Source organism: Pseudomonas sp. LA5 (assembly GCF_028640825.1).
GTDB lineage: Bacteria > Pseudomonadota > Gammaproteobacteria > Pseudomonadales > Pseudomonadaceae > Chryseomonas > Chryseomonas aestiva.
The window spans coordinates 224301-281971 of the sequence record NZ_JAQYZY010000037.1; the positions used below are offsets into that span (position 1 = coordinate 224301).

Below are 57671 nucleotides of genomic sequence, written 5' to 3' on the forward strand. Positions count from 1 at the left end.
CTCGCCGAGGGCGAGCGGATCGTGGTCGCCGGCGCCGCCTTTCTGCGCGCCGGCGAGCATGTGCTGCCCTATCAGCCCAGCACCGTGCTCACGGGGGAGTAGGCCATGTCCCTGACCGCTTTCGCCCTGCGCCGGGGTCGCCTGGTGCTTTGCATCGCCCTGGCCCTGTTGCTGGGCGGGATCTACGCCTTTCTCGGCTTTCCGTCCCAGGAGGAACCCAGCGTGACCGTGCGCGACGCCCTGGTCAGCGTCGCCCTGCCCGGCCTGCCCAGCGACCGGGTGGAGGAACTGCTGGCCAAGCCGCTGGAAGACCGGCTGCGCGAATTACCCGAACTCAAGACCCTGGTGACCACCCTGAGACCCGGGCAGGCCATCATCCAGCTCACCGCCCGGGACGAGATCAAGGACCTGCCGGCGCTCTGGCAGCGCGTCCGCAACAAGGTCGCCGAGGTGGCGCCAGGCCTGCCCGAGGGTACCCAGGGCCCGCGGGTGGACGATGATTTCGGTCGGGTGGCGGTGGCGTCCATCGCCGTGACCGCGCGCGGTTTTTCGCCGAGCGAACTGCGCCGCGAAGTGGAAGGCCTGCGCCGCGCCCTCTATGGCCTGCCCGGGGTCGACCGTATCGCCCTCTATGGCCTGCGGGACGAGCGCGTCGTCCTGACCCTGGACGCCACGGCGCTGGCCCGCCTGGGCCTGTCGCCCCAGGCGCTACTGGCGCAATTGCGCACCCGTAACGAACTGGTCAGCGGCGGCAGCCTGCGCGCGGGAGAACGCGTCCTCAGCCTGGCCATCAGCGGCGAACTGGCCGATCCCGCCGCGCTGCGCGCCGTGCCGATCCAGCTGGGTGAAGGCCGCGCCGTGCCCCTGGCCGAGCTGGCCCAGGTGCAGGTCGAGCCCGAGCAGCCAGTACGCAGCGCCGCCTTCTATCGAGGCGAACGCGCCCTGGTGCTGGGCATCGCCATGACCCCGGGCCGCAACGTCGAAGCCTTCGGCGCCGCGCTGCACGACCGGCTGGAGGAGTTGGCGACCACCCTGCCCACCGGCTTCGCCCTGCATCGGGTGACCTTCCAGGCCGAGGTGGTGCACCACGCCATGGCGCGCATGCAGCACGTGCTGATGGAAACCATGGTGATCGTCATGGCCGTGGTCATGCTGTTCCTGGGCTGGCGCCTGGGGCTGATCGTCGGCGCCATCGTCCCGCTCACGGTGCTGGCGACCCTGCTGGTCATGCGCGCCCTAGGCATCGAATTGCAGACGGTGTCCATCGCCGCGCTGATCCTGGCCCTGGGGCTGCTGGTGGACAACGGCATCGTCATCGCCGAGGACATCGAACGGCGCCTGCGCGCGGGCGAAGCGCGTCGCGCCGCCTGCGCAGCCGCCGGCCGGACCCTGGCCATCCCGCTGCTGACCTCCTCGCTGGTGATCATCCTGGCCTTCTCGCCCTTCTTTCTCGGCCAGACCAGCACCAATGAATACCTGAGGTCCCTGGCCGTGGTGCTGGCGCTGACCCTGCTGGGCTCCTGGGCGCTGAGCCTGACGGTGACACCGCTGCTCTGCCTGCGCCTGGTGCCGGACCCCAGCCATAGCGGTAGCAGCACCGACAGCGCCCTGCACCGCGGCTATCGCCGCCTGCTGGAGGTCCTGCTGCGGCATCGGCTGGCCTATCTGCTGGCCATGCTCGGGCTGCTGGCCCTGGCCACCCTCAAGGTGCTCAGCCTGCCCTACGACTTCCTGCCGCCCTCGGATCGCAACCAGTTCCAGATCCCCCTGCAGCTGGAACCGGGCACCTCGGCCCAGCGCACCCTGGAACTCATGCAGGGCTTCAGCCGCTGGCTGGGCGAGGATGCCGATATCGTCGAGAGCATCGGCTACGTCGCCGAGGGCGGACCACGCATCGTGCTGGGCCTTAATCCGCCGCTGCCCGGTCCCGATATCGCCTATTTCACCGTCACCACCCGCCCGGACGCCGATCTCGCCCAGGTCATGGCCCGGGTCGGCGAGCAGCTGACCCGGGCCTATCCCGAGGTGCGCGCCCAACCTCAGCGCTTTTCCCTGGGCACCACCGAAAGCGGCCTGGCGGTCTATCGCCTGAGCGGTCCGGACGAGACGGTCCTGCGTCAGCTGGGTGCCAACCTCGCCGACCTGCTCGCCGCCGTCCCCGGGACCCGCGACATCCAGGACGACTGGGGTCCGCGCCTGCTGCGCTACCAGGTCGAGGTCGACCCGGCCCGGGCCCGCGCCGCCGGACTCGACCGGCGCGACCTGGCCCAGGCGCTGCAACTGGCCGGCGACGGCCTGAGCGGCGCCCAGCTGCGCGACGGCCAGTATCCGGTCGAGATCGCGGCGCGCAGCACGCCCCGCGGTGGCGATCCGAGCACCCTGCTGGTCTATCCCCAGGGCGGCGCCACGCCGCTACCGCTGGCGGCGGTGGCCCGGATCGAGCTGGCCAGCGAGGCCGGGGTCAAGGTCAGGCGCAACCTGCAGCGCACCCTCACGGTCAGCGCGCGCAACCCCGGCATGACCGCCGCCACCCTGGTCGCCACCCTCGCGCCCCAGTTGCCCACCCTGCAGCTGCCGCCCGGTTACCGCCTGGAGCTGGGCGGCGAGAGCGAAGATTCCGCCGCCGCCAACGACGCCCTGCTGCGCTATCTGCCGCTGGCCGCCGTGGCCATGCTGTTGCTGTTCCTCTGGCAATTCGATTCCTGGCGCAAGGTGCTGATCATCGTCGCCAGCATCCCCTTCATCCTCATCGGCGTGGCCCTGGCGCTGTGGCTGAGCGGCCATCCCTTCGGCTTCATGGCCACCTTCGGCCTGCTGTCCCTGGCCGGCATCATCGTCAACAACGCGGTCTTGCTACTCGAACGCATAGAAGCCGAAAGGCAGGCCGGCAAGCCCCTCGTCCCGGCGCTGCTCGACGCCGCCGGCGAGCGCCTGCGGCCGATCATCATGACCAAGCTCACCTGCATCCTCGGCCTCATCCCGCTGATGCTCTTTGCCGGTCCGCTGTGGACCGGCATGGCCATCAGCATGATCGGCGGCCTGGCGCTGGGCACCCTGGTGACCCTGGGGCTGATCCCGGTGCTCTACGGCCTGCTGTATGGCCGGCGCCAGGACAGCTGAACGAGGCACCGGCGGCGAGGCTGTCCCCCTCCCGCTAGCTCGGGCTCAGGTGGTGGCGCCCAGTTGCCAGGGGACGAATTCGTTCTGCCCGTAGCCGTGCAACTCGCTGCGGCTGCGCTCGCCCGACGCGAGTGCCAGCAACCGTTCGAAGATGAAGGCGCCGCGCTCTTCCAGGGTGGTGCTGCCGTCGACCAGGCCGCCGCAATCCACGTCCATGTCGTCGCGCTGGCTTTCCCAGAGGCGGGTGTTGGTGGCGATCTTCAGCGACGGCGTCGGCGCACAGCCATAGGCCGAACCCCGGCCGGTGGTGAAGGCGATGAGGTTGGCCCCTCCCGCCACCTGGCCGGTGGCCGAGACCGGGTCGTAGCCGGGGGTGTCCATGAACACCAGGCCCGGGCTGCGCACCGGCTCGGCGTAGCCATAGACCGCCATGAGATCGGTGGAGCCGGCCTTGATCACCGCGCCGAGGGATTTTTCCAGGATGGTGGTCAGGCCACCCGCCTTGTTGCCCGCCGAGGGGTTGTTGTCCAGGCTGGCGCCGAAGCGCGCGCAATAGTCTTCCCACCAGCGGATGCGCTCCACCAGGCGTTCGCCCACCGCCGGGCTGGCGGCGCGCCGGGTGAGCAGGTGTTCGGCGCCGTAGATCTCCGGGGTTTCCGAGAGAATGGCGGTGCCCCCGGCGGCCACCAGCATATCCACCGCCCGGCCCAGCGCCGGGTTGGCGCTGATGCCGGAATAGCCGTCCGAGCCACCGCACTGCAGGCCGAGGATCAGATGGCGGGCACTGACCGGTTCGCGCACCACCGCATTGGCCGCGGGCAGCAAGGCTTCCACGGCGGCGATGCCCCGGGCCACGGTGGCGGTGGTGCCGCCGCTGTCCTGGATATTGAGGGTGCGCAATCCCGCGTGCTCGCTGAGGTCCTGATCGGCCAGCAGCGTGGAGATCTGGTTGGCTTCGCAACCCAGGCCGATGAACAGCACCGCGGCGAAGTTGGGATGGGACGCATAGCCGCCCAGGGTCCGGCGCAGCACCGCCATGCCCTCGCCCTGGGTATCGATGCCACAGCCGACGCCATGGGTCAGGGCGACCACGCCGTCGACGTTGGGATAGGGCCCCAGCGCTGCGGGATGGACGTCGCGGCGGAAATGGTCGGCCACCGCCCGGGCCACCGTGGCCGAGCAATTCACCGAGGTGAGGATGCCGATATAGTTGCGGGTCGCCACCCGGCCATCCGGGCGGACGATGCCGAGAAAGCTGCGCTCGATGGGCGCTGGTGCGCCGCGGGCCTCGATCCCGAAGGCGTGCTCGCGGGTGAAGTCACCCATGGCCAGGTTGTGCACGTGGACATGGCTGCCGGCGGCGATGGCCTCGCGGGCGAAGCCGATGATCTGGCCGTAGCGGCGTACCGGCGCGCCTGCGGCGATGGCGCGCACGGCGACCTTATGACCGGCCGGTACCGGCTCGCGGACCTGCACGCCCTCCTCCGGCAAGTCGAGGCCCGGCACCAGCGCCTGGCGGGCGATCAGTACATCGTCTTGCGGATGCAGGCGCAGGGTGGCGCGGGCAGCGGCCGCGGCGCCGCTGCGGGTGATCAATTCCATAGGGGTCTCCACGTCAGCCTTCGAGGTTAGCCTTGACCGCGCCGGTGGCAGGGTCGGGCACGGGGTATATCCGAGAGACGCCGATCCGCATCAGTCACGCGCCTCGTCCAGCCGCCGCACGGCCTGTTCCACGCCGCGCAATTCCGCCAGGCCCTTGAGCCGGCCAATCAGCGAATAGCCGGGGTTGGTCCGTCGCCCCTGGTCGTCCAGCAGCTGGTGGCCGTGGTCCGGACGCATGGGCAGCCGCGCCCCGCCTGCGCGTTCACGGCGACGCTCCTCGCGTACCAGTTCGCGGATCACCCCGACCATGTCCACGTCGCCGTCCAGGTGATGGGCCTCGTGGAAACTGCGCGGATCCGCTTCGCGCCGGGTCGCCCGCAGGTGGACGAAGTGAATGCGCGGCGCGAATTGGCGGGCCATGGCCACCAGGTCGTTGTCGGCGCGCACGCCATAGGAGCCGGTACAGAAGGTCAGCCCGTTGGCCGGGCTCGGTACCGCGTCCAGCAGCCACTGGGCGTCGGCGGCGGTGGAGACCACCCGTGGCAGCCCCAGCAGCGGGCGCGGCGGATCGTCCGGGTGCACCCCCAGACGAATGCCCACCTCTTCCGCCACCGGCACCACGGCCTGGAGAAAGACCGCCAGGTGCTCGCGCAGCCGCGCGGTGTCGATGCCGGCATAGGTGGCCAGCAGGGTGCGCAGGTCGGCGACCGAGTAGCCCTCCTCGGCGCCCGGCAGACCGGCGATGAGGGTACGCACCAGCTCCTCGCGCCCGGCGTCGTCGAGCCCGGCGTGATAGCGGCGCGCGCGTTCGATCTCCGCGGCGGCGTACTCGGCCTCGGCGCCCTCCCGCTGCAGGATGCAGAGATCGAAGGCGGCAAAGGCGTCCTGATCGAACCTCAGCGCCCAGCCGCCATCGGGCAGTCGATGGGCCAGCTGGGTGCGGGTCCAGTCCAGCACCGGCATGAAGTTGTAGCAGACCACGTCGATACCGCACTGGGCGAGATTGCGCATGCTCTGTCGATAGTTGTCCAGATAGCGCTCGCGCCCCGGCAGGCCGCGCTTGATGTCTTCGTGGACCGGGACGCTTTCCACCACCGACCAGGTCAGTCCCGCCGCCTCGATCAGCGCCTTGCGCTCGGCGATGGCCGCCAGCGGCCAGACCTCGCCATTGGGAATCTCGTGCAGCGCCGTGACGATGCCGGTGGCACCGGTCTGGCGGATGTCGGCGAGGGAGATGGGATCGCGCGGGCCGAACCAGCGCCAGGTGTGTTCCATGTCAGACTCCTTGTTCGGTGAGATCGGCAATGGCCGCGGCGATACCCGCCGTGGCGATGCGCGCGTGGGCCCGTCGCACCGCGTCGCAAAAGACGGGTTGCGCGACCAGGGCCGGTGGAAAGACCTCGGCCAGCGCCAGCACGGCGTCCACCCGCGCCGCGCCAGCAGGCAAGGCGGCCAGGGTGGCGCGCAGGGGATCGTCCAGCGCCTCGCCCTCGCCTTCACCATAGTGAATCCAGGCCGCCACGCCGAGCGCGGTGCAGGCCAGCTCGCCGCCTTGCTCCAAAAGCCGCTGGGCACCCAGCAGCCAGCGCTGGGGCAGCTTCTGCGAGCCGTCCATGGCGATCTGCCGCAGGCGGTGCTGAAGGGCGTCGTTACGGAAGCGCGCGACCAGCGCCGCGGCGTAGGCCTGCAGGTCCACGCCCTCCGGCATGTCCAGGGTCGGCGCCGCCTCGCGACTCATGTAGCGGTGCACCAGAGCCGCCAGGCGTTCGTCGGCCATGGCCTCGGCCACGGTGCCGTGACCGGCCAGGCTGCCGACATAGGCCAGCAGCGTATGACTGCCATTGAGCAGGCGCAGCTTCATGGTCTCGAAGGGGCGGACGTCCGCCACCATCTGCACCCCTTCCCGTTCCCAGTCCGGGCGCCCTTGCGGAAAGCGGTCCTCGACCACCCACTGGCTGAAGGCCTCGCCCACCACGGCGGCCGGGTCATCGCAGCCGAGGTCGCGCAGCCGCGCGAAGGCCGCCTCGTCCATGGCCGGGACGATACGATCGACCATGCTGCACGGAAAGGCCACGGTGGTGGCGATCCAGGCCGCCAGCCCGGCGTCCTGGGCTTCGGCGAGGGACACCACTGCCTGGCGGGTCCGCTGGCCGTTGTCCGGCATGTTGTCGCAGCAGAGCACGGTGAAGGGCGCGATGCCGGCCGCGCGGCGCCGGCGCAGGCCTTCCACCAGCAGCCCCGGCGCGGTGCGCGGCGCCCGCGGTTCGGCCAGGTCATGGACGATGCCGGGATCGTCGCGGCGCAGGGCGCCGCTGGCCGGACTCAGGCAATAGCCTTTCTCCGTGACCGTCAGGGTGACGATGCGCACCCCGGGATCGGCCAGCCGCGCCAGCAGGGCCTCGCGCCCGGCCCCACCGTCGCCGGCGTAGAGCACCTCGCGCAGGGCGCCGATCTCGCGCAGCACCCCTTCGCGCCGGTTGCGGTATTCGGCCACGTGATAGCGGCCCTGCTGGGCGTTCAGGGTCTCCACCAGCGCCCGCCCCGATCTCAGGTTGGCGCTGCACAGGCCCCAGGCGCCGCCGCCGTGGCGGGCCAGGTTGCGCTCCAGGTAGACCGCCTGGTGGGCGCGATGGAAGGCGCCCAGCCCCAGGTGGACGATGCCGATGGCCGGCGCCGGATAGCGCGAGGGAATGCGTTCGAAATCGCTCATCGGACGCCTCCGGTAGCCAGCGTGGCGGGTGCCTCCGCCGGCCGCTCGGCCAGCGGCTTGACGAAGCGCGCCACGCACAGCGAACCGATCACGGTCAGGGTGCCGGCGAGCAGGAAGGCACTGGTGAAGGCGCCGGTGAATTGCACCAGATAGCCGGTCACCGCCGGGCCGATGATGCCCGAGGTGTTGGCCAGGAAGTGCATGAAACCGCTCACCCCGCCCACCCGTGCCGCCGGCACGGTGTCCTGGATGATCGCCCAGTAGATGGCGCCGGTCAGATAGAGGAAGAACACCGAGAGCGCCACCAGGGCCACCGCGGCATAGAGGGTGCTGACCAGGCCGGCAACGCCGATGCACAGGGCGCAGGCCAGCAGGCAGGTCACCAGCACCACCTTGCGCGAGAACATCAGGCGACCGGTCTTGCGGAACACCCAATCCGACAGATAGCCGCCCACCGCCAGGCCGATGAAGCCCAGCACCCAGGGGATCACCGTGGCGATGCTCATGTCCTTCACATTGAGGCCGTAGGCCTGGATCAGGTAGCTGGGGAACCAGGTCAGGAAGAAGAACAGGGTGTAGTTGTAGGCGAAGAACGCCAGGGCGGTGAACAGTACCGTGGGCTGGCGCAGATAGTACTTGAGCGGTCGCACCTCGGTATCCACCACGGCCACGGCGCGCTCCTCGGCGGCGATGTCGGCGGCCAGCTGACCGGTGGGCTTGTCCTTGATCCAGAGGTACCAGGCCACCGCCCAGACGAAGCCGATCAGCATGATGACGACGAAGGACACCTTCCAGCCGTAGGTCACCGCGATCACCCCGACGATGGGGCCGGAGATCGCGCCGCCCAGAGGCGTACCCGACATCGACAGGCCCAGGGTGCGACCCCGGTTGTGGGGCGCGTACCAGTTGTTGACCATCTTGCTGGTGGAGACGCTCAAGGGCCCCTCGGCCATGCCGAACAGCACGCGGATCACGATCAGCGCGGCGAAGCCCGAGGCCAGCACCGTCAGGCCGCTGAACGCCGACCAGAGCACCATGGCCAGCAGCAGCGTGGTCTTGGCGCCATAGCGATCGGCGGCCCAGCCGCCGATGAAGTTGAACGCCGCATAGCCGACGAAGAAGGCGCTGAACAGCAGCCCCATCTCCCCGGCGCCCAGCCCGAAGTCCTTCTGGATCAGGGGCGCTGCCACCGACAGCGCCGAGCGATCCAGATAGTTGACGACCCCCGCCAGGAACAGCATGACGAGTACCAGTCCACGACCTTGTCCAGCCATTTGTTACCTCCCGCTCATTGTCTTTATTCGGTAAGGCATCGGAGCCGCGCCCCTTGCGGCGCGCGCGTTGTCAGACGTTGCCACCCCACTGCACCAGCACCTTGCGCGTCTCCTCGGGATGCCTTTCGATCAGCTCGATGGCGCCCGGCATCTCCTGGCTGGCCACCTGGTGGCTGATCAGCGCCGCGGCATCCAGCTTGCCCGCCGCCAGCAGCTCGATGACCCGCGGAAAGCGGCCGTTGTTGAGCCGCGAACCCACCAGGGTCAGTTCCTTCTTGATGATCTCCAGCTGCACCAGCTCGCTGGGTGTGGCACTGAAGCCCAGCAGGCCGATGCGCCCGGCCGGCGACGCCAGCCGAACGATCTCCGGCAGCAGGGCCGGATGGCAGGCGGCGTCGACGATCAGCGGCACGCCCTCGCCGCCGGTGGCCTCGCGTATGGCCGCCTCGACGTTGGTCTCGCGGCCATTGAGGGTGCGGGTCGCGCCCAGGGTCCGGGCGGTGGCCAGCCGATCGTCCAGCACATCGGTCACGGTGATATCGGCGATGCCCAGCGCCCTGGCCATCTGCACCAGGGTCAGGCCGATCACGCCGGCGCCGTAGATGAGCAGGGAATCCCCGGGCAGAAACTGCATCCGCTCCAGCACATTGAGGGCGATGCTGTAGGGCTCGACCAGCGCGGCCTGGGCCAGCGGCAAACCGGGCGGCAGGCGATGGGCATTGGCCGCGGGCACGCAGACCTCTTCGCTGAAGCCGCCATCGCGGTGTACTCCCAGCACCTGCAGGCGACTGCAGACATTGGGCCGACCGATGCGGCACGGATAGCAGCTGCCGCAGGCGATCACCGGATCGACGCAGACCGGATCGCCCACCGCCAGGCCGCTCACGCCCGCGCCCAGCTCGCGCACCACGCCGGCGAATTCGTGGCCGGTGACGCGGGGAAAGCGCACGAAGGCGTTCTGCCCATGGATGATGTGCATGTCCGAGCCGCAGATGCCGGCATAGGCCACCCCGACGCGGACCTCGCCGGGTGCCAGCGTGGGTACCGCGACCTCTTCGATGCTGAATTCGTGGGGTGCTCTGACCTGAAAGGCTTTCATCCGGGATTCCTCGCTCACCAGTGCCACAGGGTGCCATCCACCAGCCGGTTCACCGGCAGGCTGGCGCGTTGGTACGGATACCGGGCGGCGAGGTCTTCATCGATGTCCACGCCGTGGCCGGGCACCTCGCCCGGGGTGAAATGGCCGTCCGCGAAGCGATAGGCATGGGGAAAGACCTCCTCGATGCGCGCCTCGTGGGGCATGTGCTCCTGGATGCCGAAGTTGGGCACCCAGGTGTCGAAGTGCAGCGCCGCGCCCATGCACACCGGCGACAGGTCGGTGGCGCCATGGAAGCCGGTGCGCACCTGGTAGAGCGCCGCGAGGTCGGCGATGCGCCTCATGTGGGTGATGCCGCCGGCATGCACCAGGGTGGCGCGGATATAGTCGATCAACTGCTCCTGGATCAGCTCGCGGCAGTCGTGGATGGAGTTGAACACCTCGCCCACCGCCAGCGGCGTGGTGGTGTGCTGGCGGATCAGGCGGAAGGCCTCCTGATTTTCCGCCGGGGTGCAGTCCTCCAGCCAGAACAGGTTGTATTCCTCGACCCTCTTGCCCAGCCGCCCCGCCTCGATGGGCGTCAGCCGGTGGTGCACGTCGTGCAGCAGGTGCAGGTCGTCGCCGAAGCGCTCACGCACCGCGGCGAACAGTTTGGGTACGTGATTGAGGTACTTGGCGGTGTCCCAGACGTGCTCGGCCGGCAGATCGCTGTCGGCCGGCTCGTAGCGCTCGCCTTCGCGCTTGGCCACGCCATAGGTGGTGGGAATGCCCGGCACGCCGCACTGCACTCGCACCGCGCGATAGCCCTGCTCCACATGGCGGGCGACCTCGTCCAGGCAGCTCTCGATGTCCTTGCCGGTGGCATGGCCATAGACCATCACCCGCTCGCGACTCTTGCCGCCGAGCAACTGGTACAGCGGCATACCAGCGGCCTTGGCCTTGAGGTCCCAGAGCGCCACGTCCACCGCGGCGATGGCGGTCATGGTGACCGGTCCGCGGCGCCAGTAGGCGCCCCGGTAGAGGTACTGCCAGATGTCTTCGATGCGATGGGCATCGCGACCGATCAGCGCTGGCAGCACGTGCTCTTCCAGATAGGCCACCACCGCCAGCTCGCGGCCATTGAGGGTGGCGTCGCCGAGGCCATAAAGGCCTTCGTCGGTGACGATCTTGAGGGTGACCAGGTTACGACCGGGACAGGTGACGATGACGCGGGCTTCGGTGATCTTCATGGCTTCAGGCCTGGGCAGTGAGAGCGGGAATCAGGGGCGACAGCGCCGGCATGGCCGCGCGCGGAATGAGCGCCCCGGGATGCTGGATGACCGTGGCCGCCAGGCGATGCCCCCAGGCGGCGGCCGCCTCGGGGGCCCCGCCCTGGAGGCGGCAGGCCAGGTAGGCGGCGCTGAAGGAATCCCCGGCGGCGGTGGTGTCCACCACCCGGGCCACGGCTTCGCCGGCCACCTCCTGGCGCCCCTGGCGATGCTGCAGCAGGCAGCTGCGCGCACCGCGCTTGAGCGCCACCTCGGCCACGCCCCATTCGGCGTACTGGGCGAACAGCGCCGCCTCGTCGGCGAAGCCGAACAGCGCGGCGTCGTCTTCCCAGGTCACCAGCGCCACATCGGTGAGGTGCAACAGCCGGCGATAGGCCGTGCGCGCCGCCTGCGGGTTCGGCCACAGCCGCGGCCGGTAGTTGTTGTCGAAGACGATGCGGGTGCCGGCGGCGCGCGCCTGGCGTAGCGCCTCCAGCAGCCGCTCGCGGCCGGTGTCGGTCAACACCGCGAGGCTGATGCCGCTGAGATAGAGCACCTGGTACTCCGCCAGGGCCGCCAGCAGCGGCTGGGCCTCGGCGCCGTCGAAACATTCCCGCGCCGCCGCCTCGCCGCGCCAATAGAGAAAGCGCCGCTCGCCGTCGGTATCGGTCTGGATCAGATAGAGGCCTGGCAGGCGCCCGGGCAGCACCCGCACCCGCGCGTCACTCAGCCCCTCCTCGCGCCAGCGGGCGCGCATGGCCTGGCTCAGGCTGTCGTCGCCCACCGCGGTGAGGTAATCGACCTGCACCGGGTCATCCCCGAGCAGCCGCCGCAGATAGACGGCGGCATTGAGGGTGTCACCGCCAAAGGCCTGGCCCAGCTGGCCATCCCCCTGACTGCGCAACTCGACCATGCATTCGCCGATGAGGCCGATGCGGGTCAGCGGGGACGAAACGAGGGGTAGCGTCATGCAGACTCCTGAAGGTGGTCCGGAACCCGCACGCGGCAGGCGGACACCGCCAGGCCGGTCACGCCGGGATCGAGGCGAAAGGTACGTCCGGCCAGGGGTTGCGCCTGGCGGGCGGACTCATCGAGGCCCACCCGGGCGGTGGTGATCAGCAGCTGCTCCAGGCGCTCGCCGTAGAAGGCGCAGGAGGTCACCCGCGCCACCGGCAGCTCCACCCAGGCGAGCAATTCGCCTGCGGCGCTCCAGCGACTCAGGCGGTAGCCGTCCCAGTGGGCAATCCACAGCGCCCCCTCGCTGTCCACGGCCAGGCCATCGGGCACGCCGGGCTGCTCGCCGAAGTCGATGAGGGTGCGCCCGCGGCCGAGCGCGCCGCTGGAGAGATCGAAATCGAAGGCCTGTACCCGGCGGGTGGGCGAATCTATGTAGTAGAAGGTGCGGTTGTCCGGACTCCAGCCCAGGCCGTTGGACACGGTGATGCCGTCGAGCATCGGCTGCAGCTGGCCATCCAGGTCCAGGCGATACAGCCGGCCGCCGCCGGGTGCCTCGTCGAGCAGCGTGGTACCCAGCCAGAAACGGCCGAGCGCATCGCACTTGCCGTCATTGAAGCGGTGCTGCGCTCCATGGACCGCCTGGGGCGGCTGCGCGATCGGCACCGGCTGAGAGGCACCGGCGGCCAGGCGCCAGACGCCATCGCTCAGGGCCAGCCAGGTGGAGCCGTCGACATGGGGCACGACGCAACCCAGCGGTCGGCCGAAGCCCAGTATGTCGACCGGGGCCGCGGGCTGGGGCGCCGCGCGCAACAGCCGCCCGGCGAGGATATCCACCCACAGCAGCCGCTGCTGCCGGGCATCCCAGACCGGGCCTTCGCCCAGTTCATCCCTATGGTCGAACAGGCACTCAGGTGGCGCCATGCCGGGTCTCCTCCACGAAGCGCAGCGGTATCAGCGCCAGCAGGCAGCTCAGGGCGAGCATGGCGTAGCTCCAGTGCCAGCCGAAATGCTCGATCACGTAACCGGCCACCGGCCCCACCAGAAAGCCCGCCAGGCCCAGCCCCACGCCGATGAGCAGCCCCAGGCCGCTGCCGGCCGCGCGCGGCGAGGAATCCACCGCCAGCGAATAGAGCACCACATAGGGCGAATTGCGAAACAGGCCCCAGGCCAGCAGCAGGGTCCAGGCCATGGCGCGGCTGTCGATGAACATGCACAGGGCGACGCAGACCGAGAAGCCGATGGTCAGGATGCCCAGGGCGAACTTGCGGCCACGGTGATCGCTCAGCGTCCCCCAGAAGATCTGTCCCGCCCAGCCCACCAGTCCCGAGGCGCCCGAGATCACCGCGGCCTCGGCCAGGCTCAGCCCCAGCTGGCTGGTGAGCTGGTAGGTCAGAAAGGTGGCCACGCCCATTTCGGTCCAGAGAAACAGGAAGTTCATCACCAGGCAGAGGCGCACGTTGCGCTCGGCGAAGGCCTGGCGCAGGTTGGTCAGCGGATTGCGCGAGACGGGCGCGGCGGTGTCGACCGGAACGGTCAGCCCCTCCTCGCGGATCCAGGCATAGACCTGCTCCTCGTTGCGCCGGCGGCCCAGGTAGAGTTGCAGCAGGATGATCGGCAGGCCGATCAGCGGGATCCAGAGAAAGGTGGCGCGCCAGTCGCCATTGGCCAGGATCAGCCCCATCAGGACCGGACCGACGAATTGCCCCAGCGGCATGCCGGTGTGGTGGACGCCGAGGGCGAAGCCGCGATTTTCCTTTTGCCAGAATTCACTGGCCACGGCGATGTTGACCGGCTCCATGGCGCCGGTGCCCAGGCCCATGGTGAATCTCAACACCTGCAGGGCGCCCAGCGAACGCGCATAGACGGTGGCGAAGGCCGAGCCTATGGTCAGGGCGCAGGCCCCCACCCAGCTCCAGGCACGGCGGTGGCCGGTGCCGACGCTGTCGGCCAGCACCCCCACCACCAGGGCGCCGATCAGGGTACCGACGAAACTCAGCGAACTGAGCCAGCCACCCTGGGCGGCGTCCAGTCCGAATTCCTGCATGATCGCCGGCAACACGGTAGGCAGCAGCTGGCGATCCACCGAGATCATCAGCATCGCCAGGGTGGTAATGCCCAGCATTTGCCAGGACACCGGATGGGCACGGGGCAACCAGCCGGGGGTACGAGCGGCAGGCGCCAGAGCGCCCGGGACTTTGGTCATGGATTTCATCGTCGCAGGTTCCGTTGTTGTTTTTGTTCGCACCCCCGGCGACCGCCAGCGGTGGAAAGAGACCCTTACGCGCGAAATACTTTGGAACGTTGTTCCATTCGCTGGAAGACAGTGTTGCTGGCCTTTCCTGCGTTCGTCAATCAGAATGGAACAGTGTTCCGGCAATCAGGCGACCGGCGGTTAGATGGAAAAGAATCAGATTCTCGGCAACGACATGGTCAGCGCCGTCGGGCGTACCCTGGCGGTGCTCGAAGCCCTCGGCGAGCGCGAGGACGACTGCGGCGTCTCGGAGCTGGCGCAGCAGCTGGACCTGTCGAAGAGCACCGTCCACCGCTTCCTGCAGACGCTCAAGGCCCTGGGCTATGTGGTCCAGGACGCCGAAGACCGCTACCGGCTGAGCGTCAAGCTGTTCGAACTGGGAGCCCGCGCCCTGCCCCAGCTGGAGCTGGTCCGCGAGGCCGAGCCGGGCATGCGCCTGCTCAACGACCTCACCGGCGAGACCGTCCACCTCGGCATCTTCGACGAGGGCGCCATCGTCTATGTGCACAAGCTCGACTCGCGCTACACCCTGCGCATGTATTCGCGCATCGGTCGGCGGGCGCCGTTGTATTGCACCGGGATCGGCAAGGTGCTGATGGCCTGGCGAGCGGAAGCCGAGGTACGCCAGATCCTCGCCCAGGAGACCTTTGTCCGCCGCACGCCCAACACCCTCGACAGCCTGGCCGCCTATCTGACGGAGCTGGCGCGGGTTCGTGAGCTGGGTTTTGCCGAAGACCACGAGGAATTCGAGGCCAACATGAGGTGCCTGGCGGCGCCGATCCGCGACCGCTTCGGCCAGGTCGTGGCCGGCCTGAGCGTGTCCTTTCCCTGCTTCCGCTTCCGTGAAGACCTCAAGGCCGAGTACGTCGAGCAGATGCTCGCTACCACGGCGCGCATCTCGGCGCAGATGGGTGCCCCGGCCCGCTAGCGCCGCCAGGGATCGCCGCGCCTGAAGCGACAGCTGCCTCGCAGCGCCCGGCCCTGTTCAGGGCGCACCGCCATCGTCAGACCAGTGGTCCGATGGGCGGCTCAGCCTTAAGCCGCCGCTAAGCCACCCCCTATAGCGTGTGATGCACATCACAACTCCAGCCCGGTGTTCCCTAGGGCCTCCTTCATGGTGACTGTCATGATGATGCGCACACTCAAGGTGGGTCGTCGGTCGGCCTTGGCCTTTTCGGTTATCGTAGCAATCGTCATCGCGCTTGGGGCCATCGCCCTGATCCAGATGCGGCAACTCAGGCAGGCGGAAATCGAGGTGGAGACGGACTGGATGCCCAGCGTGCGCCAGGCCGGGCAGATGACCGCGGCGCTGCTCCGATTGCGCCTCGAAAGCCTGAGAAGCCTGGGCACGCAGGATTCGGGGCGCAGGTCGGAAATGGCCACTGCACTGGTCGAGCTGCGCAGCCGCTTCGCCAAGGAAATCGCGGACTATGCGCCGCTGGTGTCCAGCGACGCGGAACAGCAGCTCTACCAGGCCGTACAGAACGGTGCCGCGGGCTACCTGAGCCTGCTGGACAGCTTCGCGACCCTCTATCGCAGCGGTGACCTGGCAGGCGCCACCGCCTTGGCCGATGGCAACATGCGGATCGCCGCCGACCAGGTACAGGCGCAGATCGAAAGCTTGGCCGCGCTGAACGACCGTGGTGCGGTCGCGTCTGGCATCGCGGCGGGCCGGATCTACGATCACGGCCTGGCCTGGGTCGTCGGCCTGATCCTCGCCACCCTGCTGGCCACCGTCGCCCTCGCCCTCCTGCTGACGCGCAGCATCACCGTGCCCATCGGCGAAGCCCTGCGCATCGCCCAGCGGATCGCCAACAAGGATCTCGCCGAAGATATCCAGGTGGCGGGCAGCGACGAGGCCGCCGGCCTGCTGACCGCCCTGGCCGGCATGCAGGCCAACCTGCGCGCCACCGTGGCCCATCTGGCGGACAGCTCCAGCCAACTGGCCGCCGCCGCCGAAGAGATGACCGCGGTGATCGACGACGGCAATCGCGGCCTGCTCAGGCAAAACGACGAGATCGGCCAGGTGGCCACCGCGGTGACGGAGATGAGCGTCGCGGTGGACGAGGTGGCACGCCATGCGGAGGAAAGCGCCGGCGCCTCGCAACGGGGCAGCGCCCTCACCCAGGCCGGCCTGGAGCACGTGGCCGCGACCCTGACCGCCATCGAACGACTGGCCACCCAGGTCGACCAGAGCAGCGGTCAGATCCGGACGCTGTCGGGTCGCGCCCAGGAAATCAGCAACGTCGTCGACGTCATCCGCGCCATTGCCGAGCAGACCAATCTGCTGGCGCTCAACGCCGCCATCGAGGCCGCCCGCGCCGGTGATCAGGGCCGCGGCTTCGCCGTGGTCGCGGATGAAGTCCGCGCCCTCGCCCATCGCACCCAGCAGTCGACGCGGGAGATCGAAGCCATGATCGGCACCATCCAGTACGATTCGACGGACGCGGTGAAGGCCATGCAGCAGAGCAGCCAGACCGCCGAGCAATCCCTCGCCGTTGCGCGGGAAGCCAATGGTGCCCTGCGGGCCATCGCCGGCGCCATGGGCGGCATCGATGAGCGCACGGCGCTGATCGCCACGGCCGCCGAAGAACAGGCGCTGGTGGCCAAGGACATCGACCGTGGCCTGATCAGCATCAAGGACCTGTCCGACCAGACCGCGGCAGGTGCCAGCCAGACCTCCAGCGCCAGCAACGAGGTGTCGCGCCTGGCGGCCGGTCTCCGGCAGGTGGTAGCGGAATTCGTGATCTGAACGGAGCCACCGGCTGGCGCTGGCGGCCAGAGCGGCGCCAGCCCGCGAACGATCGACCGGCCTTTTCTTCAGGCACAAAAAAAGCTGCCCTGGGGCAGCTTCTCTTGCGTCGTTCGGGCAGTTCAGAGGCCCCGGAACAACTTGTATGGCGCGGCGGACGGGACTCGAACCCGCGACCCCCGGCGTGACAGGCCGGTATTCTAACCGACTGAACTACCGCCGCGCATTGCGTGTACCTTGCGGAACACTTCCCGAAGAGTTTGGTGGCTGATGACGGGATCGAACCGCCGACCCCCTGCGTGTGATGCAGGTGCTCTCCCAGCTGAGCTAATCAGCCATCCCCTTCGGGTGACGCGCATTCTCCTCGTAGCTCCTTGATCCGTCAAGGAATTTTCCAATTATATTTTCCAGGAGGCGCTATTCCCGGTAGATCATCTTGCGGGTCATGCCGCCGTCCAGGGTGATGGCCTCGCCGCTGATGAAACCGGCGTTGCCGCTCAGCAGCCAGGCCACGCAGGCCGCGACGTCTTCCACCGTCCCTACCCGCCCGACCGGATGCTGCTCGTGGTCGGCAGCGGACAGCGGCTCGGCCTCGCGGACATGGGCATCGCGCGCATCGATCCAGCCCGGAGAGAGCGCATTCACCCGCACTTCCGGACCCAGGCTGATGGCCAGGGCGTGGGTCAGGGCCAGCAGCCCGCCCTTGCTCGCGGCGTAGGCCTCGCCATGGGGCTCGGACTGCTGGGCACGGGTCGAGGCGATGTTGACGATGGCGCCCTGCTGCTCGCGCAGATAGGGTGCGCAATGCTTGGCCAGCAGCATGGGGCCGTCCAGATTCACCCCGAGCACCCTGCGCCATTCGGCCAGTGCCAGGCTTTCCAGCGGCTGGCCCTGGGCAGTGGCGAGACCGGCATTGTTGACCAGGGCATCCAGCCGCCCGAACTGGCCGATCACCTGGGCGACGGCGGACTCCACCTGACTCTCGTCAGCCACGTCCAGGGCGACGAACAAGGCGCGTTCGCCAAGGGCGGCGGCCACCTTGGCGCCGCGCTCCTGCTCGATGTCGGCCACTACTACCCGCCAGCCTTCGGCTACCAGCCAGGCGGCGATGCCCAGCCCGATCCCACGCGCCGCGCCGGTGACCAGGGCGACGCGCAATTCCACCGGCGCGAACGTCAGACTCATAGGGCCGCCAGTCCGCGGGCCAGGTCCTGGCGCAGATCACCCAGGTCTTCGAGACCCACGGCGATACGGATCAGGCTGTCGCGGATCCCGGCGTTGGCACGCTCGGCCGGCGACAGCCGCCCGTGCGAGGTCGTCGCCGGGTGGGCGATGGTGGTCTTGGTATCACCCAGGTTGGTGGTGATGGAGATCATCCGGGTGGCATCGATGAAGCGCCAGGCGGCGTCACGTCCACCGGCGACCTCGAAGCTCACCACGGCGCCGAAGGCGCTCTGCTGGCGGCACGCCAGCCCATGCTGCGGATGGCTTTCCAGGCCGGCGTAGTGGACCCGCTCGACGCCGGGCTGGCCTTCCAGCCAGCGCGCCAGCACCAGTGCGGTCTGGCTGTGCGCCTGCATGCGGATCTTCAGCGTCTCCAGGCCCTTCAGGAACAGCCAGGCATTGAAGGGGCTCAGGGTCGGACCGGCGGTACGCAGGAAACCCACCACTTCCTTCATCTGCTCGGCACGGCCGGCGACCACGCCACCCATGCCCCGGCCCTGACCATCGATGTACTTGGTCGCCGAATGGATGACGATATCGGCACCCAGCGCCAGCGGCTTCTGCAGCGCCGGGGTGCAGAAGCAGTTGTCGACCGCCAGCAGCGCACCCTGGGCATGGGCGATCTCGGCCAGGGCGGCGATGTCCACCAGCTCGGCCAGGGGATTGGACGGCGACTCGACGAAGAACAGCCGGGTATTGGGCTTGCAGGCCGCCTGCCAGGCGTCCAGATCGGCCAGCGGCGGATAGTCCACCTCGATGCCGAAACGCTTGAAGTACTTCTCGAACAGGCTGATGGTCGAGCCGAACACGCTGCGCGAGACCAGCACGTGGTCGCCGGCGCTGCACAGGCTCATGACCATGGCCAGGATGGCGGACATGCCCGAGGCGGTGGCCACCGCCTGCTCGGCCCCTTCGAGGGCCGCGATGCGGGTCTCGAAGGTACGCACCGTGGGATTGGTGTAGCGCGAATAGACGTTGCCCGGCACCTCGCCGGCGAAGCGCGCCGCGGCATCCGCAGCGGTCCGGAACACGTAGCTGCTGGTCAGGAACAGGGCTTCGCCATGCTCGCCTTCCGGCGAGCGCTGCTGCCCTGCCCGCACCGCCAAGGTCTCGAAGGCCGCGCCCTCGAGATCACTGTCCAGGCGTCCGGCATCCCAGTCTTGGCTCATGTGCAGCTCCTTAGTCGTTGTAGAGATCGATGATGGCGCTGACGGCCTTGTGCTTGACCTTGGCCGCGTCGTTGCGCGCCTGCTCGATCCGATTCAGATAGGCGGCATCGACGTCGCCGGTGATGTACTCGCCATCGAACACCGCGCAGTCGAACTGCTCGACCTTGGGTGCCTTGCGGGTGCGCACGGCTTCCTGCAGGTCATGCAGGTCCTGGTAGATCAGCCAGTCGGCGCCGATCAGCTCGCCGACTTCCTCGGTGGTGCGGCCGTGGGCGATCAGCTCGTGCACGCTGGGCATGTCGATGCCGTAGACGTTGGGGAAGCGCACCGCCGGAGCCGCCGAGCAGAAATAGACCTTCTTGGCGCCGGCTTCGCGGGCCATCTGGATGATCTGCTTGCAGGTGGTGCCGCGGACGATGGAGTCGTCCACCAGCATCACGTTCTTACCGCGGAATTCCAGTTCGATGGCGTTGAGCTTCTGGCGTACCGACTTCTTGCGCGCGGCCTGGCCGGGCATGATGAAGGTCCGGCCGATGTAGCGATTCTTGACGAAGCCCTCGCGAAACTTGACGCCCAGGTGGTTGGCGAGCTCCAGGGCCGCGGTGCGGCTGGTGTCCGGGATCGGGATGACCACGTCGATGTCGTGCTCGGGCCGCTCGCGCTGGATCTTCTCGGCGAGCTTCTCGCCCATGCGCAGGCGGGCCTTGTAGACCGAGATGCCATCGATGATGGAATCCGGACGGGCCAGGTAGACGTGCTCGAAGATGCAGGGCGCGTACTGCGGATTTTGCGCGCACTGGCGGGTATAGAGCCGTCCGTCTTCGGTGATGTACACCGCTTCGCCCGGTTCCAGGTCGCGGATCAGGGTGAAGCCGAGCACGTCGAGGGCGACGCTCTCGGAGGCGATCATGTATTCCACACCGTATTCGGTGTGACGCTGACCGAAGACGATGGGCCGGATGGCATTGGGGTCGCGGAAGCCGACGATGCCGTAGCCCGTCACCATGGCCACCACGGCATAGCCGCCACGGCAGCGCTCATGGACCTCGGAGACCGCGGCGAAGACGTCGTCCTCGGTCGGCTGCAGCTTGTTGCGCACCGCCAGCTCGTGGGCGAAGACGTTGAGCAGCACCTCGGAATCCGAATTGGTGTTGACGTGGCGCAGATCGGATTCGTAGATCTCGCGGGACAGCTGCTCGACGTTGGTCAGGTTGCCGTTGTGCGCGAGGGTGATGCCATAGGGCGAGTTGACATAGAACGGCTGCGCCTCGGCGGAGCTGGAGCTGCCGGCCGTGGGGTAGCGCACATGGCCGATCCCCATGCGGCCGACCAGGTGCTGCATGTGACGCTGCTGGAAGACGTCGCGGACCAGGCCGTTGTCTTTGCGCAGGAAGAGTTTACCGTCCAGGCTGGTGACGATACCGGCGGCATCCTGACCGCGATGTTGAAGGACGGTGAGCGCGTCGTATAACGACTGGTTGACGTTCGTCTTGCCCACGATACCTACGATGCCACACATGCGACGCGACCCCACTGTTTCAAGTGATGCGACGGCGAACCATCGCAGGATGACCCCGGCAGTGCGAGGCCTGGAAAACCGTTCAAGGAGCCTTGGGCCCCAGCTGTGGCAACAGTTGCAGACTGGGCATGGGCGTCGCGCCCAGCCATTGGCCGGCAAAGCCCAACAGCAGATTCTTCGACCAATCGGCCACCAGGAGAAAATGTGGAACCAGCACCGACTGCTGCCACCAGCCGTCCTGCTGGACCGGCCCCAGGCTCAGCAGCCCCACCGCCACGGTGGTCAGCAACGCACCGCGAGCGGCGCCAAAGGCCATTCCGAGAAAGCGATCGGTGCCCGACAAGCCGGTGACGCGGATCAATTCGCCAAGCAAGAAGCTCACCAGGGCGCCGACGAGCAGTGTCAGCACGAAGAGAATGACACAGGCGGCGATCACCCGTCCGGACGGCACCTGAATATAGTCCACCAGGTAATTGGACAGGGCCCCACCGAAGACCCAGGCCACGCCACCGGCCACGATCCAGGTCGCCAGTGACAACGCTTCCTTGACGAAGCCGCGCCTGAGACTGATCAGGCAGGAAACGATGACAACGGCGACGATCGCCCAGTCCACCCAGGTGAAGCCCACGGCAAGGTCCACTTACAAAAAGGCCCTGCATTCTAGCAGAGCCTTGTGACCGGGTTAACCGCGCTCCGGCTGAAAGCGGACGACGAAGCCCTTGACGCCATTCTGCTTGTTGAGCTGGTCGCGCAGGCGATCCGCCTCGCTGCGCTCTATCACCGGCCCGACGAAGACCCGGTTCATGCCGTCGGCGGTCCGTACATAGGCGTTGTAGCCCTGGCTGCGCAGCTTGGCCTGCAGGGCATCGGCGCTGGGCCGCGACGACAGGCTGGCGAGCTGGACCGACCAGCTGTTGGGCAGATTGGCCGCGCCCAGGCGCGAATCCGGCTTGGCCGCGGGTGCCGGGGCCGCCGCAGGTGCCGCCGGAGGACTGGCGACGGGTGCGCTGGCGGCGGGCGCCTTGGCGACCGGCGCGGCAGGCTGGGATGGCGCCGGCGCGGGGTTCGCCGGCGCATTCTGCGTCGGCGCCTGGCCGGAGGTGCCGGCGATCGGCGTCTGCGGCTTGCCGAGCGGCTTGGCCGGCTCGTCCGGCACCACCACCACCGGCGGCGCCTCGGGTGTCTGCACCGGCTGCACCTCGGTACTGGGCACCGTGGGTGCGGCCGGCTGGCCCGGCGCCTCGACCGCCACCTTGCGGGCATCGTCCTGGCGATTGAAGAGCATGGGGACGAAGATGATGATCAGCGCCAGCAGCACCAGCGCGCCGATGACTCTTTGCTTGAGCATGGGTTATGCCTCCGCGGATTCGGATGGGGAAGAGAGCTGCGCGAGGACCTCGGCGACACTGTAGAAGGAGCCGAACACCACCACCTCGTCGTCAGCCGCACTGGCGGCCAGTTGCGCCTCGAAGGCGGCCAGCAGCGAGGCATGGGCCTCGGCGCGCGCACCGCGCGCCGCCAGGAGAGTGGCCACCTCGGCACCGTCGCGACTGCGCGGGGTCGGCAGACTCGCCACTGCCCAGGTGGCGAACAGGCTTTCCAGGGGCGCCAGGATGCCGTCCAGGTCCTTGTCGGCCAGGACGCCAAACACCGCGCGCCGTACGCCGGCGACCGGTTTCATCGCCAGGCGGCGGGCCAGGTATTCGGCGGCATGGGGATTATGGGCCACGTCCAGCAGGACGCTGCGTCTCTGCCGTGCCCGCTCGACCTGACGGCGATCAAGCCGTCCGGTCATGCGCGTGGCCTGGAGCGCCGCCGCCATCTGCTGCGGCAGCCAGGGCTGTTCGAGCAACGCGTAGGCCTGCAAGGCCAGGGCGGCATTTTCCATGGGCAGATCGAGCAGCGGCAGGCCTGGCAGCGCCAGGTCATTGCCCTGGGCATCACGCCCACGCCAGAACCAGCCGGCACTCTCGATGCGCAGGTCGAAGGCTTCGCCGCGCAGCAGCAAGGGCGCGCCCAGGCGCTCGGCGGCGTCGATCAGCGGCGCGGGTGGCTCCAGATCGCCACAGAGGGCCGGCTTGCCGGCGCGGAAGATCCCGGCCTTTTCCACGGCGACGCTGTCGCGGGTATCGCCCAGCCATTCGGCATGATCCAGGCCGATGCTGGTGACCAGCGCCAGATCGGCATCGATCAGGTTGACCGCATCCAGGCGTCCGCCCAGACCGACCTCGAGGACGGCGACATCCAGCCGGGCACGCTCGAACAGCCAGAAGGCGGCCAGGGTACCCACTTCGAAATAGGTCAGGCTGATCTCGCCGCGGGCGGCTTCCACCGCGGCGAAGGCGGTGCAGAGATCGCTATCGCTGGCGAGGGTACCGTCCACGTCGACGCGCTCGTTGTAGCGCACCAGGTGCGGCGAGGCATAGACGCCCACCCGTTGCCCGCTGGCACGCAGCAGGCTGGCGAGAAAGGCGCAGGTGGAGCCCTTGCCGTTGGTACCGGTCACGGTCACCACCCGCGGCGCCGGCCGGGTCAGGCCCAGCCGCTGCGCGACCTCGCGCACCCGGTCCAGGCCCATGTCGATCGCCGACGGATGCAGCTGCTCGAGATAGGCCAGCCATTGCGCGAGGCTGCGCGAAGCCATCAGGCCGCCGGGACCGGCTGGTGCTGGAAGGTCGCCAGCAGGCGCGCCAGGCGATCACGCAATTCCTTGCGCGAGACGATGAGGTCGACGGCGCCGTGATCCAGCAGGAACTCGCTGCGCTGGAAGCCTTCCGGCAGCTTTTCACGCACGGTCTGCTCGATCACGCGCGGACCGGCGAAGCCGATCAGCGCCTTGGGCTCGGCGACGATGACGTCGCCCAGCATCGCCAGACTGGCGGAGACGCCACCATAGACGGGATCGGTCAGCACCGAGATGAAGGGAATGCCCTCTTCGCGCAGACGCGCCAGCACTGCGGAGGTCTTGGCCATCTGCATCAGGGAGATCAGGGCTTCCTGCATCCGCGCACCGCCCGAGGCGGAGAAGCAGATCAACGGGCAGCGCTCTTCCAGGGCCACGTTGGCCGCGCGGACGAAACGCTCGCCGACCACGGCACCCATGGAGCCGCCCATGAAGGAAAATTCGAAGGCGCAGACCGCCACCGGCATCCCCTTGAGGGTGCCGCGCATGGAAATCAGCGCGTCTTTTTCGCCGGTTTCCTTTTGCGCCGCGGTGAAACGGTCCTTGTACTTCTTGCTGTCGCGGAATTTCAGGCGATCCACCGGCTCCAGCTCGGTACCCAGCTCTTCACGACCCTCGGCGTCGAGGAAGATGTCCAGGCGGCGTCGCGCGTTGATGCGCATGTGGTGACCGCACTTGAGGCACACGTCCAGATTCTTTTCCAGCTCCGGACGGTAGAGGACCGCTTCGCAGGCCGGACACTTGTGCCAAAGACCTTCCGGCACCGAACTGCGCTTCACCTCGGACCGCATGATGGAAGGAATCAGTTTGTCGACCAGCCAATTGCTCATGCATCTCTCTCCACTTGCATGGGCTCCCAGCGTGGCCTGGGCCACGCCTTCCTTGAGCATCTGTAATAGGTTCGGCAGCGCCCGCTGTATCCCGGGCCGCTACCCTCTTGTCGCATGCCGGCTCCCGGGGAGCCGGACGTCAGACCCACCCGGGGCGGGTCTGCTTGAATATGTCGCAGGTGTGGACGGCAACCACCCGACGAGGGTCACATCAGGCGGTGGGCGCACCCCGCACGGCCGCCACGAATCGGGCGATCTCGGCGGCATCCTTGATGCCCTTGGCCTGCTCCACGCCGCCACTCACGTCCACCCCAAAGGGCCGGGACGCGGCGATGGCCGTGGCGACGTTATCCGCGTCCAGCCCACCCGCCACGATCAGTGGCAGCGACAGGTCCTGCGGCACCCGGGCCCAGTCGAAGGCCTGACCGGTGCCCCCGGGCACGCCGGCGACATAGGTGTCGAGCAACAGCCCGCGGGCGCCGGCATAGTCGCGCGCGACGGCGGCGAGGTCGATGTCCTCGCGCATGCGCAGGGCCTTGATGTAGGGACGGCGATACCGGGCGCACTGCGCCGGCGACTCGTCGCCATGGAATTGCAGGAGGTCCAGGGGCACGGCGTCGAGCGTCTCCTCGATCTCGCAGGGCGAGGCATCGACGAACAGCCCGACACTGGTCACGAAGGGTGGCAGCGCCGCCACGATCTGGCGGGCCTGGGCAGCGCTGACCGCCCGCGGGCTGCGCGCATAGAACACCAGGCCGATGGCATCGGCGCCGGCAGCCGCCGCGGCCCGTGCATCCTCGACCCGGGTGATCCCGCAGATCTTCACTCGAACGTTAGCCAAACCGGAATGACCTCGTTCCAAATCGGTGGATGTTAGCAGACCACCCGCGAAGCGTCAGCCTTGGGGGTCATCCAGCTCGGGGATATGCCCCAGGAACAGCGGACCCAGCGGCCGCTTCGGCACGGGCGTGCTCTCGGGATACTCGGCGTCCACCAGGTAGAGGCCATAGGGATGGGCGGTGACGCCACCCAGCCGCCGCTCGCGCGCGGCCAGGACCTCGCTCACCCACGCCACCGGCCGCTCGCCACAGCCCACCGCCATCAGCACCCCGGCGATGTTGCGCACCATGTGGTGCAGGAAGGCATTGGCGCGGATGTCGAGGACGATCAGCCGTCCGCTCTGCCAGAGACGCAGGTGGTGGATGGTCTTGATCGCCGACTTGGCCTGGCAGGCCTTGGCCCGGAAGGAAGTGAAATCATGGGTGCCGAGCAGTACCTGGGCCGCCTCGCGCATCGGTTCGATCCGCAGCGGACGGTGATTCCAGGTGACCTCCTCCGCCAGGTGCGCAGGTCGGATGGGATCGTTGTAGATCACATAGCGATAGCGCCGGGCCATGGCACTGAAGCGGGCATGGAATTCGTTGCTGACCGGCTTGACCCAGGTCACGCTGATATCCGACGGCAGATTGGCATTGGTGCCCATCACCCAGGCCTTGAGCGGCCGGGCGACGGGTGATTCGAAATGCACCACCTGGCCGGTGGCATGCACCCCGCAATCGGTACGCCCGGCGCAGTGCAGCGCGATGGGCGCCGCAGCGACCTCGGAAAGGGCGTCTTCCAGGGTCTCCTGCACGGAGCGCACACCCGGCTGCTGGCGCTGCCAGCCGCGATAGCGGGCGCCCTTGTATTCGACGCCCAGGGCGATGCGCTGCGGCGGAACGATGATCGTGGGGTCTAGAAAATCCAAGACGACGGCCAGGCAAAAAAAAGGGGAGGCAGCTTATAGCGCCTCCCCTCCTCTGCCAAGTCCGGCCAGCCTTAGCTGAGCTGGGCGATGATCTCCCGGGCTTCCTGCTGCTGCCCGGCATTCCCCTCAGCAATCACCTCGTCGAGGATGTCCCGGGCACCTTCCGGATCGCCCATGTCGATGTAGGCGCGCGCCAGATCCAGCTTGGTGGCGGTTTCGTCTTCGCCGGACAGGAAGTCGAAGTCGTCCAGACCGTCGCTACCCGCCGTGCCACTGGTGGTCTCCGCATCGAACTGGCGCGAGGCCTCCTGCAGGCGGGCGGCGAATTCCTCGTCGCTTTCGCGCTTGGGCGCCGGTTGCTCGTCGTCGAAGTCGGAGAGGTCGAAACTTGCGGGCAGCTCGGCGTCGGCCGCCGGCGGCGTGGGCGCATCCAGTGGCTCGTCGAAGGCCGAAGCCGCACTGGAACCCGCGGTCGGCTCGTCATGCGCCAGGTCGCCCTGCCGCTCGAATTCGCTGAAGTCCAGGGCGAAGTCATCGTCCTTGGCAGCTGGAGTCGCCGCAGGTGTGGCAGCGGGTTCGGCATCGAAATTGAGATCGAAGTCAAAATCGTCGCGCGGGTCGGCCGCCTTGGCCTGGGCATCGGCGAAGGCTTCGCCGAACAGGGGTTCCTCCGCCGGACCGGCAGGCTGATGACCCTGGATATCCTCGCTGCCGAAGTCATCCAGGGACAGATCGAAGTCCTGGCTGTCCTCGGTGGCCGTGAAGCCCTGGTTGCGCGATTGCTCCTCGCTCAGTTCGTGGGCGGCGGCCAGCGCGGCGGCCCCGACCGCAGCCGAGGCGACCGCGACGGTGGCCATGGCCGGATAGCGCGACTTCAGGTGCTCCACCGCCGGCTGGGCGCCGCCGATCTCCTTGAGTTCGCGCTCTTCGCGCTGGAAGCCGTCCTTGTCGCCCATCTCGGCATAGACTTCCATGAGCTTGAGGCGCAGATCGGCGCGATGAGGTTCCTGGTCGCTGGCCTTCTTGAGCACCTCGGCCGCCTGGCTGAAGCGGCCATAGGCCATGTAGATGTCGGCCTGACCCAGGGCATCGTCCTGGGCGTCGGCGTCACGCGCCGCGTCCTGGCTGCCCTGGTTCAGCTCCAGCCCGGCGAGGGCATGGTGATCGCCCAATTCGGGATCGGCGTCGAACACGGTGTCGGTGCGCGCAGCTTCGGCGTCACGCTCGCGCTCGGCCTCCTTCACCGCGTTGCGGCGCGAGTTGATCATCAGCAGGACCAGCAGGGCCAGCAAGGCGCTGCCGCCGATGATGCCGAGCCAGAGCGGATTGCTGAGGATCTCGTCGAGGAAACTGTTGGTGGCCTCGGTCGGCTCGGTCGCCGGGGTGCTGGGCGTGACCGGGATGACCTTGGGCTCGCTGGCCGCAGGCGGCGCCGCGCCGGTACCCGCCTCGCTGGCCGGCGGCGAGGTGGTGGGTGCAGAGGCGTCGACCGGAGCGACCGGCGCGGCGGCGGTCGCTTCCTGGGGCGTGGGTGCGGGGGTGTTCTCGGCCGGCGCAGGCGTCACCGGAGCCGCCGCTTCGGGCGTCGCCGGCGGCTGGGCCGGCTGACCCGCGGCCTGGGGATTGGCCATGTTGGCCTGCATCCGCGCCAGCTGGGCGTCCTTGAGCTGCATGATCTTCTGCAGCTTGTCGAGCTGCGACTGCAGATCGCCCAGACGACTCTTGAGTTCTTCGTTCTCGCGGCGGGTGGTGTCCAGGCTTTCCTGGGTCACCGCCAGGCGATCGGCCAGGGACTGATCACCACCCTTGCCACCGGCGGATTCGCCCGCGCGGCCGGCAGGCTGACCGGAGAGTAGCTTGAGATTGTCCTTGGGGGCGGCAGGCGTCGAGGCCTCGTTGCCACTCGGCTGGGCGGAAGCATCCACCTGCCGGCGCGGCGTCCCGGCAGGCGCGCCGTCGCCGCCCTGCTTCCAGGCACGGGTCTGGCGGGCGATCTCGGCCACCGCCTCGCGCTGGGGACGCGTTCCGGCCTGGGCCTGATCGGGCAGGCGCAGCACCTGGCCGCTCTTCATCAGGTTGATGTTGCGATCAATGAAGGCGTCGGGATTCAGATCCTGGATCGCCAGCATGGTCTGGTCGACGGTGACGCTGGCGGCCGGGCGATTGCGCGCCGCCACTTCCCAGAGGGTATCGCGCCGCTCGGTGGTATAGGTGCCCGGTGTCTGGGTCGCGCTCGGTGCTGGCGCGGCAGGCGGCGTGGCCGGACGCGGTGCGCTCGGCGTGTTGGCGCGCGCTCGCGGCGTGGCCGGCATCTGGGGCGCGAACGGCGCTGCCGCAGCCTGGGGGGTATAGAGCGGCGGATCCAGCAGCACGGTGTACTCGCGCAGGATCCGGCCACTCGGCCAGTTCACTTCCAGCAGGAAGTTGAGATAGGGCTCGCGCACCGGACGCGCCGAGGTTACGCGGATGACGGTGCGCCCGTTGCGCACCTCCGGGGTGAACTTGAGATCGTTGAGAAAGAAGGCACGGTCGACACCGGCCTTGCCGAAATCCTCGACGGACGCCAGATTGGGGCGCAACTCGGCGGTACCGAGGTCACGCAGGTCCGACAGATCGATGGTGGCATCGAAGGGCTGATTGAGGGCCGAATTGAGGTGGATCTCCCCCAGGCTGAGGGCCTGGGCCGCGCCAGACATCAAGGCGCTCGCCGCTGCAATTGCCCGCACCAGTTTCTGAACTCGAACCATGACCGTCCCTTTTTAGAAGCTGTCGATCGCGCCACCGTGCGGGCGCCTGTGTCCATCGCTGCGTGCCACGTCCACTGCCCTTTTGCTCAAGCCAAAAGAGCGAAGCATTTCACGAAGTATCTTTTAGGCCGACTGTTTAAGCAACAATTCGGCCAGCTGAACGGCCGTCAGTGCCGATAATCTGACATTGTCCGCCACCAGCCAGCATTCCAGCCGCCGGGCATCCCGCGGATGCAGCCTCACCCGTCCCACCAGCACCTCTTCCCGGCCCAGGGCATCGCCCACGGCAGACGGGCAATCGAGTTCTTCGTCGAGCGCCAGGCCCGGCTCGTCACCCAGGGCCTCCAGCACCTGCTCCAGCTGCCAGGGCGCCTGGGCCCTCAAGCTGAGCGCCAGGCTGTCGCCAAAGAACACCGGCGCCTGCACGGCAGTGACGTCCAGCACCGGCAAGCGCGCTCCCAGCACCTGCTGACATTCGTCCAGCAAACGATGTTCCTGGGCAGTATAGCCATCCGCTGTCGCTGCGCCGGTGCGACCGAGCAGATTGAAGGCCAGCTGTCCTTCGAACAGCCGCGCCTCGACCGGTCGACCGTTGAGCAATTCAGTGGCCTGCCGCGCCAATTCCTCGACGCCACCACGGCCGGCGCCGGAGGCGGCCAGGCACGCCGTCAGGGAAGCATCATGGAGTGTATTCAAGCGAGCGAGCACGGCTGCCACGCTGGCGGCCGCCTGGGCGGCTGCCAGGGGAACACCGAGCCAGGCGGCGGCCGGGAGCTGGTCGAGGCGGTCGCCATTGATGCGTGGCAGCACGGACAGCGCGGCCGAGGCGCCGCTGAGATCAAGCACGGCGCAACCGGCAGCGACCAGTTGCGGCCGCAGGGTTTCGACCACGGCGGCCGGCGCGGCCAGGATCACGATGCCGACCTGGGCGAAATCGAAGCCGTCGAGGCCGGTGACGCGCAGATTGCTGCCTCGGAAGGGCAGATTCTGCCCCGCCGACTCACCGCTGGCGAGCAGGTGCAGGCGCCCGAGGGGCACGTCGCGTTCGTCGAGGAGTTCGCGAATGGCTTCGCCGTAGGCACTGGTGGCACCGACGAGGGCGATATCTCTGGCAGTCATGATGGGACGGTCCGCAACGAAAGAGGGCCGCACTTTACTGGCGGCCCTCCTCTATAAGCAAACGTTTAGCCGTCGGCTCACTGCTCCAGCAGGATGCGCAGCATCCGCCGCAGCGGCTCCGCGGCGCCCCACAGCAGCTGGTCGCCCACGGTGAAGGCGCCCAGGTACTGGGAACCCATGTTCAGCTTGCGCAGCCGGCCGACCGGTACGCTCAGGGTGCCGGTGACGGCTGCTGGCGTGAGGTCGCGCATGCTGACCTCGCGGTTGTTCGGCACCAGCTTGACCCAGGGATTGTGCTGACTGATCAGACCGTGGATGTCGGACAGCGGCACATCCTTGTTCAGCTTGATGGTCAGCGCCTGGCTGTGGCAGCGCATGGCGCCGATGCGCACGCAGATACCGTCCACCGGGATGGGATTCTTGAAGCGACCGAGGATCTTGTTGGTCTCGGCCTGGGCCTTCCATTCCTCGCGGCTCTGGCCGTTGGGCAGTTCCTTGTCGATCCAGGGGATCAGGCTGCCGGCCAGGGGGACGCCGAATTGCTCGGTGGGGAAGGCTTCGCTGCGCAGGGTCTCGGCGACCTGGCGGTCGATATCGAGGATGGCGCTGGCGGGATCGGCCAGGCTGTCGGCCACGGCGGCGTGGGTCGCGCCCATCTGGCGGATCAGCTCGCGCATGTTCTGCGCACCGGCGCCAGAGGCGGCCTGGTAGGTCATGGCGCTCATCCAGTCCACCAGACCGGCTTCGAACAGCCCGCCCAGGGCCATCAGCATCAGGCTGACGGTGCAGTTGCCGCCGATGAAGTCCTTGCGGCCATCGGCCAGGGCCTGGTCGATGACGCGGCGATTGACCGGGTCCAGCACGATGACGGCGTCATCCTGCATGCGCAGGCTGGAGGCCGCGTCGATCCAGTAGCCTTTCCAGCCGGCCTGGCGCAGCTTGGGGAACACCTCGCTGGTGTAGTCGCCGCCCTGGCAGGTGAGGATGACGTCGAGGGTCTTGAGCTCGTCGATGCTGTAGGCATCCTTGAGCGGCGCCACGCCCTTGCCAATGGCCGGGCCTTCGCCGCCAACGTTGGAGGTGGTGAAGAACACGGGCTCGATCAAGTCGAAATCCCGTTCTTCGAGCATGCGCTGCATGAGCACGGAGCCCACCATGCCACGCCAACCGATCAGACCTACACGTTTCATCGCTACTGCACCTTTATTGTCTTGAGGACGGCCGCCTCCCCCGGCGGCCGATCAGATTAACGCCTTGCGAGGGCGGCGACCACTGCTTCGCCCATCTCGCGGGTACCGACCCGCTGCTTGCCTTCCGACCAGATGTCACCGGTCCGCAGCCCCTGGTCCAGCACCTGGCCCACCGCCGCCTCGATGGCCTCGGCCGCCGCGGCGGCGCCAAAGGTGTACCTGAGCATCATGGCCACCGAGAGGATGGTCGCGAGGGGGTTGGCCACGCCCTGGCCGGCAATGTCGGGTGCCGAGCCGTGGCAGGGTTCGTACATGCCCTTGTTGTGGGCATCCAGGGACGCCGAGGGCAGCATGCCGATGGAACCGGTCAGCATCGAGGCTTCGTCGGAGAGGATGTCGCCGAACATGTTGTCGGTAACGATGACATCGAACTGCTTGGGTGCGCGGACCAGCTGCATGGCGGCGTTGTCGACGTACATGTGGCTGAGTTCGATGTCCGGATAGTCCTTGGCCACCTCCTCCACCACTTCGCGCCACAGGCGGCTGGACTCGAGGACATTGGCCTTGTCCACCGAACACAGCTTGCCGCCACGCAGACGGGCCATGTCGAAGCCGACGCGAGCGATGCGACGGATCTCGCCTTCGCTGTACGGCAGGGTATCGAAGGCCAGGCGCTCGCCGTTCTCCAGCACCCGGGTCTCGCGCGGCGAGCCGAAGTAGATGCCGCCGGTCAGCTCGCGGACGATGAGGATGTCCAGGCCGGAGACCACTTCCGGCTTGAGGGTCGAGGCCTCGGCCAGTTGCGGATAGAGGATGGCCGGGCGCAGGTTGCCGAACAGGCCCAGCGCGGAACGGATCTTCAGCAGGCCACGCTCGGGACGGATGTCGCGTTCGAGCTTGTCCCACTTGGGACCGCCCACGGCGCCCAGCAGCACGGCATCGGCGGCGCGGGCGCGCGCCAGGGTCTCATCGGCCAGGGGCACGCCGTACCGGTCGATGGCGGCGCCGCCCAGGTCGTCATGGACCAGTACGAAGCCGAGGTCATGGTCGCGGTTGACCACTTCCAGCACCTTGACCGCCTCGGCCATGATTTCCGGACCGATGCCGTCGCCCGGCAGGATGAGGATCTGCTTGCTCATTGTCTTTTCCTGTCTCACATCAGATGGGCTGAGCCCAGAGAACCATGACGTCGACGGTGAAGGAGCCGTCGCGGTCGATTTCGAAATACTGGCGCACTTCCTGGCCGATCTTGCTTTGCAGGCTGCGAATGGCCTGGCACTGCGGCTCGGGGGTACGCATGCGCGCGGTCCAGCTGGCGAAGTCCAGGCGCAGGCGCTGGCGACGGCAGCGGGTCACGCCCAGCCGGGCCATATCCAGCAGGCGGTGCCACTCGGCGAAGGAATAGTTACGCACGTGGCTGATGTCGCGCAGGATTTCCACCGTCTGCAGATAGGTATCCAGGCGCGGATTGGCCGGCGAGATCACGTCGATGATGGCCATCTCGCCACCATGGCGCAGCACCCGGCGCACTTCGCGCAGGGCCGCGCCGATGTCGCGCCAGTGGTGCGCCGAATAGCGGCTGAAGACGAAGTCGAAGCTGGCATCACCGAAAGGCAGGTGCTCGGCCATGCCGGGCTGGACGCTGATGTTGTCCAGGCCCTGCTCGGCCGCGCTGCGCTTGACCACCGAGAGCATTTCCTCGGCCAGATCCAGGGCGATCACCTGCCCGGCCACCGGCGCCACGTTGTAGCTGACGTGACCGCCACCGCACCCGAGATCCAGCACCTTGGCGCCTTCCCGCTGAGCCACGGCGTCGCGCAGCTCGAGGAGCTCGGCGCCCTGGGCATGGACGGCACTGGTCAGATAAGCCTCGGCGGTGGCGCCGAATTGCTGCTGTACGTGTTGCTCGTGGTCACCGCTCATGGAGCCTCCGGAAAGAGCGCCGGCCGCGCGGGCCGGCGACTGGGTTCAGGCGCTGGGGAACATCCAGGGACTGCTCTGGCGATAGCGGGCTTCGAAACTCCCGATGGCGTCGGCATCCTGCAGGGTCAGGCCGATGTCGTCCAGGCCATTGAGCAGGCAGTGCTTGCGGAAGGCGTCGATCTCGAAGGACAGCGCCACGCCATCGGGACGGCGCACGGTCTGGCTTTCGAGATCGACCACCAGCTGGTAGCCCTCGTTGGCTTCGACCTGGCGGAACAGCTCGTCGACGTCCGCATCGCTGAGGATGATCGGCAACAGACCGTTCTTGAAGCTGTTGTTGAAGAAGATGTCGGCGAAGCTCGGCGCGATCACCGAACGGAAGCCGTAGCCATCCAGGGCCCAGGGCGCGTGTTCGCGGCTGGAACCGCAGCCGAAGTTCTCACGGGCCAGCAGGATGCTGGCGCCCTGGTAGCGCGGCTGGTTGAGCACGAATTCGGGATTCAGCGGCCGCCTGCTGTGGTCCTGGCCGGGCTGGCCGACGTCCAGGTAGCGCCACTCGTCGAACAGGTTGGAGCCGAAGCCGGTGCGCTTGATCGACTTGAGAAATTGCTTGGGAATGATCTGGTCGGTGTCGACGTTGGCGCGATCCAGGGGTGCGACCAAACCGGTGTGCTGGGTAAAGGCTTGCATGGTCAGGCTCCTCAGGCGTTGGCGAAGTCGCGGACGTCGACGAAACGACCGGCGATGGCGGCAGCGGCGGCCATCGCCGGGCTCACCAGGTGGGTACGGCCACCGGCGCCCTGGCGGCCCTCGAAGTTGCGATTGGAGGTGGAGGCGCAATGCTCGCCACTCTCCAGGCGGTCGGCGTTCATCGCCAGGCACATGGAGCAGCCCGGCTCACGCCATTCGAAACCGGCTTCGATGAACACCTTGTCCAGGCCTTCGCGCTCGGCTTGCGCCTTGACCAGGCCGGAGCCGGGTACCACCAGCGCCTGCTTGAGGGTGGCGGCCACCTTGCGGCCCTTGGCCACGGCGGCGGCGGCGCGCAGGTCCTCGATGCGAGAATTGGTGCAGGAGCCGATGAAGACGCGATCCAGCACGATGTCGGTGATCGGCTGGTTGGCCTTGAGGCCCATGTACTTCAGGGCGCGCTCGATGGAGCCGCGCTTGACCGGATCGGCTTCGCGAGCCGGGTCCGGCACCTGCTGGTCGACGGCCAGAACCATCTCCGGCGAGGTGCCCCAGCTGACCTGCGGCTTGAGCTGAGTGGCGTCGAGTTCGACCACGGTGTCGAAGTGGGCGTCGGCATCGGACACCAGGCCACGCCACTGGGCAACGGCGGCCTCCCAGACGGCACCGGTGGGCGCGAAGGGACGGCCCTCGACGTAGTCGATGGTGGTCTGGTCCACCGCCACCATGCCGACCCGGGCACCGGCCTCGATGGACATGTTGCAGATGGTCATGCGGCCTTCCATGGACAGGGCGCGGATGGCGCTGCCGGCGAATTCGATGGCATGGCCGTTACCGCCGGCGGTGCCGATCTTGCCGATGACCGCGAGGACGATGTCCTTGGCGGTGACGCCAAAGGGCAACTCACCCTCCACCTTCACCAACATGTTCTTCATCTTCTTGGCCACCAGGCACTGGGTGGCGAGCACGTGCTCGACCTCGGAGGTGCCGATGCCATGGGCCAGGGCTCCGAAGGCGCCGTTGGTGGAGGTGTGGGAGTCACCGCAGACCACGGTCATGCCGGGCAGCACGGCGCCCTGCTCCGGGCCGATCACATGGACGATGCCCTGGCGGACGTCGTTCATCTTGAACTGGGTGACGCCGAAGTCGTCGCAGTTCTCGTCAAGGGTGCGGACCTGAATGCGCGAGATCTCGTCCTTGATGGAATCGAGGCCTTCCTTGCGATCGGGGGTGGTCGGCACGTTGTGATCGGGGGTCGCCAGGTTGGCGTCCAGACGCCAGGGCTTGCGGCCGGCCAGACGCAGGCCTTCGAAGGCCTGGGGCGAGGTCACTTCGTGGATGATGTGGCGGTCGATGTAGAGCAGCGCGGAACCGTCGTCGCGCTGCTTGACCAAGTGCATATCCCAGAGTTTGTCGTAGAGCGTCTTGCCAGCCATGGGTGGATTCCTCATCAGGCGTGGAACGGCACGGGCCTTTGCATGCCCTTGGTGCTTGTGGGGTCAAAGATACCGCGTTAGGCTCGCATGAAACAAATTCATCTTTTTCATGAAGCGCATAACCAATAGGAATTCGACGTCTTGGACCTCGCCAATCTGAACGCCTTTGTCGCGGTGGCCGAAACCGGCGGTTTCTCCGACGCTGGCGAGCGCCTGCACCTGACCCAGCCGGCGGTGAGCAAGCGCATCGCGGCCCTGGAGCTGCAGCTGGGGCTCCGACTGTTCGATCGCATCGGCCGCGAGGTCAGCCTGACCGAGGCCGGACGCGCCCTGCTCCCCCGCGCCTATCAGATTCTAGACGTGATCGATGACACCCGGCGGGCGCTGACCAATCTCAATGGTGCCATCGGTGGCCGGCTGACGCTGGCGACCAGTCACCACATCGGCCTGCACCGGTTGCCGCCGATCCTCAGGCGCTTCACCCGGGACTATCCCGACGTCGCCCTGGATATCCGCTTTCTCGATTCGGAAGCCGCCTACGACGAAATCCTGCATGGGCGGGTGGAGCTGGCGATCATCACCCTGGCGCCCCAGACCGCGGCGCCGATCAAGGCGGTGCCGGTATGGAGCGATCCCCTGGACTTCGTGGCAGCGCCCGAACATCCGCTGGCGAACCAGGCGGAGGTCACCCTGGCCGATGTGGCGCGGCATCCGGCGGTGTTTCCCGGCGGCAATACCTTTACCCGGCTGATCGTGCATGGATTGTTCGATGCCCAGGGGCTGATACCCAATATCGCCATGAGCACCAACTACCTGGAGACCATCAAGATGCTGGTGTCCATCGGCCTGGCCTGGAGCGTGCTGCCGCGGACCCTGCTGGACGATCAGGTACGCCGGCTGCCGCTGCCGGGGATTCAGTTGGAGCGGCGCCTGGGGTACATCCGGCATACCGAGCGCACCCATTCGAATGCGGCGCAGGCGTTCATGGGATTGCTGGATGAGGTGGAGCGGGCATAGTGAGCCGCGTTTGATGGCCCGGTTAACCGTAGCGTGGAAAACGGCGCAGCCTTTTCCACCCGGGTGTTCGTTGGCGAAAAGCGCCCTCACCCCAACCCTCTCCCGCAGGGAGAGGGGGCTGGCCGAGCGGGCGCTCGACTCCATCAGGCGCAGGTTGGGCTGAGGAGGCTTTATCCTCGAGGTCCAACAGTGGGGGGGTTGGCTTGGCCTTGTTGGGCTTCGCTTCGCTCAACCCAACCTAGGGTGCCGACAGGAACGTATCAGCCCTTCTTGAGCTTTTTCAGGCGCTTCTTCGACTTGTCGATGACTTCCTTGCGCTCGCGGTCCTTCAACTCCTTCCAGCCCTTGATCTCTGAGCGTTTGCGGCCACATCCCTGGCAGACGTCGTCTTTGATCTTGCACTGGCTGATGCAGGGACTTTCGACCTTACCCACGGCAACCTCGGAAATGAAAAGGGCCCTGCAGTATAACCACCGCAGGGCCCTGTCCAGCGCCATCCGGCAGGATGGCGGGCTATGGGGGCGATTTAGAAAACCGCTTGAACCTTCAGGCCGCCCACCACGGCATTGTCGACCTCACGCACGCCACCCGGGCTCTTGATGTACTGGAGGTTGGGGCGCACGGTCAGCCAGTTGGTCACGTGCACGCCGTAGTAGATCTCGGCGTCGTACTCGTTGTGCTGCAGGGGCGTGTAGGCCGGATCATCGTAGTCGGTGGCACCGGCGGCCTGGTTGAGGGCGCGCTGGTTGTCGCGGAAGTCGCTGTTAGTGCTGATGCGCGCGACGCCGAAGCCGATGTCATCCTTGGGACGACCGTCGAAGGGGCCCTTGTACACCAGACCGGCCTGGACGTAGTTGCTGACCTTGTTGACGTCCTTGGCATGGGCGGTGAAGTTGGCGAACACCGACAGGCCGCGGCTCGGATCATCGTTGTGCGCGGTGATCTGCTGACGCGCCACGACCCAGTAGCCGTGCTTGCTGGAGTGCTCCTTGTAATCCAGCCCGGTAAGGGCCGCGGAGTTGCCGTTGACGTCTTCGTAGACGTCGTTGGCATCGGCGGTGCTGTAGTAGTAGCCGACGCGGTATTCGCCCGGCAGGCCGTTGACCTTGGGCGACCAGACCATTTCCACCGGCAGGACCGCACCCTTGGTGCCGCTGCCGTTGAGCTTGAAGCCGTTGCCGGTTTCCAGCAGCGACGGATTCTGCTCGTAGGCACCGACCTGGACGAACAGCTCGGGGGTCAGGCTGTACTTGACGCGCAGGGCCCACTGGCTGACCGGCCAGTTGTACCAGACGCCTTCCCAGTTGCCGACCTGGGAACCGCAGAACGCCAGGTTCTGGAAGTCGCACTCGAAGGAGTTGAAGTCCTCGCCTTCGCCGAAGCGACCGGCCTTGATGTCCAGACGGCCATCGAAGAAGCCCTTGGACAGCCACAGCTGGGTCAGACGCCAGGTCTGGCCACGGCCATAGACTTCCTGCACCGAGGAGTAGCCGCCCACGCGCGGATCGGTGATGCGGTCATCGGTCAGGTTGCGGCCGTCACGGGAGGTGATGGCCAGCTTGAACACCGAGTTTTCCCAACCCGCGATCTTGTTCATGTCGCCCCAGAGGCCGAACATGTACTGGGAGCTCCAGCGCCCGGTGCGATCGTCGTCGTAGCCGCCACGCAGGTTGGTCGCGCCCTCGCCGACGTATTCGAGCTTGATGTCCCAGCCCTTGTCGCGCAGGTCCTTGCGCACGCCACCCCAGTCACCGGTCATGGTGTTGCCCAGCGGCTCGAAGGCGGCCTCGGTGTTGTTGACGCCACTGAAGTTGCCACCCGGATTGGCCTGGGGCGCCGCCTGGGCACCCGCGGCGACCGCCAGGGCCAGCAGCGACACCAGGGGCAGTGCGCGCCCCGGACGATTCTTGTGGTTTTGCTTGTTCATTACTGAGATCCCTTTTTATTGAAGTGATGACACCTTGGGCCCGAAACCCGCGTCTCTAATACTTAGAAGCTGTAAACGATCTGCTGTGCGTCGGCCAAACGGCGTTGAAAAGGCCTTCGAAATGCTCATTTAGCATTCGTAAACTGCGCTTTCTCAGGCCTTTTCGCCTGGTTTGGCTCTAGCTCGCGAGATCGTGTACAGCTTCTTACGGCAGGACGTTGAGGACTTCGTAACAGGCACCCATGGTGTGGTAGTCGACCTTGCCGGCCGGACTCTTGTCGTCGGAGTACTTGTGGTTCCGACGGTCGAGCAGGCGCCACCACGCACCGTGCTCGTGATCGATGAAATGCGTCCAGCTGTAGCGCCAGAGCGCCTGATAGTGTTCCCAGTAGCGGGCCTCGCCACTGCGCTCGGCGAGCAACGCGGCGGCGGCCAGGGCCTCGGCCTGCACCCAGAAGTACTTGTCCGGATCGCAGGGTGAGCCATCCGGGGCGAAGCCGTAGTAGAGACCGCCGTGCTCGCCATCCCAGCTCAGGCGCCAGGAGATATCGAACAGCGCCTGGGCCCGTGGCAACAGCCAGGGCTGGGGGCGATGGCGTTCGAGGATCAGCAGCAGCTTGGCCCATTCGATCTGGTGCCCCGGCTGGAAACCCCAGGGCCGGAACAGGTTGGCCGGATCGTCGCGGTTGTAGTCCCAGTCGATGGACCAGTCGCTGTGGTAGTGCTCCCAGACCAGGCCACCGGGGACCTCGTCGGCCACCCCGCCCTGGCCCAAGGTCAGCGCGGCCTGGCGCTGGGTCATGTTGCGCGCCAGCGTCTCGGCGCGATCCAGGTAGCGCACCTCGCCGCTGGCTTCGAAGGCGGCCAGCAGGGCTTCGCAGGCGTGCATGTTGGCGTTCTGGCCGCGATACGGCGCCACGGTCTGCCAGTCGGCGCTGATCTCGTCGACATAGAGGCCATCGGCTTCACGCCAGAAGTGGGTCTCCAGGGATTCCCAGGCTTCGCTCAGCCAGTTGCGCGCTTCCTGGATGCCCGCCTGCAGGCCGTGGGCGTAGGCCAGCACCACGAAGGCCAGGCCATAGCAGTGATTGGTGCCATCCACAACGGTGTCGCCGTCGAGCAGCCAGGCATAGCCGCCGTTGGCCTGGCGATGCCGCTCGCGCAGGTATCTCAGGCCGTGGCGGGTCGCGTCCAGAAAGGCCGGATCGCCATAGTGCCGGTAGGCCATGGCGAAATCGAAGACGAAGCGGGTGCTGGAGACCAGGTGGCGGGTCTGGCGATCGTAGACCGTGCCGTCGTCCTTGAAGAAATGATAGAAGCCGCCCTGCGGATCGACACAGCGGGGATGGTAGAACGCCAGGGTATGGCGGACGTGCTCCAGCAGGGTGTCGCGACGACGAAAATCGGGGAAGTCCATCGGGTTTCCTTGGCGGCTATTGTTGTTGTGGAAAAACGGTCTAGTGAGGGCTCACCTGCAGCAGGGCTTCGACATCGGCACGGGTCGGCGCATAGGCGCCGGCATGGCGGCAGGACACCGAGGCACTGGCCGCGGCGAATCTCAGGCGCTGCTGCAGGTCGGTCAGGCCCAGCAGGCCGGAGGCCAGCCAGCCGGCCATGCAGGCATCCCCGGCACCCACGGTGTCGGCCACGTCCACGGCGATGGCGGCCTGTTGCCACTCGCCTTCCGGCGTATAGAGCACCAGGCCGTGCTCGCCGCGGGTGAATAGGATGCGGGCATGGGGATTGAGGGCGCGCAATTCGTCCAGCGCGGCGCGCTCGTCCAGGCCCGGATAGATCTGGCGGATGTCTTCGTCGGATAGCTTGATGTCGTCGGCCAGGCGCACCAGCTCGGGGAAGGTCTGCTGGCGATAGCGATCGTCCATCAGGTTGCGCCAGTTGGGATCGTAGCTCAGGCGCTTGCCGGCAGCCTTGGCCTGGCGGGCCAGGTCCAGCAGGGTGTCGGCCAGCGGATAGCGGGCCAGGCTGATGCAGCTGAAATGGCAGACCTCGGCGGCCTCCAGCCAGCCTTCGGGCAGCAGCGCCGGGTCGAACTGGAGATCGGCTTCGCCGGCGAAGAAATAGCGCGGCGGACGGCTCGACGGCACGATGGCCACCAGCGGATCGGCGGCGACGCGCTGCAGGAAGCGGGTATCGAGGCCGGCGGTTTCCGACTGCCAGGCGATCTCGTCACCCAGGCCGTCCTGGCTGATGGCGCCGCCGAAGGCGCTTGCCACGCCCAGCCGGGCCAGGCCACGCGCCACGTTCCAGGGGGCACCGCCCGGATAACCCCGCCATTCGCCAGGATTACCCTGGACGATGTCGGTGAGGGCTTCGCCAAAGACCACGACGCGGGGTAGTGCCATTGTTGTTCTCCTGTCTGTCACGGCGGCCGGAGGAGCACTCCTGGCCTCTGGTAGGGCCGCAACCCGACGTCAGGCGCGGCGGCGGGCGGACCTTACCATTGCTGTAACGTTTCAGCCATGAGCTACGTTCAAGAAAGTCGGCGACCGCTCGCAGGATCAAACAGCACCGCCCGTCGCGAATCGATCCGCCACAGCACCTGGTCGCCGGCCCGCGGCGCCTCGCCTGGAGCGACCCGGCAGCAGACCTTGGTGCCGTTCCATTCGGCATACAGCAGGGTGTCGGGACCGGTCGGCTCGACCACCTGGATCCGCGTCAGGATGCCTGGCACCGCGTTGTCGGCCGGATGCGCCGACTGGATCTGCTCTGGACGCACCCCAAGGATAGCCTCGCGTCCCGCGAGCGCCGGATCCAGATCGGGCAAATCCACCTGGCTGTCGCCGGTATCGCCGGTGACGCGGGCAACCACCCTGCCCTCGCGCGCTTCCAGGCGCACCGGCACGAAGTTCATCGGCGGCGAGCCGATGAAGCTGGCGACGAAGAGATTGGCCGGGTTGTTGTAGATCTCCTCGGGAGTACCGAACTGCTGCACCTCGCCATCCTTCATCACCGCGACGCGATCGCCCAGGGTCATGGCTTCGATCTGGTCGTGGGTGACGTAGACGGTGGTGGTCTGCAGGCGCTGGTGCATCAGCTTGATCTCGGTGCGCATCTCCACCCGCAGCTTGGCGTCGAGGTTGGACAGCGGCTCGTCGAACAGATAGAGCTTGGGCCGGCGCGCCAGGGCGCGACCCATGGCTACCCGCTGCTGCTGGCCACCGGAGAGCTGCGCCGGCTTGCGTTCGAGCAGGTGCTCGATCTGCAGCAGCTTGGCGACGCGCGCCACCTCGGCGTCGATCTGCTCCCTGGGGGTCTTGCGGATCTTCAGGCCGAAGGCGATGTTCTCGCGCACGGTCATGGTCGGATACAGGGCGTAGGACTGGAACACCATGGCGATGTCCCTGTCCTTGGGCTCGACCTGGGTGACGTCCTCGCCGTCCAGGCAGATGGCGCCGCTGCTGATGTCTTCCAGGCCGGCGATGGCGTTCATCAGGGTGGATTTGCCACAGCCGGAGGGGCCCACCAGGATGAGGAACTGACCCGCGTCGATGCGGATGTCGATGCCCTTGAGGGCTTCCTGGGCGGCGTTGCCGTAGGTCTTGCGTACGCTTTTGAGTTCGAGAGCTGCCATGGTGGCCTTCCTTATCCTTTGACCACGCCCGAGGTCAGGCCCCGGACGAAATACTTGCCAGCGAAGATGTAGACCAGCAGCGTCGGCAGCGCGGCGATCATGGCGGCGGCCATGTCGACGTTGTATTCCTTCGCGCCGGTGCTGGTGTTGACCAGGTTGTTCAGGGCCACGGTGATGGGCTGCGACGAGCCGCTGGCGAACACCACGCCGAACAGGAAGTCGTTCCATACCTGGGTGAACTGCCAGATCAGGCTGACCATCACGATCGGCGTGGACAGCGGCAGCAGGATCTTGAAGAAGATGGTGAAGAAGCCCGCCCCGTCCAGCCGCGCCGCCTTGATCAGGGCATCGGGGATGCCCACGTAGTAGTTGCGGAAGAACAGCGTGGTGAAGGCCAGGCCGTAGATCACGTGCACCAGCACCAGGCCGGCGGTGGTGTTGGCCAGGCCCAGCTGGCCGAGGGTGAAGGACATCGGCAGCAGGATCACCTGGAAGGGAATGAAGCAGCCGAACAGCAGCAGGCTGAACAGCAGATTCGAACCGCGGAACTGCCACTTCGACAGGGCGTAGCCGTTGAGCGCGCCGATGAAGGTGGAGATGAGCACCGCCGGGACGGTGATCATGAAGGAGTTCCAGAAGTAGCTGTGGACCACGTCCCAGGCCTTGAGCCAGCCGATGATCGTCCAGTCCAGGGGCAGGCTCAGCAGGTTGCCGGTGCGAACGTCGTCCGGGGTCTTGAAGCTGGTCAGCAGCATCACCAGCAGCGGCACCAGATAGACCGCGCAGGCGATAATCAGGGTGGCGTGGATGGCCACGCGATTGACGTTCAGAGCCTTAGCCATTTCGCTTGCTCCGCAATTCCGAGTAGAGGTAGGGCACCAGCACCGCCAGCACCGCGCCGAGCATCAGCACCGCACTGGCGGACCCCAGGCCCATCTGGCCGCGGGTGAAGGTGTGCTGGTACATGAACACCGCCGGCAGGTCCGAGGCGTAGCCGGGACCGCCCGCGGTCATGGCCATGACCAGGTCGAAGCTCTTGATGGCGATGTGGGCGAGGATCATCACCGCACTGAAGAACACCGGCCGTAGGCTGGGCAGGACGATGCGCAGATAGATGGTCGGCAGCCCTGCCCCGTCGACCTGGGCGGCTCTCAGGATGGAGGAATCCACGCCGCGCAGACCGGCGAGGAACATGGCCATGACGAAGCCCGAGGCCTGCCAGAGTGCGGCGATCAGCAGGCAGTAGATGACCCGGTCGGGATCCACCAGCCAGTCGAAGCGAAAGCCTTCCCAGCCCCAGTCGCGCAACAGCTTGTCCAGCCCCATGCCGGGGTTGAGCAGCCACTTCCAGGCAGTGCCGGTGACGATCATCGATAGCGCCATGGGATAGAGGTAGATGGTGCGGATGAAGCCTTCGCGGCGGATGCGCTGGTCCAGCAGGATGGCGAAGAAGACGCCGATGGCCAGGCTCAGCAGGATGAACAGGCCACCGAAGATCGCCAGGTTCTTGCAGGCCACCAGCCAGCGATCGTTTTCCATGAGTCGCGCGTACTGGGCGAAGCCGGCGAAGTTGTAGCTGGGCAGGAAGCGCGAGTTGGTAAAGGAGATCACCGCCGTCCACAGCATGTAGCCATAGAGACAGACGACCATGGCGATGGCCGTGGGCGCCAGCACCAGCTTGGGAAGCAGGCGCTGCAGCCGGTCCGGGCGTCGACTGACGGTCGCGACGGGAAGGGTTTCGGTAAGAGCCATGGGGCGCTCCCAAGGGGTGGTATTATTTGGGCTTTGGGTGCCTGATGGATCGCGGCCATGGGCCGCTCCTACAGGTCGATTTTTAGCTGTAGGAGCGGCCGCAGCGGCGGACCGCCATGGCCGCGATTGACCTTACTTGGCGGCCTGGATGGCAGCGACCAGTTGCTCGGTGGCCTTCTTCGGATCGGCGTTGGCGTCGTTGAAGAAGTTGGTCACCACGTCGAAGATCGCACCCTGCACATAGCTGGTATTGGCCATGCTGTGCGCCATGCTCGGCTCGGCCTTGCCATCGGCATTGGCCGCCTGGAAGTCCTTGGCGGACTGCTGGGCGCAGCTGTCGAACTTGGCCAGGTCGATGTCGTTGCGCACCGGGATGGAGCCCTTGTTGAGGTTGAACACCTCCTGGAAGGGCTTGTCGATGACGGTGCGCACCAGGTCGTCCTGGGCCTTCTGGTTGTCCTTGTTCTTGATCTTGAACATGGCCAGGGAGTCGATGTTGTAGATGAAGTCGCCCTGGGTGCCCGGCATCACCACGCACTCGTAGTCGACGCCCGGCTTCTTGCCGGCCGCGGTGAATTCGGCCTTGGCCCAGTCACCCATGATCTGCATGCCCGCCTTGCCCTCGATGACCATGGCGGTGGCCAGGTTCCAGTCGCGACCGGCGGCATTGGGATCGACATAGCCCTTGACGCGCTTGAAGGTCTTGAACACCTCGACCATCTTGTCGCTGCGAATGGTGTCGGCATCGGTCTGCACGAAGACCTTGTCGTAGCCTTCCGGACCCATGATGGCCATGACCAGGGATTCGAAGATGGTGCCGTCCTGCCAGTTCTGACCGCCATGGGCCAGGGGTACGACGCCGGCGGCCTTGAGCTTGTCGGCGGCCTCGAAGAATTCGTCCAGGGTGGTGGGGACCTTGGCGCCGGCCTTCTTGAAGACGGCGGGGTTGATCCACAGCCAGTTGATGCGGTGGATGCCGGCCGGCACCGCGACGTACTCGCCATCGTGCTGCATGGTCTGGGCCACGCGCTTGGGCAGGATGGTGTCCCAGTTGCCCTGCTTGGCGATGTCACTGATGTCCGCCAGGAAGCCCATGCTGGCCCATTCCTGGATGTCGGGGCCCTTGAGCTGGGCGGCGGACGGCGGATTGCCGGACACGGCGCGGGTCTTGAGCACGGTCATGGCGGCCTCGCCGGCGCCACCGGCCACGGCGAAGTCCTTCCAGGTATCGCCCTGCTTCTGCATCAGCTGCTTGAGGACATCGACGGCGCGAGCCTCGCCACCGGAGGTCCACCAGTGCAGCACCTCGACCTCACCGGCATGGGCGGTCAGGGGGGCGGCGAGCGCGGCGCAGGAAAGGGAAACGGCGAGAGCGAGACGATTCAACGCATTCATGAGGGGGTCGTTCCTTGTTGTTTTTTTATTGGAGCTGGGCGGAGTCTAGTCAGACGCCTGCGGCCGTGGGTAACGAAGGGAAGGAGTTTTGTCACGAGCTGGTGACATAACGTCACACCAATGCTCAGGTGCGCGGGAGAGTAAGGGTGACCCGCAGACCGCCCTCGCGGCGATTGCGCAGCTCCACTTCGCCACCATGGGCGTGAGCCAGATTGCGGGCGATGCCCAGGCCCAGGCCATAGCCATGGCGGTCGGTGGCCAGGCGGACATGGGGCTGGAACACCTGCTCCAGTTCCTGCTCCGGCACCCCCGGCCCTTCGTCGTCGACATGCAGGACGAAGGCATGACCGTCGTCTTCCACCTGCAGGTGGGCGCGATAGCCATACTTGAGGGCGTTGTCCAGCAGATTGCCGATACAGCGCTTGAGCGCCAGCGGCTTGCCCAGCAGGGTGCCCCGGGCTTCCCCGGTGAGGCGCACCCGCGGCGGTTGCTCCTGGGTAAAGGGCTCCACCAGCTGTTCCAGCAGCGCCTGCAGGTCGACCGGTTCCAGGTTCTCGTGGATGTCGGTGTCCTTGACGCACTGCAGGGCGCCCTTGACCAGCAGATCCAGCTCGTCCAGATCGCGCACCAGCTTGGCCTGCATCAGCTCGTCATCCACCAGTTCGGCGCGCAGACGCAGCCGGGTGATGGGCGTGCGCAGGTCGTGGGATATGGCGCTGAACAGCTGGGCGCGCTCGTCCAGGTAGCGGGCGATGCGTTCGCGCATGGCGTTGAAGGCCCGGGTGACCTCGCGGATCTCCTGGGCGCCCTCCTCGCGCACCGGCGGCGTATGGACTTCCAGCGACAGCTCCCGCGCGGCACGCGACAGCCGCTTGAGCGGGCGACTCTGCCAGCGGATCAGCAGGCCGATGAACAGCAGCAGGAAGGCGCTGCTGAAGACCATGAACAGCAGTTGCTGCAACGGCAGCCAGGACTCGTCCAGGCTGTAGTAGGGCGCCGGCATCAGGGTAGCGAGATAGACCCACTCCCCTTCGCCGATGCGGATCTGGGTCACCAGTACCGGCGGCTCCAGCGGCTCCAGACTCAGGGCATAGTGCGCCCAGGAGCGCGGCAGTTCGTCGAGGGCCACGGCGCCGTTGAACAGCCGCAGCTGCTGGGGGCCGATGAATTCCACGTACATGGGCATGGCCGCGCCCAGGCGCTCGCGCAGCACCGCCTCGACGCCCTGGAGCACCGCCCGGCGGCCGGGGGTGTCCGGCAGCGCCTGCATGGTCAGCGGCTTTTCGTTGAGCGAGACGAAGAAGCGCGTGCCGCCCATGTTGCGCAACTGCTCCAGCACCAGTGGCCGATAGGCCGGCGGCAGCAGGCTGAAATAGCGCACGCTGGCGGCGATGGAATAGCCCAGGCTGCGGGCGGCGGTCTGCAAGCCCTGGTTGCGGTCGCTGCGCAGGGAAGCCGACCAGAACAGCGCCGAGGCGCCCTGGGCCAGCAGTACCGCCAGCAGGGTCAGCAGCAGCATCCGCGCCAGCAGGGAGCGCGGCACCAGCCGCGCGAGCGGACCGCTACACCGCATCGGCGACCAGTCCGCTGACCTCGGCGGCGAGCAGGTAGCCGGAACCACGCACGGTGCGGATCAGTCGCGGCGACTTGCCGGTGTCTCTCAGCCGCTGACGCAGGCGGCTGACCGCCATGTCGACGATGCGCTCCAGCGGCAGCACCTCGCGCCCGCGGGTAGCATTGGCGATGGTGTCGCGATCGAGGATCTGCTGGGGATGGTCGAGAAACAGCTTGAGCAGGGTGAAATCGGCGCCGGAGAGGATGACCTCCTCGCCATCGCGATGGAACAGCCGGTGACTGACCGGATCCAGCCGCCAGTCGTCGAAGGTCAGCAGACCGGTGGCCGCCGGGCGTGTCTCGCCGAAGCCGGCACGGCGCAGCAGCGCCTTGATGCGGGCCAGCAATTCGCGCGGACTGAAGGGTTTGCCCAGGTAGTCGTCGGCGCCCAGTTCCAGGCCGATGACCCGATCCGCTTCGTCGGAACTGGCGGTGAGCATGATGATGGGGACCTGGCGGCAACTGGACTGCTCGCGCATCCAGCGGCAGAGGGCGAAGCCGTCTTCGCCGGGGAGCATGACATCGAGGATCAGCAGATCGGGGACGAAGTCGCCCAGCGCCCGGCGCAATTCGCGGCCATCGCCGACAGCGCGCACCAGATAGCCGGCACGGGTGAGGTAGGCGTCGAGCAGCTCACGGATTTCCCCGTCGTCGTCGACGACCAGGAGGGATTTGCCCAGGGTGGACATGGCGATGTTCGCTCTTGTTGTTCTGGCCCGAGGCCAGCTACCGGTAGTGCCGGCAGCATACCGGGGCCGGGCGACCTTGAGTAGTCGCCCGGCCCCAGCGGATCAGACCTGGCGCGCTTCGGCGATGGTCTGGTCCAGGGCGACGCCGGCACCGAACAGCCCCGGGTACTCGGCGGTCACCAGCCAGGCCGGGATGTCCTTGAGGTAGGCGCTGCTGGTCTTGCCCTTGTCGGCGAAGGCATGGGCGAAGGCCCCGCTCTGGAAACGCTCGACGAAGCGCGGCAGGATGCCGCCGGCGATGTAGACGCCACCCAGCGCGCCCAGGGTGAGGGCCGCGTTGCCGGCGACCCGCGCCAGCCAGATGAAAAACTGCTCCAGCACGGCGTCGGCATAGGGGTCACCCTTGAGCGCCAGCTCGCAGATGTCCGCTGCGCTGTGCAGGGCGGCGGTGCGACCGTCCAGTTCGCAACTCGCGTGATAGAGGTTGACCAGGCCGCTGCCGGACACCACGCGCTCGGCGGAGACGTGGTTGCCGAACTGGCGCTTGAGGATCTTCCAGATATCGAATTCGCGCTGGGTGTTGATCGGCAGGTCGACGTGACCACCCTCGCTCGGCAGCACGATCCAGCGATCCTTCCCACTGGGTACCAGGCTGGCGAGACCCAGGCCGGTGCCTGGCCCGATCACCAGGCGCGGACGGGTCGGCAAGGCGATGCCGTCGCGCACCTGGACGGAGTCCGCCGGGTCCAGGCGGGCGATGGCCCAGGCCATGGACGTGAAGTCGTTGATCAGCAGCAGATGGGTCAGCCCCAGCTCGCGACAGAATTGCTCGCGCTTGATCACCCAGTGATTGTTGGTGAAGCGGAAGTCACCCTCGCCCACCGGGCCCGCACAGGCGAGGCACACGGCGGTGATGTCATCCAGCGCCACGCCGCTCTGCGCCAGGTACTTGCGCACGGCATCTTCCGGACAGGCGTAATCCGCACAGGCGAAGACCTCGATGGCCTCCAGGCGACCGTCGCGCCACAGGGCGAAGCGGGCATTGGTGCCCCCGATGTCGCCAACCAAAGCCAAACTCATTTCAGCGCCTCCAGACTGGAAGTGAATGCACTGGCACCCGATTCAGCGGTGCTCATGGCGCCGCGCATGAAGGCGAACAACTCACGACCACAGCCTACCCCGGTGCCCTGGGGCGCTTCGACCGCCTCGCGGGCCATCCATTCGTCCGCCGGGACCAGAATCTTCAGATCTCCGGTACGCCCATCGACGCGGATGAGATCGCCGTCACAGACCTTGGCCAGAGGACCGCCGTCGATGGCTTCCGGACAGAGGTGGATCGCCGCCGGGACCTTGCCCGAGGCACCGGACATGCGGCCGTCGGTGACCAGCGCAACCTTGAAACCGCGATCCTGCAACACGCCGAGGTACGGCGTGAGCTTGTGCAGCTCGGGCATGCCCAGGGCCTTGGGTCCCTGGAAACGTACCACCGCGACGAAATCGCGCTCCAGCTCGCCGGCCTTGAAGGCGGCCGCCAGTTCGCTCTGGTCATGGAAGACCCGCGCCGGGGCTTCCACCACCTGATGGTTGGGCGCCACGGCCGACACCTTCATCACGCCACGCCCGAGATTGCCCTGCATGACGCGCAGGCCGCCCTCCTCGTTGAACGGCCGGCTGGCCGGACGCAGGATGTCTTCGTCCAGGCTTTCGGCCCTGCCGGTGCGCCATTCCAGCTTGCCGTCCACCAGGAAGGGTTCCTGCAGGTAGCGCGACAGGCCACGGCCCATGATGGTGTTGACGTCTTCATGCAGCAGCCCGGCTTCGAGCAGGGTGTGCACCATGAAATTGACGCCACCGGCGGCGTGGAAGTGGTTCACGTCGGCCTTGCCGTTGGGATAGACCTGGGCCAGGGTTGGGGTGACCGCCGAGATCTCGGCCATGTCGTCCCAAGTCAGCTGGATACCGGCGGCCTGGGCGATGGCCGGGATGTGCAGGGTGTGGTTGGTCGAGCCACCGGTGGCGCTCAGGGCTACCACCGAGTTGACTATGGACTTCTCGTCGACGATCTCGCCCAGCGGCATGAAGTTGCCGCCCTGGTGGGTGATGCGGGTCACCTGGCGCGCCGCCTCGCGGGTGAGTTCGTCACGCAGCGGGGTGTAGGGATTGACGAAGGAGGAGCCCGGCAGGTGCAGGCCCATGACCTCCATCACCACCTGATTGGTGTTGGCGGTGCCATAGAAGGTGCAGGTGCCAGGGCTGTGGTAAGACTTCATCTCCGATTCCAGCAACTCCTCGCGGGTCGCCTTGCCCTCGGCGAAGGCCTGGCGCACGCGCGCCTTCTCCTTGTTGGAGATGCCCGATGGCATGGGGCCGCCCGGGACGAAGATCATCGGCAGATGGCCGAAGCGCAGCGCGCCGATCATCAGGCCGGGGATGATCTTGTCGCAGATGCCCAGCAGCAGCGCAGCGTCGAACATGTTGTGCGACAGGGCCACGGCGGTGGACATGGCGATGACTTCACGACTCGCCAGGCTGAGCTCCATGCCGGCCTCGCCCTGGGTCACGCCGTCGCACATGGCCGGCACGCCACCGGCGAACTGACCGACGGAGCCGATCTCGCGCAGGGCCTGTTTGATCAGCTCCGGATAGTGCTCATAGGGCTGGTGAGCCGACAACATGTCGTTGTAGCTGGAAACGATGGCGACGTTGGCCTGGTCCATCAAACGGAGGCGCTGCTTATCCGTCGAGGATCCACACCCGGCGACGCCATGGGCGAAATTGGCGCATTGCAGCTTGCCGCGCTGCGGACCGTCGCTGGCGGCGGCCCGGATCATGGCGAGGTAACGCTCACGGGTCGGACGACTGCGTTCCACCAACCGCTGTGTGACTTCGAGGACGCGAGGATGCATGGTTTCGATTCTCCACCGGGCTAAATTTGTTGTTATTTCAAACATTCACAGCCAAATTGGCGCTATTATTCCGCTTAGCACGCGTCATGTGTAATGTTTTTTACAACAAAACCCAGCTATCGCGAGGTTTCTCTCAATGAGTATTCGTATTGCCATCAATGGTTTTGGACGCATCGGCCGCAACGTGCTGCGGGCGCTGTACACCGAGGGCTATCGCCAGGACCTGGAGGTCGTCGCGATCAACGACCTGGGCGACGCCGCCATCAATGCGCATCTCCTACAGTATGACAGCGTTCATGACCGCTTCCCTGCCGAGGTGTCCGTCGAGGGCGACAAGCTGGTGGTCAATGGCGACCGCATCGCCGTGACGGCCATCCGCAACCCGGCCGAGCTGCCGTGGAAGGATCTGAAGGTCGACGTGGTGTTCGAATGCACCGGCCTCTTCACCAGCCGCGACAAGGCCGCCGCCCACCTGGAAGCCGGCGCCTCCAAGGTGATCATCTCGGCACCGGGCAAGGACGTGGACGCCACCATCGTCTATGGCGTCAATGACAACATCCTGCGCCAGTCGCACCAGATCATCTCCAACGCCTCCTGCACCACCAACTGCCTGGCGCCGGTCGCCCAGGTGCTGCAGCGCGAACTGGGTATCGAGAACGGTCTGATGACCACCATCCATGCCTACACCAACGACCAGAACCTGTCGGACGTCTACCACTCCGACCCCTTCCGGGCGCGTTCGGCCACCCAGTCGATGATTCCGACCAAGACCGGTGCCGCCGAGGCCGTGGGCCTGGTTCTGCCGGAGCTGCAAGGCAAGTTTAGCGGCATGGCGGTGCGGGTGCCGACCATCAACGTGTCGCTGGTCGATTTGACCATCCTGACCGCCAAGGAAACCGACGCCAAGACCATCAACGCCTTCATGAAGGCGGCGGCCGAAGCCTCGCCGGTCCTGGGCTACAACGACAAGCCGCTGGTCTCCATCGACTTCAACCATAACCGCCTGTCGTCGATCTTCGACGCCAACCACACCAAGGTGAGCGGCAAGCTGGTGAAGATCATGGCGTGGTACGACAACGAGTGGGGCTTCTCCAACCGCATGCTCGATACCTGCAAGGCGCTGGTCAACGCGCCGGCCTGAGGTCTGTAAGACCCGATGGAAAAAAGCGCCTTCGGGCGCTTTTTTCATTTTCAGTTGCGGCAAGGTTGGTCCACCGATGCGGTAGCTCCTACGGGGGAGTGCCGAAGATAGGAGCAACTGTCTTTATCGCGGCCATGGGCCGCTCCTACAGAAGATCCAGCTGCTGTAGGAGCGGTCGCTACGACGCACCACCATGGCCGCGATACGTATCAGATAACTGGGACCGTAGCGTGGAAAACGGCGCAGCCTTTTCCGCTTGGGCATGCCCCGTAAGCCCTGCCCTCACCCCAGCCCTCTCCCACAGAGAGAGGGTTACTCGAGCGAGGGGTGATCTTCCGCAGTCAGGGGAGCACCGTAGCGTGGAAAACGGCGCAGCCTTTTTCGCTTGGGCATGCCCCGTAAGAGCTGCCCTCACCCCAGCCCTCTCCCACAGGGAGAGGGGGTTATTCGCGCGAGGGGTGATCTTCCGCAGTCAGGGGAGCACCGTAGCGTGGAAAACGGCGCAACCTTTTCCGCTTGGGCATACCCCGTAAGCCCTGCCCTCACCCCAGCCCTCTCCCACAGGGAGAGGGGGTTGATCGAGCGAGGGGTCGTCTTCCGGCTGGAGAGGGTGGTTCAGCGGGTAGGTTGGGTTGAGCAGCGCGAAGCCCAACAGGCCTGACTCAACCCTCGTCTTCCTCGTCCGCCGCCTGGCGCAGGTCATCGAAATCGGTCTTGAGGCCGGTCTCCATGGCGTCCAGCTCGGTGAGCAGGGTACGGAAACTGGTGCGCTCGGGGATCACCAGGGTGTCCTCCTCGTCCTTCGGCTCCCCTCCCCCCAGCGCCGCCAGGCTCAGCTCGGGATCTTCCAGCACCGAGGCCGGTTCGGGTTCCAGCTGGCGCACCTCGGCCAGGGGCGGCAGCTGGTCGAGGCTGCGCAGGTCGAAGTAGTCGAGAAAGGTCTTGGTGGTGGCGAACATCGCCGGGCGGCCGGGAACGTCGCGATAGCCGACCACGCGGATCCAGTCGCGCTCCAGCAGCGTCTTGACGATCTGGCTGTTGACCGCCACCCCGCGCACCTCCTCGATCTCGCCACGGGTAATGGGCTGCCGATAGGCGATCAGCGCCAGGGTCTCCAGCATGGCGCGGGAATAGCGCGGCGGGCGCTCTTCCCAGAGGCGTCCGACCCAGGGCGCGTACTTTTCGCGCACCTGCAGGCGATAGCCGGAGGCCACTTCCTTGAGTTCGAAGCCGCGCTTGCGGCAGGACCCGCCGAGCACGGCGAGACCCGCGCGCAGGTGCGCGGGCTCGGGGCGTTCGTACTCTTCGAAGAGTTCGGCCAGGCGCTCCAGGGTCAGGGGTCGGCCGGCGGCGAGCAGGATGGCTTCCAGCAAGGGCGCCAGTTGCTTGGGATCGGTGTAGTTCATGGGCGGCGATGATACGGCCGGGCGCGGGTCACGCCAAATCCAACCAGCCACCGGATGGCGAGATCCGTGGGGTCTTTGACCTTGTCGCCAGACTGGACGCCAGGGCATGCTGGACGGATCGCTACGGAGAGCCATCCATGCCGCTGATCGCTGCCCTGCTCTACCCCGACGTCATGAGTCTGGACGTCGCCGGCCCGCTGCAGGTATTTGCCTCGGCCAATCTGGAACGGGAACGCCAGGGCCTGCCCGCCTACTATCAGTTGCGCCTGCTGGGCGCCGCCGAGGGGCTGGTCAGGACTTCGGCGGGTATCGGTATCCAGGCCGAACAGAGCTGGTACGACCTCGACGTGGGCGAGGTGGACACCCTGTTGATCCCCGGCGGCATAGGCATCGAGACGCTACGCCAGGATGCCGGCTTGCAGGCCTGGCTGCGCGATCTGGAACCCCGGGTGCGACGGCTCGGCTCGGTGTGTTCCGGTGCCCTGCTGCTGGCCAGCGCCGGGCTGCTGAACGGTCGCCGCGCCACCACCCACTGGGCCTATGTCGAAGAACTCGCCACCTTTGCAGCCATCGAGGTTCAGGGCGATCGCCTGCATACCTACGACCCCCTGGGGCGTGATGGCGATCCCCATGTCTTTACCTCGGCCGGCGTCACCGCCGGCATCGATCTGGCCCTGGCGCTGGTGGAAGCCGATCTCGGACGTCCGCTGGCGCTGGCGGTGGCGCGCCGGCTGGTGATGTTCCTGCGCCGTCCCGGCGGCCAGGCGCAATTCAGCGCCTGTCTGGCGCCCGATCCGGGACGGACGCCACGGCTGGCCGCCCTGCTCGACTGGATTCCCGGTCACCTGGGGGAAGACCTGGGACTGGAGCGCCTGGCCGAGCGTGCCCATATGGCACCGCGTACCCTGTCGCGGCTGTTCAGCCGCGAGGTCGGCATGGGGCCGGGCCGCTATGTCGAGCAGGTCCGCCTGGAGACGGCGCGGGTGCTCTTGCAGGATGGCCAGGCTTCCATTGGTACGGTCTCGCGCCTGTGCGGCTTCGGCCATCCGGAAAATCTCCGGCGCACCTTTCACAAACACCTGGCGGTCAGCCCCCAGGACTATGCGGCGCGCTTTGGCGCCTGATCAGGGAGAGACAGCCATGCTGGACATGCGGACCTCGTGTGAACACTGCGCCAAGGCCTTGCCGATGGGCAGCGAAGAGGCGGTGATCTGCTCCTATGAATGCACCTTTTGCACGGAATGCGCCGCCGGGCCGATGCAGGGGCAGTGTCCGAACTGTCGCGGGGAGCTGGTCAGGCGACCGCGGCGGGTTCCCAAGGACGCAGTGGACTGAGTCGCCACCGGGCATATCGACAGGCGTAGCGTGGAAAACGGCGCAGCCTTTTCCACTGGGTGTTCGCAGCGAGGCGTCCCTGACCCCAGCCATCTCCCAGGGGGAGAGGGGGCGAATCGTGCTGGCGTTCGTCTCTGGCGGAACCGGCAAGCTCCTGCTCAATGATCAGGCTACCATCCTGGGCGTACCGTCATGCCCAGTGTCCGCTGTGAGGCATGCCCTCACCCCAGCCCTCTCCCAGGGGGAGAGGGGGCTATTCGTGCAGGCGTTCGGCGCCAGAGCCGCGGTCTACCCTTATCTCAGCAACCCCGCCTCCGTGCGGATCGGCTCCGGCGTAGGCTCGCCCAGCAGATCCAGCACGGCGATCTCCAGACCGCGGCTGAGGGCGTCCAGCGGCAGGTGGTTGGGCTGGGTGCCGAAAGGGTCGGCGATCTGGTCGCCCAGGGCGTCCAGGCCGAAGAAGGTGTAGGCCAGCACCAGCACCGCCAGCGGCGTGAACCAACCCAGGCTGTCCACCAGGCAGAACGGCAGCAGAAAGCAATAGACGTGCACCACCCGGTGCAGCATCAGGATGTAGGGATAGGGAATGGGCGTCTGGCGAATGCGTTCGCAGCCGCTGAGCACCGCGGTCAGCCGGTCCAGCTGGTTGTCGACATTGGCGATCAGTGGATCACCAAGCCCTTCCTGTCGTGCCCGGGCAACCAGCATGGTGCCCAGCCGGCGGATCAGCGCACTGGGTCGGTGAGGGGCGGCGAGCAGGCTCTCCTCCCCCGCCAGCACCCGTTGCAGATCGGCAGACGGCGCTTCGCGGCGCAGGTGGTCCCGCAAGGCATAACCGAAGGCCAGCAGTGGGGTCAGCAACCGGCGGCGCTCGGCCGCGTTCAGCCCGGGCAGCAGGGTCTCGACCTGGCGCGCCAGGTTGCGCCCGGCGATCAGCAATTCGCCCCACAGACCGCGTGCCTCCCAGAAGCGCTGGTAGGCAGTGGTGTTGCGAAAGCCGAGGAAGATCGCCAGGGTCAGGCCCCAGAGGGTCAGGGGCGTGGTGGTGAGGCCGAAGTCGAAGCGCAGGATGAAACCATGGCTCAGGGTAACCGCCAGGCTCAGCAACATCACATAGAGCAGCTTGGGCCAGATCGCCTGGACGATGGAGCCGCGCACCGTGAACAGCAGTTCGCGCAGCGAGGGATTCTGGGGACGGGTGATCACAGGGGGACTCTCGCGTGAAGTTCTGGTTTCGACGCCGCCCGAGCGCGACAGTGCCTGGGATCCCTGGCGGGTCAGGGTCCGAACAGCACCCCGACCAAGGCTCCGCCGGCCAGCAGCCACAGCGGGTGCCAGCGGGTGAACAGCGAGCCCAGGGCGCCCGCCGCCAGGATCAGCACCCACAGCGGCGCGGTGGCCACGCTGCTGCCCACCAGCCAGGCGCTGGCCGCCACCAGGCCGACGGTGACCGGCACCAGCCCGGCCTGCAGATGACGGCGCCAGGGCCGGTCGGCGAAGCGCTGCCAGAGGTGCAGCACGCCCAGGGTCAGCAGCGAGGACGGCACGAACTTGGCCAGGGAGGTCACCAGCAGCCCCGGCCAGCCGGCCACGTGCCAGCCGATCAGCGGCACGATCATCAGATTGGGACCGGGCGCGGCCTGGGCCAGGGCGAACAGCGCGGCGAAGTCGGCGGCGCTCATCCAGCCATGCACCGTCACCACCTGGCGCTGCATCTCCGGCAACACCGAGTTGCCACCGCCGAAGGCCAGCAGCGACAGCTGGGTAAAGATCAGCGCCAGCGCCAGCAGCGTCGTACTCATAGGCCCTGCCGATAGCTGAGCAGCACGCTGATGGGGGTGAGCACCAGCATGGTCCAGAGCAGTGGCAGCTTGAGCAGCGCCAGGGCGAGAAAGGCCAGGCAGGCGATGCCCAACGCCAGCCAGCGCCCGCGCAGGGGCTGGACGAGCTTGACCGCCATGGCCACCAGCAGCCCGGCCGCCGCTGCGGCGAGCCCGGCGAAGGCGCGACCCACCAGGGGATCGTCGTGGTAGCGGTCGTAGAGCACGCCCAGGCCGACCACCACCAGGGTCGGGCCCACCAGCAGCCCGGCGGCAGCGGCCAGAGCGCCGCTCCAGCCGGCGAATCTCATGCCCACCGCCACCGAGAGATTGATGATGTTGCCGCCCGGCAGGAACTGGCAGAGGCCGAGCAATTCGGTGAACTCCTCCGCCGACAGCCAGCGCCGCTTCTCCACCAGGTAGCGCCGCGCCAGCGGCAGCACCCCGCCGAAGGCCGTGATGCCCAGGCCGAAGAAGCCGAGAAAGAGATCGCGGCGCCGTGGCCGGTTCGAGGTGGAGTCATTATCCATGGGCAGGTGTTCGTCAGATCCAGAGCGACAACAATAGCGTACCTGCAAGGCCGGTGATGGAAACCAGCGTCTGCGGCACCGGCCAGACCCCCAGGGTCTGCTTGAGCTCCAGGCCGAAGGACGCGCGCACCTTGGTCACCCGCGCCATGCCCCACGGCAGGCTGCGGCCCTTGCCCAGTCCCAGCAGGGCACTGGCGATGCGGTCGGCGGCGCCGGATTCGGCCATCAGCGCACCAAGCCTGGAACCCGGCGCGATGATGATGCCGGCCTCGCCGAGGATGCTACCTTCCCCCTTGCTGAACCTATTGGCCACGGTCTCGGCGGGTCGCCCAGCGATGAAGCTACCATTGAGGATGGACAGCAAGGTTGGCAGACGGGTGACGCCAATGAGCAGGACGACGACCAGAATGACGGCCACACAGCGGAAGATCAGGCAGGTGTCGCGGGTGATCCAGGCGAGCGCAGCAGCATCCGCAGGAGGCTCCTTGTAACTTCCCGTTTCAGGATTACCCTAACTGAAACGCCTCCCAAGGTACGACGCAAATCGAAATAAAGCCTGTCCCTTATTGCACTTAGCGTGCGAACCTCAGCCGTTTCCCACGATCCAAACTGCGGTCGGTCGTGACCGAATCCCCTTCCCTTTTGCTCGCAGGCGGTTGGCATGAACGAAACCTCTACTCTCTGGCAGCAGACCCTCGCCCAGTTCCGCGACGGGACCGGCTCCACCCTGCCCACGCCGGGCAGTGGCGCGGCGGCCACCGTAGCGGCCTGCCTGGGTGTCGCGCTGATCCTCAAGGGCCTGAAGCTCAGCCAGCAGCGCCAGCCGGTGACCCGCCATGCCGACCTGATCGCCGTGGGCGAGCGCCTGCAGGAAGCGCTGAGCACCTGCGCCGATGCCGACGTCCAGGCATTCGCCAACTACCTCGAAGCCGATCGTCAGGCCAGCGGCGCCACCGCGGAGGGCGAACGCCGCCAGCAGGCGCTCAACCTGGCCGCGGCCAACGCCGTGCAGATCCCCATCGCCACCGCTCAGCTGTGCCTGGAAGCCCTAGATCTCGCCGTCATCGCCACGCCGCTCACCGTCGAACCGCTGCGCAGCGACACCCTGGCCGGCGGCCGCCTGGTGCATGGCGCCCTGGGTGCAGTGCTCACCACCGTGGACGCCGACCGCAACGGCCTAAAATCCGGCGATGCCCGCGAAGCCGCCCGGCAGATGCGCGACAAGCTCAGGCAACAGGCCGACCAGCGTCTCGCCCAGCTG

General features: G+C 67.1%; 49 protein-coding genes, 2 tRNA genes and 3 pseudogenes (2 of these 54 cut by a window edge). 10 read left to right on the plus strand and 44 right to left on the minus strand.

Features of this window, described 5'->3' with window-relative positions; all coding sequences use genetic code 11:
- On the plus strand, positions 1-102 hold the 3' portion of the coding sequence (locus tag PVZ72_RS13055; protein ID WP_273862123.1) for an efflux RND transporter periplasmic adaptor subunit. 996 nt of this gene lie to the left of the window's left edge; 102 of the gene's 1098 nt are visible here — the last part of the coding sequence; its start codon lies off the left edge, out of view; its stop codon occupies positions 100-102.
- A gap of 3 nt (positions 103-105) precedes the next feature.
- Entirely contained in the window at positions 106-3120 is a 3015-nt protein-coding gene (locus tag PVZ72_RS13060; RefSeq protein ID WP_273862124.1) for an efflux RND transporter permease subunit, read from the plus strand.
- A 45-nt stretch (positions 3121-3165) separates the two neighbouring features.
- Here PVZ72_RS13060 and PVZ72_RS13065 read toward each other — a convergent pair whose 3' ends face one another.
- The 9 genes from PVZ72_RS13065 to PVZ72_RS13105 form a co-directional block, all read right to left on the minus strand.
- Positions 3166-4722 carry a UxaA family hydrolase gene (locus tag PVZ72_RS13065; RefSeq protein ID WP_273862125.1) on the minus strand — a complete coding sequence of 519 codons (1557 nt, stop codon included), beginning with the start codon at positions 4720-4722 and terminating at the stop codon, positions 3166-3168.
- A 90-nt stretch (positions 4723-4812) separates the two neighbouring features.
- Positions 4813-5997: a mannonate dehydratase gene (gene uxuA, locus PVZ72_RS13070; RefSeq protein WP_273862126.1), complete on the minus strand. Its 1185-nt coding sequence runs from the start codon at positions 5995-5997 to the stop codon at positions 4813-4815.
- A gap of 1 nt (position 5998) precedes the next feature.
- On the minus strand, positions 5999-7432 hold the full coding sequence (locus tag PVZ72_RS13075) for a mannitol dehydrogenase family protein (protein WP_187979507.1): 1434 nt from the start codon (positions 7430-7432) through the stop codon (positions 5999-6001).
- Complete coding sequence (locus PVZ72_RS13080; protein ID WP_133860844.1) at positions 7429-8706, minus strand: MFS transporter; 1278 nt, start codon at positions 8704-8706, stop codon at positions 7429-7431. Before PVZ72_RS13080 ends, PVZ72_RS13075 begins: the two co-directional genes overlap by 4 nt.
- Positions 8707-8776: 70 nt before the next feature.
- Positions 8777-9805, minus strand: coding sequence for a Zn-dependent oxidoreductase (locus PVZ72_RS13085; RefSeq protein WP_273862127.1), 1029 nt, complete (start codon positions 9803-9805; stop codon positions 8777-8779).
- A gap of 14 nt (positions 9806-9819) precedes the next feature.
- Positions 9820-11031 carry a D-mannonate dehydratase ManD gene (gene manD / locus PVZ72_RS13090; protein WP_187979509.1) on the minus strand — a complete coding sequence of 404 codons (1212 nt, stop codon included), beginning with the start codon at positions 11029-11031 and terminating at the stop codon, positions 9820-9822.
- A 4-nt stretch (positions 11032-11035) separates the two neighbouring features.
- Positions 11036-12019 (minus strand): sugar kinase, encoded by a 984-nt coding sequence (locus PVZ72_RS13095; RefSeq protein WP_273862128.1) that lies wholly within the window; start codon positions 12017-12019, stop codon positions 11036-11038.
- Positions 12016-12927: an SMP-30/gluconolactonase/LRE family protein gene (locus PVZ72_RS13100; RefSeq protein WP_273862129.1), complete on the minus strand. Its 912-nt coding sequence runs from the start codon at positions 12925-12927 to the stop codon at positions 12016-12018. The genes PVZ72_RS13095 and PVZ72_RS13100 overlap by 4 nt, the downstream gene beginning before the upstream one ends.
- Positions 12914-14209, minus strand: coding sequence for an MFS transporter (locus tag PVZ72_RS13105; protein WP_273862130.1), 1296 nt, complete (start codon positions 14207-14209; stop codon positions 12914-12916). The genes PVZ72_RS13100 and PVZ72_RS13105 overlap by 14 nt, the downstream gene beginning before the upstream one ends.
- A 193-nt stretch (positions 14210-14402) precedes the next feature.
- On the opposite strand from PVZ72_RS13105, the gene kdgR reads away from it, so the two are divergent.
- From kdgR to PVZ72_RS24260, 3 genes and pseudogenes are all read left to right on the plus strand, one after another.
- The gene (gene kdgR, locus PVZ72_RS13110) at positions 14403-15185 is read left to right on the plus strand and encodes a DNA-binding transcriptional regulator KdgR (RefSeq protein ID WP_133860849.1); all 783 of its coding nucleotides are present in this window, start codon (positions 14403-14405) and stop codon (positions 15183-15185) included.
- A gap of 204 nt (positions 15186-15389) precedes the next feature.
- Positions 15390-16154: pseudogene (locus PVZ72_RS24255) on the plus strand (MCP four helix bundle domain-containing protein); the annotation flags it as partial.
- A gap of 66 nt (positions 16155-16220) precedes the next feature.
- A complete protein-coding gene (locus tag PVZ72_RS24260; RefSeq protein ID WP_405046475.1) occupies positions 16221-17009 on the plus strand; it encodes a methyl-accepting chemotaxis protein in 789 nt (262 codons plus the stop codon).
- Positions 17010-17155: 146 nt separating this feature from the next.
- Here the strand turns inward: PVZ72_RS24260 and PVZ72_RS13120 are convergent.
- The 18 genes from PVZ72_RS13120 to leuC all read right to left on the minus strand — a co-directional run bounded on the left by PVZ72_RS13120 (position 17156) and on the right by leuC (position 35286).
- Positions 17156-17232: transfer RNA gene (locus PVZ72_RS13120), tRNA-Asp, on the minus strand.
- 38 nt (positions 17233-17270) lie between these two features.
- Positions 17271-17346: transfer RNA gene (locus PVZ72_RS13125), tRNA-Val, on the minus strand.
- An 80-nt stretch (positions 17347-17426) separates the two neighbouring features.
- Positions 17427-18194, minus strand: coding sequence for an SDR family oxidoreductase (locus PVZ72_RS13130; RefSeq protein ID WP_273862132.1), 768 nt, complete (start codon positions 18192-18194; stop codon positions 17427-17429).
- Positions 18191-19402 carry an O-succinylhomoserine sulfhydrylase gene (locus PVZ72_RS13135; RefSeq protein WP_273862133.1) on the minus strand — a complete coding sequence of 404 codons (1212 nt, stop codon included), beginning with the start codon at positions 19400-19402 and terminating at the stop codon, positions 18191-18193. Before PVZ72_RS13135 ends, PVZ72_RS13130 begins: the two co-directional genes overlap by 4 nt.
- A gap of 10 nt (positions 19403-19412) precedes the next feature.
- The gene (gene purF, locus PVZ72_RS13140; protein ID WP_133860853.1) at positions 19413-20921 is read right to left on the minus strand and encodes an amidophosphoribosyltransferase; all 1509 of its coding nucleotides are present in this window, start codon (positions 20919-20921) and stop codon (positions 19413-19415) included.
- An 82-nt stretch (positions 20922-21003) separates the two neighbouring features.
- Complete coding sequence (locus tag PVZ72_RS13145; protein WP_273862134.1) at positions 21004-21549, minus strand: CvpA family protein; 546 nt, start codon at positions 21547-21549, stop codon at positions 21004-21006.
- A gap of 54 nt (positions 21550-21603) precedes the next feature.
- The gene (locus PVZ72_RS13150) at positions 21604-22269 is read right to left on the minus strand and encodes an SPOR domain-containing protein (protein ID WP_273862135.1); all 666 of its coding nucleotides are present in this window, start codon (positions 22267-22269) and stop codon (positions 21604-21606) included.
- A 3-nt stretch (positions 22270-22272) separates the two neighbouring features.
- The gene (gene folC / locus PVZ72_RS13155; RefSeq protein ID WP_273862136.1) at positions 22273-23565 is read right to left on the minus strand and encodes a bifunctional tetrahydrofolate synthase/dihydrofolate synthase; all 1293 of its coding nucleotides are present in this window, start codon (positions 23563-23565) and stop codon (positions 22273-22275) included.
- Positions 23565-24434 carry an acetyl-CoA carboxylase, carboxyltransferase subunit beta gene (gene accD, locus PVZ72_RS13160; RefSeq protein ID WP_133860856.1) on the minus strand — a complete coding sequence of 290 codons (870 nt, stop codon included), beginning with the start codon at positions 24432-24434 and terminating at the stop codon, positions 23565-23567. Before accD ends, folC begins: the two co-directional genes overlap by 1 nt.
- Before the next feature lie 211 nt (positions 24435-24645).
- A complete protein-coding gene (locus PVZ72_RS13165) occupies positions 24646-25275 on the minus strand; it encodes a phosphoribosylanthranilate isomerase (protein WP_187979518.1) in 630 nt (209 codons plus the stop codon).
- Positions 25276-25329: 54 nt separating this feature from the next.
- The gene (gene truA / locus PVZ72_RS13170) at positions 25330-26181 is read right to left on the minus strand and encodes a tRNA pseudouridine(38-40) synthase TruA (RefSeq protein ID WP_187979519.1); all 852 of its coding nucleotides are present in this window, start codon (positions 26179-26181) and stop codon (positions 25330-25332) included.
- 71 nt (positions 26182-26252) lie between these two features.
- Complete coding sequence (locus PVZ72_RS13175) at positions 26253-28928, minus strand: FimV/HubP family polar landmark protein (protein ID WP_273862137.1); 2676 nt, start codon at positions 28926-28928, stop codon at positions 26253-26255.
- A gap of 123 nt (positions 28929-29051) precedes the next feature.
- Positions 29052-30047, minus strand: coding sequence for an aspartate-semialdehyde dehydrogenase (locus tag PVZ72_RS13180; protein ID WP_273862138.1), 996 nt, complete (start codon positions 30045-30047; stop codon positions 29052-29054).
- Between the two features lie 77 nt (positions 30048-30124).
- Entirely contained in the window at positions 30125-31237 is a 1113-nt protein-coding gene (gene asd / locus PVZ72_RS13185) for an aspartate-semialdehyde dehydrogenase (protein ID WP_133860861.1), read from the minus strand.
- 56 nt (positions 31238-31293) lie between these two features.
- Complete coding sequence (leuB, locus tag PVZ72_RS13190) at positions 31294-32376, minus strand: 3-isopropylmalate dehydrogenase (protein WP_273862140.1); 1083 nt, start codon at positions 32374-32376, stop codon at positions 31294-31296.
- A 19-nt stretch (positions 32377-32395) separates the two neighbouring features.
- Entirely contained in the window at positions 32396-33160 is a 765-nt protein-coding gene (locus PVZ72_RS13195) for a class I SAM-dependent methyltransferase (RefSeq protein ID WP_187979523.1), read from the minus strand.
- Positions 33161-33205: 45 nt separating this feature from the next.
- Positions 33206-33850, minus strand: coding sequence for a 3-isopropylmalate dehydratase small subunit (gene leuD, locus PVZ72_RS13200; protein WP_273862141.1), 645 nt, complete (start codon positions 33848-33850; stop codon positions 33206-33208).
- An 11-nt stretch (positions 33851-33861) separates the two neighbouring features.
- The gene (gene leuC, locus PVZ72_RS13205; protein ID WP_133860865.1) at positions 33862-35286 is read right to left on the minus strand and encodes a 3-isopropylmalate dehydratase large subunit; all 1425 of its coding nucleotides are present in this window, start codon (positions 35284-35286) and stop codon (positions 33862-33864) included.
- 141 nt (positions 35287-35427) lie between these two features.
- Here leuC and PVZ72_RS13210 point away from each other — a divergent pair, with 141 nt between their 5' ends.
- Positions 35428-36303 carry a LysR family transcriptional regulator gene (locus PVZ72_RS13210; protein WP_273862142.1) on the plus strand — a complete coding sequence of 292 codons (876 nt, stop codon included), beginning with the start codon at positions 35428-35430 and terminating at the stop codon, positions 36301-36303.
- A 260-nt stretch (positions 36304-36563) separates the two neighbouring features.
- On the opposite strand, the gene PVZ72_RS13215 is transcribed toward PVZ72_RS13210, so the two are convergent.
- The 12 genes from PVZ72_RS13215 to edd form a co-directional block, all read right to left on the minus strand.
- Positions 36564-36737, minus strand: coding sequence for a DUF1289 domain-containing protein (locus PVZ72_RS13215; protein WP_082900493.1), 174 nt, complete (start codon positions 36735-36737; stop codon positions 36564-36566).
- A gap of 92 nt (positions 36738-36829) precedes the next feature.
- Positions 36830-38230 carry a carbohydrate porin gene (locus PVZ72_RS13220; RefSeq protein ID WP_133860867.1) on the minus strand — a complete coding sequence of 467 codons (1401 nt, stop codon included), beginning with the start codon at positions 38228-38230 and terminating at the stop codon, positions 36830-36832.
- Positions 38231-38435: 205 nt separating this feature from the next.
- Positions 38436-39647 (minus strand): AGE family epimerase/isomerase, encoded by a 1212-nt coding sequence (locus PVZ72_RS13225; RefSeq protein ID WP_273862143.1) that lies wholly within the window; start codon positions 39645-39647, stop codon positions 38436-38438.
- 40 nt (positions 39648-39687) lie between these two features.
- Entirely contained in the window at positions 39688-40593 is a 906-nt protein-coding gene (locus PVZ72_RS13230; RefSeq protein ID WP_187979527.1) for a carbohydrate kinase family protein, read from the minus strand.
- Positions 40594-40721: 128 nt separating this feature from the next.
- Positions 40722-41822 carry an ABC transporter ATP-binding protein gene (locus tag PVZ72_RS13235; RefSeq protein ID WP_158895354.1) on the minus strand — a complete coding sequence of 367 codons (1101 nt, stop codon included), beginning with the start codon at positions 41820-41822 and terminating at the stop codon, positions 40722-40724.
- Between the two features lie 11 nt (positions 41823-41833).
- Positions 41834-42664, minus strand: a complete 831-nt coding sequence (locus PVZ72_RS13240) for a carbohydrate ABC transporter permease (RefSeq protein ID WP_007158674.1) — start codon at positions 42662-42664, stop codon at positions 41834-41836.
- The gene (locus tag PVZ72_RS13245) at positions 42657-43574 is read right to left on the minus strand and encodes a carbohydrate ABC transporter permease (protein WP_058792075.1); all 918 of its coding nucleotides are present in this window, start codon (positions 43572-43574) and stop codon (positions 42657-42659) included. The genes PVZ72_RS13240 and PVZ72_RS13245 overlap by 8 nt, the downstream gene beginning before the upstream one ends.
- A gap of 132 nt (positions 43575-43706) precedes the next feature.
- Positions 43707-44969, minus strand: a complete 1263-nt coding sequence (locus PVZ72_RS13250) for an ABC transporter substrate-binding protein (protein WP_208691501.1) — start codon at positions 44967-44969, stop codon at positions 43707-43709.
- Between the two features lie 124 nt (positions 44970-45093).
- Positions 45094-46542 carry an ATP-binding protein gene (locus tag PVZ72_RS13255; RefSeq protein ID WP_273862144.1) on the minus strand — a complete coding sequence of 483 codons (1449 nt, stop codon included), beginning with the start codon at positions 46540-46542 and terminating at the stop codon, positions 45094-45096.
- Complete coding sequence (locus PVZ72_RS13260; protein WP_007158678.1) at positions 46532-47272, minus strand: response regulator; 741 nt, start codon at positions 47270-47272, stop codon at positions 46532-46534. Before PVZ72_RS13260 ends, PVZ72_RS13255 begins: the two co-directional genes overlap by 11 nt.
- A gap of 102 nt (positions 47273-47374) precedes the next feature.
- Positions 47375-48352, minus strand: coding sequence for a glucokinase (locus PVZ72_RS13265; RefSeq protein ID WP_133860875.1), 978 nt, complete (start codon positions 48350-48352; stop codon positions 47375-47377).
- Positions 48349-50178, minus strand: coding sequence for a phosphogluconate dehydratase (edd, locus tag PVZ72_RS13270; protein WP_273862145.1), 1830 nt, complete (start codon positions 50176-50178; stop codon positions 48349-48351). Before edd ends, PVZ72_RS13265 begins: the two co-directional genes overlap by 4 nt.
- Positions 50179-50314: 136 nt before the next feature.
- On the opposite strand from edd, the gene gap reads away from it, so the two are divergent.
- Positions 50315-51319: a type I glyceraldehyde-3-phosphate dehydrogenase gene (gene gap, locus PVZ72_RS13275; protein ID WP_017641313.1), complete on the plus strand. Its 1005-nt coding sequence runs from the start codon at positions 50315-50317 to the stop codon at positions 51317-51319.
- 665 nt (positions 51320-51984) lie between these two features.
- On the opposite strand, the pseudogene scpB reads toward gap, so the two are convergent.
- Positions 51985-52725 (minus strand): annotated as a pseudogene (scpB, locus tag PVZ72_RS13280) (SMC-Scp complex subunit ScpB); the annotation flags it as partial.
- Positions 52726-52862: 137 nt separating this feature from the next.
- Between scpB and PVZ72_RS13285 the strand changes: the two are divergent.
- Both PVZ72_RS13285 and PVZ72_RS13290 read left to right on the plus strand, forming a co-directional pair.
- Positions 52863-53849 (plus strand): GlxA family transcriptional regulator, encoded by a 987-nt coding sequence (locus PVZ72_RS13285; protein ID WP_273862147.1) that lies wholly within the window; start codon positions 52863-52865, stop codon positions 53847-53849.
- Between the two features lie 25 nt (positions 53850-53874).
- Positions 53875-54060, plus strand: coding sequence for a DUF1272 domain-containing protein (locus PVZ72_RS13290; RefSeq protein WP_273862338.1), 186 nt, complete (start codon positions 53875-53877; stop codon positions 54058-54060).
- Positions 54061-54354: 294 nt separating this feature from the next.
- On the opposite strand, the gene PVZ72_RS13295 is transcribed toward PVZ72_RS13290, so the two are convergent.
- From PVZ72_RS13295 to PVZ72_RS13310, 4 genes and pseudogenes are all read right to left on the minus strand, one after another.
- The gene (locus PVZ72_RS13295; protein WP_273862148.1) at positions 54355-55266 is read right to left on the minus strand and encodes a bestrophin family protein; all 912 of its coding nucleotides are present in this window, start codon (positions 55264-55266) and stop codon (positions 54355-54357) included.
- A 71-nt stretch (positions 55267-55337) separates the two neighbouring features.
- Positions 55338-55862 (minus strand): chromate transporter, encoded by a 525-nt coding sequence (locus PVZ72_RS13300; RefSeq protein WP_007158686.1) that lies wholly within the window; start codon positions 55860-55862, stop codon positions 55338-55340.
- Positions 55859-56410: a chromate transporter gene (locus PVZ72_RS13305; protein WP_133860883.1), complete on the minus strand. Its 552-nt coding sequence runs from the start codon at positions 56408-56410 to the stop codon at positions 55859-55861. Before PVZ72_RS13305 ends, PVZ72_RS13300 begins: the two co-directional genes overlap by 4 nt.
- A gap of 127 nt (positions 56411-56537) precedes the next feature.
- Positions 56538-56861: pseudogene (locus PVZ72_RS13310) on the minus strand (GntT/GntP/DsdX family permease); the annotation flags it as partial.
- Positions 56862-57071: 210 nt separating this feature from the next.
- Between PVZ72_RS13310 and PVZ72_RS13315 the strand changes: the two are divergent.
- Positions 57072-57671, plus strand: partial view of a cyclodeaminase/cyclohydrolase family protein gene (locus PVZ72_RS13315; protein ID WP_133860885.1) — the 5' portion only. The gene runs 33 nt beyond the window's last position; the window shows 600 of its 633 coding nt (coding positions 1-600); it begins with the start codon at positions 57072-57074; its stop codon lies beyond the right edge, outside the window.

Coding starts and splice junctions, on each gene's coding strand:
- edd (WP_273862145.1), bottom strand. CDS start 50,178: ATGCATCCTCGCGTCCTCGAAGTCACACAGCGGTTGGTGGAACGCAGT.
- PVZ72_RS13150 (WP_273862135.1), bottom strand. CDS start 22,269: ATGCTCAAGCAAAGAGTCATCGGCGCGCTGGTGCTGCTGGCGCTGATC.
- PVZ72_RS13260 (WP_007158678.1), bottom strand. CDS start 47,272: ATGTCCACCCTGGGCAAATCCCTCCTGGTCGTCGACGACGACGGGGAA.
- manD (WP_187979509.1), bottom strand. CDS start 11,031: ATGAAGATCACCGAAGCCCGCGTCATCGTCACCTGTCCCGGTCGTAAC.
- PVZ72_RS13080 (WP_133860844.1), bottom strand. CDS start 8,706: ATGGCTGGACAAGGTCGTGGACTGGTACTCGTCATGCTGTTCCTGGCG.
- PVZ72_RS13060 (WP_273862124.1), top strand. CDS start 106: ATGTCCCTGACCGCTTTCGCCCTGCGCCGGGGTCGCCTGGTGCTTTGC.
- PVZ72_RS13305 (WP_133860883.1), bottom strand. CDS start 56,410: ATGGATAATGACTCCACCTCGAACCGGCCACGGCGCCGCGATCTCTTT.
- kdgR (WP_133860849.1), top strand. CDS start 14,403: ATGGAAAAGAATCAGATTCTCGGCAACGACATGGTCAGCGCCGTCGGG.
- PVZ72_RS13220 (WP_133860867.1), bottom strand. CDS start 38,230: ATGAACAAGCAAAACCACAAGAATCGTCCGGGGCGCGCACTGCCCCTG.
- PVZ72_RS13195 (WP_187979523.1), bottom strand. CDS start 33,160: ATGAGCGGTGACCACGAGCAACACGTACAGCAGCAATTCGGCGCCACC.
- purF (WP_133860853.1), bottom strand. CDS start 20,921: ATGTGTGGCATCGTAGGTATCGTGGGCAAGACGAACGTCAACCAGTCG.
- PVZ72_RS13180 (WP_273862138.1), bottom strand. CDS start 30,047: ATGACTGCCAGAGATATCGCCCTCGTCGGTGCCACCAGTGCCTACGGC.
- PVZ72_RS13105 (WP_273862130.1), bottom strand. CDS start 14,209: ATGACCAAAGTCCCGGGCGCTCTGGCGCCTGCCGCTCGTACCCCCGGC.
- PVZ72_RS13100 (WP_273862129.1), bottom strand. CDS start 12,927: ATGGCGCCACCTGAGTGCCTGTTCGACCATAGGGATGAACTGGGCGAA.
- PVZ72_RS13290 (WP_273862338.1), top strand. CDS start 53,875: ATGCGGACCTCGTGTGAACACTGCGCCAAGGCCTTGCCGATGGGCAGC.
- PVZ72_RS13230 (WP_187979527.1), bottom strand. CDS start 40,593: ATGGCACTACCCCGCGTCGTGGTCTTTGGCGAAGCCCTCACCGACATC.
- asd (WP_133860861.1), bottom strand. CDS start 31,237: ATGAAACGTGTAGGTCTGATCGGTTGGCGTGGCATGGTGGGCTCCGTG.
- PVZ72_RS13075 (WP_187979507.1), bottom strand. CDS start 7,432: ATGAGCGATTTCGAACGCATTCCCTCGCGCTATCCGGCGCCGGCCATC.
- PVZ72_RS13235 (WP_158895354.1), bottom strand. CDS start 41,822: ATGGCAGCTCTCGAACTCAAAAGCGTACGCAAGACCTACGGCAACGCC.
- PVZ72_RS13065 (WP_273862125.1), bottom strand. CDS start 4,722: ATGGAATTGATCACCCGCAGCGGCGCCGCGGCCGCTGCCCGCGCCACC.
- gap (WP_017641313.1), top strand. CDS start 50,315: ATGAGTATTCGTATTGCCATCAATGGTTTTGGACGCATCGGCCGCAAC.
- PVZ72_RS13285 (WP_273862147.1), top strand. CDS start 52,863: ATGCCGCTGATCGCTGCCCTGCTCTACCCCGACGTCATGAGTCTGGAC.
- leuD (WP_273862141.1), bottom strand. CDS start 33,850: ATGCAAGCCTTTACCCAGCACACCGGTTTGGTCGCACCCCTGGATCGC.
- PVZ72_RS13240 (WP_007158674.1), bottom strand. CDS start 42,664: ATGGCTAAGGCTCTGAACGTCAATCGCGTGGCCATCCACGCCACCCTG.
- PVZ72_RS13300 (WP_007158686.1), bottom strand. CDS start 55,862: ATGAGTACGACGCTGCTGGCGCTGGCGCTGATCTTTACCCAGCTGTCG.
- uxuA (WP_273862126.1), bottom strand. CDS start 5,997: ATGGAACACACCTGGCGCTGGTTCGGCCCGCGCGATCCCATCTCCCTC.
- leuC (WP_133860865.1), bottom strand. CDS start 35,286: ATGGCTGGCAAGACGCTCTACGACAAACTCTGGGATATGCACTTGGTC.
- leuB (WP_273862140.1), bottom strand. CDS start 32,376: ATGAGCAAGCAGATCCTCATCCTGCCGGGCGACGGCATCGGTCCGGAA.
- PVZ72_RS13175 (WP_273862137.1), bottom strand. CDS start 28,928: ATGGTTCGAGTTCAGAAACTGGTGCGGGCAATTGCAGCGGCGAGCGCC.
- PVZ72_RS13085 (WP_273862127.1), bottom strand. CDS start 9,805: ATGAAAGCCTTTCAGGTCAGAGCACCCCACGAATTCAGCATCGAAGAG.
- PVZ72_RS13255 (WP_273862144.1), bottom strand. CDS start 46,542: ATGCGGTGTAGCGGTCCGCTCGCGCGGCTGGTGCCGCGCTCCCTGCTG.
- PVZ72_RS13130 (WP_273862132.1), bottom strand. CDS start 18,194: ATGAGTCTGACGTTCGCGCCGGTGGAATTGCGCGTCGCCCTGGTCACC.
- PVZ72_RS13095 (WP_273862128.1), bottom strand. CDS start 12,019: ATGACGCTACCCCTCGTTTCGTCCCCGCTGACCCGCATCGGCCTCATC.
- PVZ72_RS13245 (WP_058792075.1), bottom strand. CDS start 43,574: ATGGCTCTTACCGAAACCCTTCCCGTCGCGACCGTCAGTCGACGCCCG.
- PVZ72_RS13250 (WP_208691501.1), bottom strand. CDS start 44,969: ATGAATGCGTTGAATCGTCTCGCTCTCGCCGTTTCCCTTTCCTGCGCC.
- accD (WP_133860856.1), bottom strand. CDS start 24,434: ATGAGCAATTGGCTGGTCGACAAACTGATTCCTTCCATCATGCGGTCC.
- PVZ72_RS13135 (WP_273862133.1), bottom strand. CDS start 19,402: ATGAGCCAAGACTGGGATGCCGGACGCCTGGACAGTGATCTCGAGGGC.
- folC (WP_273862136.1), bottom strand. CDS start 23,565: ATGGCTTCGCGCAGCCTCGCGCAATGGCTGGCCTATCTCGAGCAGCTG.
- PVZ72_RS24260 (WP_405046475.1), top strand. CDS start 16,221: ATGACCGCGGTGATCGACGACGGCAATCGCGGCCTGCTCAGGCAAAAC.
- PVZ72_RS13265 (WP_133860875.1), bottom strand. CDS start 48,352: ATGAGTTTGGCTTTGGTTGGCGACATCGGGGGCACCAATGCCCGCTTC.
- PVZ72_RS13225 (WP_273862143.1), bottom strand. CDS start 39,647: ATGGACTTCCCCGATTTTCGTCGTCGCGACACCCTGCTGGAGCACGTC.